This is a genomic window from Streptomyces sp. NPDC001415 (assembly GCF_053597395.1).
The window spans coordinates 57672-108815 of the sequence record NZ_JBSFIE010000027.1 but is presented as its reverse complement, the minus strand read 5'-3'; the positions used below and the strand labels follow the sequence as shown (position 1 = coordinate 108815).

Sequence of the window (51144 nt, the reverse complement as noted above, 5' to 3'; positions counted from 1 at the left end):
GCCCGGTTACATTCCGAACCCGGAAGCTAAGCCTTTCAGCGCCGATGGTACTGCAGGGGGGACCCTGTGGGAGAGTAGGACGCCGCCGAACAAATCTTCAACGCTGGTCCCTGAACTTCGGTTCGGGGGCCAGCGTTTTTTTGTGCCCGCTTACCTCGCGTTCATGTGGCAAGAGGACGATCCGCTGTCATGAGGATGACAGGAGAGCTCAAGTCTGCCGGTGTCGCGACCGGTGACGAGGTGATCGTGCCGGCCTACGACAGCGGCGAGTTGGCCCGGGCCGTCGTCGCCGCCGGGGCGGTGCCTGTGTTCGCCGACATCGATCCGCTCACCTACTGCCTGGCCCCGCAGGCCGTCCACCAGGTCGTCACGGTCAGGACCGCCGCTGTCATCCTCGTACACCGCTTCGGGCATCCGGTCGATGCCGCCGGGTTTGCTCAACTCGCCTCCGGGCGCGGGGTGTTGGTCCTTGAGGAGGAGGAGCGCGCCGGCCTTGGCGGGGATGTGGCCCAACGGCGGGAGCGGGCCCGGTATTTGAGCCGACGGCTCGTCGGTGTGGAGACACCCGCGCCTGCCGAGGGGCACCGCTATCAGCGGTACGTCGTGCGGGTGCCCGGCAACGGGAGGCCCGACCGGGACGCGTTCGCGCGGCTGTTGCGGCGGCGCGGGGTCCAGTGCGAGGTGCCCGTGCCCATTCCCGTACACAGGATGCGGGAGTTCCGGCGGGACGGGTGGGTGCTTGGTGAGACCGAGCGGGCTGCGGACGAGACGCTCGCGCTGCCTTCGCTCGACGGGCTTTCCGAGGCGGAATTGCGGCGGTTGGTGTCCGCCTGCAACGCGCTCGGCGGGCTGCTGCAACCCGCATAGCCGGAACCGGTGACCGTGGTTCGGAACACCGTCTGATTCGGGGTATGCTTTATCTCGTTGGTGAGGGGGAAACCCTGAAACAACAACAGGCCCCTATAGCTCAGTCGGTAGAGCGTCTCCATGGTAAGGAGAAGGTCTGCGGTTCGATTCCGCATGGGGGCTCGGTAATCCGAAAGGCCCCGCCCATTGGGCGGGGCCTTTCGCGTACCCTCTCGCGGTTACCGCTTGGCCTGCTCCGGGATGCGCATGGACAGGATCGCCATGTCGTCGGAGGCAGGTTCGGCGGCGAAGCGCTCGACCGCTCGCAGCACGCGTGCCGCGACCGCGCCCGCCGTCAGGCCCGTGCACGAGGCGAGGACATCCGTGAGGCCGTCGTCGCCGAGCATGCGGGTGCCCTCGCGGCGCTCGGTGATGCCGTCGGTCACGCACAGCAGGACGTCGCCCGGGTCGAGGGTGATCGTCTGCTCGTACAGCTCCAGGTCCTCCATCACGCCGAGCAGGGGCTGCGGGTCGGCGGCCGGTTCGACCGTGCCGTTCTGGCGCAGGCGCAGCGGGAGCGGGTGGCCGGCGCAGACGATCTTCAGGATGGCGCTGCCGTCTTCCTGGGGCCACAACTCCCCGTAGAGGAGCGTCAGGAAGCGGCTGCGGGCGCCCTCGTCGAGGATCGCCGCGTTCAGGCGCTCCAGCACTGCGGGGCCGCCGAAGCCCTCGCGGGCGAGCAGGCGCAGGGCGTGCCGGGCGAGGCCGGTGACCGCGGCGGCCTCCGGGCCCGTACCGCAGACGTCGCCGATGGCGAAGCCGTACGCGCCGTCCCGGATCGGGAAGAGGTCGTAGAAGTCGCCGCCGACCTCGTTGCCCTCGCCGGCCGCACGGTAGATCACCTCGACCTCGACGCCCGGGATCTGCGGAAGGCCCGGCGGCAGCAGGGAGCGCTGGAGGGAGCGGCTGATGGCCATGCGCTCGGAGTACAGGCGCGCGTTGTCGAGGGCGAGGGCGGCCCGGCGCGAGAGGTCCTCGGCGAGTTCGAGGATCTCCTGACGGAAATGGTCGTCCGACGGTTTGCCGAGTGTCAGCATGCCGATGACGCGATTGCGGGCGACGAGCGGGAGTACGACGGTCTCGCCGCCGACCGCGGCCGCCGTCGACAAGGTGGTGCCGAGGCCGCCGCCCGTGTGGGGGCTGCCGGAACGGTTGAGGTCGCGCATCGAGACGCGGAGCGCGGCCTGGTGGGCGGCTTCGCCGGGGGCGGTCCAGACGCGGGCGCCGGGGGTGGGCACCGGCTCCGGCGGGTTGATCTTGGAAAGGAGGGCCTTGAGGCCGTCGATGCGCTCCTCGTCCTCGTGGAGCACGTAGGAGAGGTACGGGTCCGAGGCCTGGTCGGCGATCGTGTAGACGGCGCACCAGGTGGCCAGGGTGGGGACGGTCATCTGGGCCATGAGGGCCAGCGTCTGGTCGCGGTCCAGGGTGCCGGCGAGCAGGTCGGAGGCCTCTACGAGGAAGCTCAACGAGCCTCTTCGCAGGCGTTCCAGCTCGCCCAGGCGGGCCGATTCGACGGCGAGCGCGATGCGGTCGGCGGCGAACTGGAGGCGCAGGGCCTCCTCGTTGGAGTAGCGGCCGGGGGATTCGGCGGCGACGCCGAGCGAGCCGGTGAGGCGGCCCTCGACCTTGAGCGGGACGGTGACGACCGAGCGCATGCCGGTGCTTTCGAGCAGCGGTACGGCGCCGGGCACCGCCGCGAGATCCTCGTGGACGGCGGGCATGCGCGCCGAGCCGTACCGTCCGGTGCCGGCCTCGACGGGGACCCGCGCGAAGCGCTGGCGGGCCGAGGGGAGGCCGGTGGTGGCCCGTACTTCCAGTTCGGTCTCGTCGTCGGTGGCCAGCAGCAGGAAGGCGGAGTCGCCGTCCAGCATGTCCCGGGCGCGCTCCACGGTGCGCTGGAGCAGGCCGTCGAGGTCGTCGGGGGCGGGGGAGCCGATGAAGACCTCGAACGGGTCGACGTTGCGGTTCTCGCCCAGCGTGGCCGGATCGGTGGCGGGCTGGCGTACGGGGGACTGCAGGACCGCCCGCTCGTCGTCGCGCACGAGCAGGCAGACCGTGGACGGCTCGCCCTCGGTGTCGCGGACCCTGAGGTGCGAGGCGTACACCGGGACGACGCGGCCGTCGGCTCCCCTTATCCCGTACGTGCCTTCCCAGCGCGAGAGCTGGAGGGCCTCGACGATGCCGGTGGAGGTGCCGGGGGTGTGCGGCCAGGCCGCGAAGTCGGTCAGCGCCTTGCCGGTGACCTGCTCGGAGGGGTAGCCGAAGAGTTCCTCGGCGTCCTCGTTCCAGGCGCGGACAGCGCCGGAGCGGTCGATCTGGACGACCGCGACGCGGACTCTGCCGTCGGTGACGGGGAGCAGCGCGGTCGGTAGGGCCGGGCCGGCGGAGCGGGTGCCGACGGGGCGGTTGGGGAGGTCGAGCTGGAACCAGACGTTTTTTCTGGTTGGCGTGTACTCGACGCCCCAGCGGGAGGCGAGGGCGGCGCAGAGCAGCAGGCCGCGGCCGTTCTCGCGGTCGGGTCCGGCGATGTCGGCGGGGCAGCCGAGGAGCGGAACCTCACGTTCGGGATAGCGGTCGGCCACTTCGACGCGTACGCCGTCGTCGGAGCGCAGGCACAGGACGTCCGCCTTGGTGCCGGCGTGGACCACCGCGTTGGTGACGAGCTCGCTGGTCAGGACGACGGCGTCGTCCACGACGTCTGCGTAACCCCACCCCTGGAGGGTGTCCCGGACGAAGGCGCGGGCGGTCGCGACCGACCGCCCGACAGGGTCGAAGCTGGCTGCCGCCCGCGCGGTGATCACAGAACTCCTCGTACGCGTCTCGTCGCCCGGATTTCCTTGCCGGGGCTCCGGAACGTGCTCTCCGGGAATCAACAGTCCCATGTCGGCCCGCCCCCTCCGGTGTCCCGTGGTCGTCCTTTGTGCCGCCCTCCCCCAAGCTTTACCGAGCAGAAGGGTATAAACCGCCCCCATGCCGGGCGGACCGGGGCGGTTGGACAGCCGGAAGCCAGGTTACTTACCTTCGCTGTCCGAGCGGATGCCGGTCACCAGTGTTTCCGCCCTCCGTGGGCGGGGACGGATATGCGAAGCTGCCGAACTGTTATGGCCTGGTTCGGCCATGGTGAAACACTGGGCATGCTTCCGGAGACAGCCCGGGCAGTGCGGTCAACCCTTGCGGGAGGGACACGGTGGAGTCTGGCGCAGCGGCGCGGGGCGTAAGCACGCGCGCGAAAGACGATCAGCCCCGGACTCAACAGGCCCGGAGTTCCAAGCAGCGTGGGAGCAACGGCACGACCGAGGTGGACACGGCGGCGCTGCAGCGGCTGCTCGCGGCCCTCGCGTCGATGCGGGACGGGAATTTCCGCAAACGCCTGACGGTGTCCGGTGACGGGGTGATGACGGAGATCGCGGCCGTCTTCAACGAGGTCGCGGACCGCAATCTGCACCTGACCGGCGAGATCGCCCGGGTGCGCAGGATGGTCGGCCGCGAGGGAAAGCTGACCGAGCGGCTGGAGAACGGAGCCTGCGAGGGCTCCTGGGCGGCCGCGATCGACGCCTCCAACGCGCTGGTGGACGATCTCGCGCGGCCGGTCTCGGAGGTCGGGCGGGTGCTCTCGGCGGTGGCCGAGGGCGATCTGGAACAGCGCATGGACCTGCGTTCACACGGCAGTGACGGCGCCGAGCGGCCGTTGCGCGGGGAGTTCCTCAAGGTCGGGCGGACCGTCAACAACCTGGTCGACCAGCTGTCGGCCTTCACCGATGAAGTGACACGGGTCGCTCTTGAGGTCGGTACGGAGGGCAAGCTCGGCGGTCAGGCCCAGGTGCGCGGTATGTCCGGTTCCTGGAAGGATCTGACGGATTCCGTCAATACGATGGCGTACCGGCTGACGGCACAGGTGCGTGACATTGCTCTCGTCACCACCGCCGTTGCCAAGGGTGATCTGTCGCGCAAGGTCACCGTGCATGTGGCCGGCGAGATGCTCCAGCTGAAGAACACCGTCAACACGATGGTCGACCAGCTGTCCTCCTTCTCTTCGGAGGTGACCCGCGTCGCCCGGGAGGTGGGCACCGAGGGCGAGCTCGGCGGACAGGCGCAGGTGCCGGGCGTGGCCGGGGTGTGGAAGGACCTCACCGACTCCGTCAACGTGATGGCGACGAACCTGACCGCCCAGGTGCGCGGCATCGCCCAGGTGACCACGGCCGTGGCGAGCGGCGACCTGTCGCAGAAGGTCACGGTCAACGCACGGGGCGAGGTCGCGCAGCTCGCCGAGACCATCAACCAGATGACCGAGACGCTGCGTACGTTCGCGGACGAGGTCACCCGCGTCGCCAACGAGGTCGGCGCGGAAGGGCTCCTCGGCGGGCAGGCGCAGGTGCCCGGGGCGGCGGGGACGTGGAAGGACCTGACGGATTCCGTCAACACCGTGTTCCGCAACCTGACGACCCAGGTGCGGGACATCGCGCAGGTGACGACGGCGGTCGCCAGTGGTGACATGACGCAGAAGGTCACCGTCGATGTCGCCGGCGAGATGCTGGAGTTGAAGAACACCGTCAACACGATGGTGGACCAGCTCCAGTCGTTCGGCTCCGAGGTGACCCGGGTCGCGCGTGAGGTCGGCATCGAGGGCCGGCTCGGCGGGCAGGCGGAAGTGCCCGGGGCGGCGGGGACGTGGAAGGACCTGACGGATTCCGTCAACACCGCGTTCCGTAACCTCACCGGTCAGGTGCGGGACATCGCGCAGGTGACGACGGCGGTCGCCAACGGCGACCTGTCGCAGAAGGTCACCGTCGATGTCGCGGGCGAGATGCTGGAGTTGAAGAACACCGTCAACACGATGGTGGCGCAGCTGTCGTCGTTCGCCGACCAGGTCACGCGGATGGCGCGGGACGTGGGCACCGAGGGCCGCCTCGGCGGCCAGGCGCGCGTCGACGGCGTCTCGGGCACCTGGAAGGAACTCACCGACTCCGTCAACTTCATGGCGGGAAACCTGACTTCACAGGTGCGTCAGATCGCCCAGGTGACGACGGCGGTGGCGCGGGGTGACCTGTCGCAGAAGATCGACGTGGACGCCCGCGGCGAGATGCTGGAGCTGAAGAACACCATCAACACGATGGTCGACCAGCTCTCCGCGTTCGCCGAGCAGGTCACCCGGGTCGCCCGAGAGGTCGGCACCGACGGCCGGCTCGGCGGGCAGGCACAGGTGCCGGGCGTGGCCGGGGTGTGGCGCGACCTGACCGACTCCGTGAACGGCATGGCCGGCAACCTCACGGCCCAGGTGCGCAACATCGCCCAGGTCGCCACGGCGGTCGCCCGGGGTGACCTGTCGCAGAAGATCGACGTGGACGCCCGCGGCGAGATCCTGGAGCTGAAGAACACCCTCAACACGATGGTCGACCAGCTGTCCAACTTCGCCGAGCAGGTCACCAGGGTGGCCCGTGAGGTGGGCACCGAGGGCATCCTGGGCGGCCAGGCCGAGGTGCAGGGCGTCTCCGGCACCTGGAAGGACCTCACGCAGTCCGTCAACTTCATGGCGAACAACCTGACTTCACAGGTGCGCAACATCGCCGAGGTGACGACGGCGGTCGCCGAGGGCGACCTCTCCAAGAAGATCACCGTCGACTCCAAGGGTGAGATCCTGGAGCTGGTGACCACCGTCAACACGATGGTCGACCAGCTGTCCAACTTCGCCGACGAGGTCACCCGCGTCGCCCGCGAGGTGGGCACCGAGGGCATTCTGGGTGGTCAAGCCCGGGTGCGCGGGGTCACCGGCATCTGGAAGGACCTCAGCGACAACGTCAACCTGATGGCCGCGAACCTGACGACCCAGGTGCGCAACATCTCCCGGGTCTCGGCGGCGGTCGCCAACGGAGACCTCACCAAGAAGGTGACGGTCGAGGCGCGCGGCGAGGTCGCCGAACTCGCCGACACCGTCAACACCATGGTGACGACGCTGTCCTCGTTCGCCGAGCAGGTCACCAAGGTGGCCCGTGAGGTGGGCACGGACGGCATCCTGGGCGGCCAGGCCCGGGTGCCCGGCGTCTCGGGGACGTGGAAGGACCTCACCGAGTCGGTGAACTCCATGGCCGACAACCTCACCGGTCAGGTGCGGCAGATCGCCACCGTCACCACCGCCATCGCCCAGGGCGACCTCACCAAGAAGATCGACATCGATGCGCGCGGCGAGATCCAGGAGCTGAAGAACACCATCAACACGATGGTCGACCAGCTGTCCTCGTTCGGCCAGGAGGTCACCCGGGTCGCCCGCGAGGTGGGTACCGAGGGTCAGTTGGGCGGTCACGCCCGGGTGCGCGACGTCGACGGAACGTGGCGCGACCTCACCGAATCGGTGAACGAGATGGCCGGGAACCTGACCCGGCAGGTCCGCGCGATCGCGGCCGTCGCGACCGCGGTGACCCGCGGCGACCTCAACCTGAAGATCGACGTGGACGCGGCGGGCGAGATCCAGGCCCTCCAGGACAACATCAACACGATGATCGCCAACCTGCGCGACACCACCGTCGCGAACAAGGAGCAGGACTGGCTCAAGGGCAACCTGGCCCGCATCTCCGGTCTGATGCAGGGCCGCCGCGACCTCGACGACGTGGCCTCGCTGATCATGACCGAGCTGACGCCGGTCGTCTCCGCGCAGCACGGCGCGTTCTTCCTGGCCATGCCGACGGGCGGCACCCCGGAGGTCAGCGGGGAGGGTGACGGCTCGTACGAGCTGCGGATGCGCGGGAGTTACGGGTACTCCTCCGGGTCCATGCCGACCTCCTTCCGGCCCGGTGAGACGCTGATCGGCACGGCCGCCGAGGAGAAGCGGACGATCCTGGTGGAGAACGTGCCACCGGGCTATCTCAAGATCTCCTCCGGGCTCGGAGAGGCGCCGCCCGCGCACGTGATCGTGCTGCCGGTGCTCTTCGAGGGGAAGGTCCTCGGCGTGATCGAGCTGGCGTCGTTCCAGCCGTTCACGCACATCCAGAAGGACTTCCTCAACCAGATCGCCGAGATGATCGCGACCAGCGTCAACACCATCTCGGTGAACTCCAAGACGGAGGTGCTGCTCAAGCAGTCGCAGGAGCTCACCGAGCAACTGCGCGAGCGTTCGGCCGAGTTGGAGAACCGTCAGCGGGCCCTTCAGGCCTCCAACGCCGAGCTGGAGGAGAAGGCCGAGCTGCTCGCCCAGCAGAACCGCGACATCGAGGTGAAGAACACCGAGATCGAGGAGGCCCGGCAGGTCCTGGAGGAGCGCGCCGAGCAGCTGGCCGTCTCCATGCGCTACAAGTCCGAGTTCCTCGCGAACATGTCGCACGAGCTGCGTACGCCGCTCAACTCCCTGCTCATTCTGGCCAAGTTGCTCGCCGACAACGCGGAGGGCAACCTCTCGCCGAAGCAGGTCGAGTTCGCCGAGACGATCCACGGGGCGGGCTCCGACCTGCTCCAGCTGATCAACGACATCCTCGACCTCTCCAAGGTCGAGGCGGGCAAGATGGACGTCTCGCCGACCCGGATCGCGCTGGTCCAGCTGGTCGACTACGTGGAGGCGACGTTCCGGCCGCTCACCGCGGAGAAGGGCCTCGACTTCTCGGTACGGGTCTCGCCCGAGCTGCCCGCGACGCTCCACACCGACGAGCAGAGGCTGTTGCAGGTGCTGCGCAACCTGCTGTCGAACGCGGTGAAGTTCACCGACAGCGGCGCCGTCGAGCTTGTCATCCGCCCGGCCGGCTCCGACGTCCCGCACGCCATCCGGGAGCAGCTCCTGGAGGCGGGCTCGCTGCGCGACCCCGACGCCGACCTGATCGCGTTCTCGGTCACCGACACCGGTATCGGGATCGCGGCCAGCAAGATGCGGGTCATCTTCGAGGCGTTCAAGCAGGCGGACGGCACGACCAGCCGCAAGTACGGCGGCACCGGCCTCGGCCTGTCCATCAGCCGCGAGATCGCGCGGCTGCTCGGCGGCGAGATCCACGCGGCGAGCGAGCCGGGCCGCGGCTCCACCTTCACCCTCTATCTCCCGCTGCAGCTGAGCGAGTTGCCCCCGCAGGGCTATCCGCAGCTCGCTCCCGGCGGCATGGAGGGCGCGGCGGGGCTCGCCATCGAGGCCGCACGCCCGGAGCTCGCGCAGCACAACGGCGGGCCGCAGTCCGGGCCGGGAGTCTCCCAGCCGGGCACGGCCGGGCTCTTCCGGAGGCGCCGCAAGGCGCTCGGCGCGGACGGTCAGAGGGAGTCCGCGATGACCGGGCAGTCCGTCGGCACCGGCGAGAGCTGGGAGGCGACCGAGCCGGAGCGGGCCCCCGCGCGGACGTTCCACTTCGCCGGCGAGAAGGTCCTGATCGTCGACGACGACGTACGCAACGTCTTCGCGCTCACCAGCGTCCTTGAGCAGCACGGGCTTTCGGTGCTGTACGCGGAGAACGGGCGGGAGGGCATCGAGGTCCTCGAACAGCACGAGGACACCGCGGTCGTCCTGATGGACATCATGATGCCCGAGATGGACGGCTATGCGACGACCTCGGCGATTCGCCGGATGCCGCAGTTCGCCGGACTGCCGATCGTCGCGCTGACCGCGAAGGCGATGAAGGGGGACCGTGAGAAGGCCATCGAGTCCGGTGCTTCCGATTACGTGACCAAGCCGGTCGACCCGGACCATCTGCTCTCTGTGATGGAGCAGTGGATGCGGGGGAAGTGATCGTCCGCTGTACGAATCCCCGGGCGTTGCTGACTGACTGTGGCCGAAGGCGTGTGAGGCGGCGGTATTCGGGGAACCTTCTGGTCTCCCACTGCGTTTCTGCTACGTGCACAGTGACATCGCGGTGACAGGGTGTGGCGACAGGCGGGGTGCGGCTACCATGACCGGCACAAGGACGGGCGACGCAAGGGAGTCGTCCCCTGGGGCGGCGCCCGGTGCACTGCCGGGGCGAGGAGGACGGGCCATGGTGCAGAAGGCCAAGATCCTCCTGGTCGATGACCGGCCGGAGAATCTGCTGGCGCTGGAGGCCATCCTCTCTGCGCTCGATCAGACACTGGTGCGGGCATCGTCAGGGGAGGAAGCGCTCAAAGCGCTGCTTACGGACGATTTCGCGGTCATTCTGCTGGACGTCCAAATGCCTGGAATGGACGGGTTCGAGACCGCCGCGCACATCAAGAGGCGCGAGCGGACTCGGGACATCCCGATCATCTTCCTCACGGCCATCAACCACGGCCCCCATCACACGTTCCGCGGCTACGCGGCGGGCGCCGTGGACTACATCTCGAAGCCGTTCGACCCCTGGGTGCTGCGCGCCAAGGTGTCGGTCTTCGTCGAGCTGTACATGAAGAACTGCCAACTGCGGGAGCAGGCGGCCCTGCTGCGGCTCCAGCTGGAGGGCGGCACCCACGGCGGCGCGGCCAAGGAGTCGGCGGGTCTGCTCGCCGAACTGTCCGCGCGGCTCGCGGCAGTTGAGGAGCAGGCCGAGGCGCTCTCCAAGCAGCTCGACGACGACTCCGCCGACGCCGCGGCCGTCGCCACCGCCGCCCACCTGGAGCGCAAGCTCACCGGTCTGCGGCGGGCGTTGGACGCCCTGGAGCCTGGCACCGGCGGCGCGCCCACCCTCCCTTCGCAGAATTGACGACCGGGTTTCTGACGCCGCATCTGGCTGACATGGCGTCAGAAACCTTGGGGCATACGACACGGACGGGTGAAGCCGTAGGCACACGTGTCCACCGCCGCCGACCCAGGTAACCTCAGCACCATGGCCTCACGTACGTCCGGCAAGGGTTCCCAGGGCACGGCGGGCACCGCGAAGCGCACCGGCCGTACCCCGGCGAAGAAGGCTGCGCCCGCGAAGAAAGCCGCGGCCCCCAAGGCGCCCGCGAAGAAGACCGCACCGAAGAAGGCACCCGCCAAGAAGGCAGCGGCGCCCAAGCCCGCCCCCAAAGCGGCGCCGTCCCCGACCGGCGGCGTGTACAAACTCGTACGCGCCGTCTGGCTCGGGGCGGCCCACGGGGTGGGCGCGATGTTCCGCGGAATAGGACGCGGCGCCAAGGGACTCGACCCGGCCCACCGCAAGGACGGCGTCGCGCTGCTGCTGCTCGGCCTCGCGCTGATCGTCGCCGCCGGCACCTGGTCGAACCTGCGCGGCCCGGTCGGCGACCTCGTACAGATGCTGGTGACCGGCTCGTTCGGCAGGCTCGACGTGGTGGTGCCGCTGCTGCTCGGCGCCATCGCGATCCGGCTCATCCTCTACCCCGAGAAGCCCGAGGCCAACGGGCGGATCGTCATCGGCCTGTCCGCGCTCGTCCTCGGTGTCCTCGGCCAGGTCCACATCGCGTGCGGCTCGCCCGGCCGGGGCGAGGGCACCGACGCCATGCAGGACGCGGGCGGCCTGATCGGCTGGGCCTCGTCCAAGCCGCTCGAATTCGCGCTGGGCGACGTGCTCGCGGTGCCGATGCTCGTGCTGCTCACGGTCTTCGGGCTGCTCGTGGTCACCGCGACACCGGTCAACGCCATCCCGCAGCGGCTGCGGCTCCTCGGCGTCAAGCTCGGCGTCCTCGAACCCCTCCCGGACGAGGCGGGCGAGGAGGACCTGTACGACGACGAGTGGCGCGAGGCCGAGCCCGCGCCCCGCGCCCGGCGCCGCCCCGCCACCCCGGTCGAGCAGGCCCCGGAGCGGGCCGAGGAGGAGGCGCTGCGGCGCCGCAAGCCCCGGCGCACCTCGGTGCAACCGGCGTTCGAGAACGGCCTCGACCCGGTCGACGTGGCCGCCGCCGCGGCCGCGGCGCTCGACGGCGCCGTACTGAACGGCCTGCCCCCCTCGCCCGTCGTCGCCGACCTCACCCAGGGCGTCTCCGTCGAACGGGACCGCGGGCAGGCCACCCCCCTGCCGGCCGCCCGCGCCGCCGAGGCCGAGGCGCAGGCGGAGCCCAAGGCGCCGAAGGCCACGCCGGGCGCCCTGCCCGTCGTACCGGATCTGACGAAGTCCGCGCCCTCGTCCGCCGAGCCGCTGCCCCCGCGCGCCGAGCAGCTCCAGCTCGCCGGGGACATCACCTACGCGCTGCCCTCGCTGGACCTCCTGGAGAAGGGCGGGCCAGGCAAGACCCGCAGCGCTGCCAACGACGCGGTCGTCGCCTCGCTGCAGAACGTCTTCATGGAATTCAAGGTCGACGCCACCGTCACCGGGTTCACGCGCGGCCCGACGGTCACCCGGTACGAGGTCGAGCTCGGTCCTGCCGTGAAGGTCGAGCGGATCACCGCCCTCGCCAAGAACATCGCGTACGCGGTCGCCAGCCCGGACGTGCGGATCATCTCGCCGATTCCGGGGAAGTCGGCTGTCGGCATCGAGATTCCCAATACCGACCGCGAGATGGTCAACCTCGGCGATGTGCTGCGCCTCGCGGACGCGGCCGAGGACGACCATCCGATGCTGGTGGCGCTCGGCAAGGACGTCGAGGGCGGCTACGTCATGGCCAACCTCGCCAAGATGCCGCACGTCCTGGTCGCGGGAGCCACCGGTTCCGGAAAGTCTTCGTGCATCAACTGCCTCATCACTTCCGTGATGGTGCGAGCCACGCCCGAGGACGTCCGCATGGTGCTCGTCGACCCCAAGCGCGTGGAGCTGACGGCGTACGAGGGCATTCCGCACCTCATCACGCCGATCATCACCAACCCGAAGCGGGCCGCCGAGGCGCTCCAGTGGGTCGTGCGCGAGATGGACCTGCGCTACGACGACCTCGCGGCGTTCGGTTTCCGCCACATCGACGACTTCAACGAGGCGATCCGCAACGGCAAGGTGAAGCTGCCCGAGGGCAGTGAGCGCGAGCTGACGCCCTATCCGTACCTCCTGGTGATCGTCGACGAGCTCGCCGACCTGATGATGGTCGCGCCGCGCGACGTGGAGGACGCGATCGTCCGCATCACCCAGCTGGCCCGCGCTGCCGGCATCCACCTGGTGCTCGCCACCCAGCGGCCCTCGGTCGACGTCGTCACCGGCCTGATCAAGGCGAACGTGCCCTCGCGGCTCGCGTTCGCGACCTCCTCCCTGGCCGACAGCCGGGTCATCCTCGACCAGCCGGGCGCCGAGAAGCTGATCGGCAAGGGCGACGGCCTGTTCCTGCCCATGGGAGCGAACAAGCCGACCCGGCTCCAGGGCGCCTTCGTCACCGAGGACGAGATCGCGGCCGTCGTCCAGCACTGCAAGGACCAGATGGCCCCGGTCTTCCGGGACGACGTCACGGTCGGCACCAAGCAGAAGAAGGAGATCGACGAGGAGATCGGCGACGACCTGGACCTGCTGTGCCAGGCCGCCGAGCTGGTGGTCTCCACCCAGTTCGGCTCGACGTCGATGCTCCAGCGCAAGCTCCGCGTCGGCTTCGCCAAGGCGGGCCGGCTCATGGACCTGATGGAGTCGCGCAACATCGTCGGCCCGAGCGAGGGCTCCAAAGCGCGGGACGTTCTGGTCAAGCCGGACGAACTCGACGGAGTGCTGGCGGTGATCCGGGGGGAGGCTCCCTGAGTGTGGCGGGGAGCGAAATGGGGTAGATGGATGGGCTATCGGCGGTCAGAATCGGTCGGCTGACAGCCGACCGGCCCAAACAGCACTCGTACGGGATCCCCGAGCAACCGTTTCCCTTGGCCGTACGTCAAGTTGAGGGGGACGTGGAAACAAATGTGGTCAGCGTTCCGCTGTCAGGGGCGAGGCCATACCGATGGCGTACAAACTCCGCTCTCCCGGTTGCCCCACTCTTTCGTACCCCCCCTAGACTGAACATCCAGCAGGTGGCTCACGCTCGAAAGGCGCCCCCGTGTCCATCGGCAACTCTCCCGAAGACGACCGGCCTTCGATCGCAAACGACGGGCCATCGATCGGCCGTGCCCTTCAGCAGGCCCGTATCGCCGCCGGACTGACGGTCGACGAGGTCAGTTCCACCACGCGGGTGCGCATCCCCATCGTGCACGCGATCGAGCAAGACGACTTCTCGCGGTGCGGCGGTGATGTGTACGCGCGCGGCCACATCCGCACGCTCGCCCAGGCCGTCGGCCTCAACCCTGACCCGCTGGTCGCCGAGTACGACGCCGGTCACGGCGGCCGTCCCGCGCCCACCCCCGCGGCCCCCCTGTTCGAGGCGGAGCGGATCCGGCCCGACCAGCGCCGGCCCAACTGGACCGCCGCCATGGTCGCCGCGATCGTCGTGGTCGTCGGATTCGTCGGCTTCACGATGTTCGGCGGCGGCAGCGACAAGGGCAAGGGCGGCACCTCCGTCGCCGAAGGCCCCGCCCAGCAGAAGCCGCCGGCGGCGTCGACCAGCCCTGCCCCGCCCAAGCCCCCCGCCCCCAAGCCGACCCCGACGCCGTCCGACAGTGCCATCGCGGCGGTCCCGGCCGACAAGGTCACCGTCAAGGTCACCGCGATCAACGACAAGAGCTGGATCTCGGCCAAGGACCACAACGGCAAGATGCTCTTCGACGGCCTGCTCCAGAAGGGCGAGGGCCAGACCTTCCAGGACGGCCAGCAGGTCGACCTGATCCTCGGCAACGCCGGGGCGATCGAGCTCTACGTCAACGGCAAAAAAATCGACAGCAAGTTCCAGGACGGCCAGGTCGAGCGCCTGAGCTACACCAAGGGCGACCCCCAGGTCGGCTGACGCCCCGGGCCCACGACCCTCGCGGCGGGGGCGTGGGCCAGGACAAAGTAGTCTTGAGTCCATGCCCGAACGCCGCACCGTCGCCCTTGTCACTCTTGGCTGCGCCCGTAACGAGGTGGACTCGGAGGAGCTCGCAGGCCGCTTGGCAGCGGACGGCTGGGAGCTCGTCGAGGACGCATCGGACGCGGACGTCGCCGTCGTCAACACCTGCGGATTCGTCGAAGCCGCCAAGAAGGACTCCGTCGACGCCCTCCTCGAAGCCAACGATCTGAAGGATCACGGCAGGACCCAGGCCGTCGTCGCGGTCGGCTGCATGGCCGAGCGGTACGGCAAGGACCTCGCCGAGGCGCTGCCCGAGGCCGACGGAGTGCTCGGCTTCGACGACTACGCCGACATCTCCGACCGCCTCCAGACCATCCTCAACGGCGGCATCCACGCCTCGCACACCCCCCGCGACCGGCGCAAGCTGCTGCCGATCAGCCCGGCCGAGCGGCAGGGCGCCCCCGACGTGGCGCTGCCCGGGCACGCGCAGGACACCGCCCCCGAAGACCTCCCCGACGGTCTGGCGCCCGCCTCCGGGCCGCGCGCCCCGCTGCGCCGCCGGCTCGACACCAGCCCGGTCGCCTCCGTGAAGCTGGCCTCCGGCTGCGACCGTCGCTGCTCGTTCTGCGCCATCCCCTCCTTCCGCGGCTCGTTCATCTCGCGCCGCCCCAGCGACGTCCTCGGCGAGGCCCGCTGGCTGGCCGAGCAGGGCGTCAAGGAGGTCATGCTGGTCTCCGAGAACAACACCTCGTACGGCAAGGACCTCGGCGACATCCGGCTGCTCGAAACACTGCTCCCGGAGATCGCGGCGGTCGACGGCATCGAGCGGGTACGGGTCAGCTACCTCCAGCCCGCCGAGATGCGGCCCGGCCTCATCGATGTACTGACGTCGACCGAGAACGTCGTGCCGTACTTCGACCTCTCCTTCCAGCACTCGGCGCCCGGCGTGCTGCGCGCGATGCGGCGCTTCGGCGACACCGAGCGCTTCCTCGAACTGCTCGACACGATCCGCGCCAAGGCGCCGACGGCCGGTGTGCGGTCCAACTTCATCGTCGGCTTCCCCGGTGAGACCGAGGACGACTTCAAGGAACTGGAACGCTTCCTCACGGCCGCCCGCCTCGACGCCATCGGCGTCTTCGGCTACTCCGACGAGGAGGGCACCGAAGCGGTCGGCTACGAGAACAAGCTGGATGCCGACACCATCGCCGAGCGGCTCGCGCACCTGTCACGGCTCGCCGAGGAGCTCACCGCGCAGCGCGCCGAGGAGCGCATCGGCGACACCGTGCGCGTCCTGGTCGAGACCGTCGACGAGGAGGACGGGGCCGTCGGCCGCGCCGAGCACCAGGCGCCCGAGACCGACGGCCAGGTGATCTTCACCGAGAGCGCCGGTCTTGCGCCCGGCCGTATCGTCGAGGCCAAGGTGGTCGGTACCGAAGGTGTCGACCTGGTGGTCGAACTGCTTGACGGGGTTGAGGAGGCGGGCAGATGACCGGAGTCCCGGCATCGGCGGCGGGCGGTACCGGCCGGGCGCCGGCGCCCGGCGGCAAGCTGGGCGCTGCGGCCGTCAACCAGGCCAGCCTCTGGAACATCGCCAATATCCTCACGATGATCCGGCTCGTGCTCGTGCCGGGCTTCGTCATGCTGCTGTTCGCGGACGGCGGATACGACCCGGGGATGCGGGCGTGGGCCTGGGCGGCCTTCGCCGTCGCCATGATCACCGACATCTTCGACGGGCATCTGGCGCGCACGTACAACCTGGTCACCGACTTCGGGAAGATCGCCGACCCGATCGCCGACAAGGCGATCATGGGAGCCGGGCTGATCGGCCTCTCGCTGCTCGGCGATCTGCCGTGGTGGGTCACCGGAGTCATCCTGTTCCGGGAACTCGGGATCACGCTCATGCGTTTCTGGGTCATCAGGCACGGAGTGATTCCGGCCAGCCGCGGTGGCAAGCTCAAGACCCTCGCCCAGGGCACCGCGACCGGGATGTACGTCCTGGCGCTGACGGGTCCGCTGGCCACCCTGCGCTTCTGGGTGATGGCGGTCGCGGTGGTGCTGACGGTCGTCACGGGGCTCGACTACGTGCGCCAGGCGATGGTGCTGAGGCGCAAGGGACTTGCCGCGCAGCGCTCCGCCGGAGGCTCCGCGTCGTGAGCGAGGCGGCCCGGGTTCTGCGTCTGCTCACGGAGCGTGACCAGACGCTTGCGGTGGCGGAGTCCCTGACGGGCGGCCTGGTGGCCGCCGAGCTCACTTCGGTGCCCGGCGCCTCGCGCGTTTTCCGCGGTTCGGTGACGGCCTATGCGACCGAACTGAAGCGGGACGTCCTGGGCGTCGACGCGACCCTTCTGGCCGAGCGCGGGGCGGTCGATCCCGACGTCGCGCTGCAGATGGCGGCCGGGGTGCGCGAGGTGCTCGGGTCGAGCTGGGGGATCGCGACCACGGGCGTGGCGGGCCCCGAACCGCAGGACGGCCAACCGGTCGGGACGGTATACGTTTCGGCCGTTGGTCCGGCCGGAGCCAAGAAAACCGTCGCATTGCGGTTGAACGGCGACCGGGCGGAAATTCGTATGGAGAGTGTACGCAGCGTGCTCGAACTGCTCTCCAGTGAACTCCGCGAGGATGAGCGGGCACAGGATACGGAACAGAACGGGGGGATTTGATGTTTGCAGCCCTGAGTGAACACGACATCGCTCCCCGCACGGCCGCGGCGCGAGGCGGTACGGTGGGGCGTGAAGGATGCGGCTACGCGGTCCGAGGAGGGAGCCACCGATGATTCTGCTCCGTCGCCTGCTGGGTGACGTGCTGCGTCGGCAGCGCCAGCGCCAGGGCCGTACTCTGCGCGAAGTCTCCTCGTCCGCCCGAGTCTCACTCGGCTATCTCTCCGAGGTGGAGCGGGGGCAGAAGGAGGCTTCCTCCGAGCTGCTCTCCGCGATCTGCGACGCGCTTGACGTACGGATGTCCGAGCTCATGCGGGAAGTGAGCGACGAGCTGGCACTCGCCGAGCTCGCTGCGTCTGCGGCAGCGAGCGACCCGGTGCCGGTGCGTGCGCCGGTACGTCCGATGCTCAATTCGATCTCCGTGACGTCGGTGACTGGTGTGCCGACGGAGCGGGTGACGATCAAGGCGCCCGCGGAAGCGGTGGACGTCGTCGCGGCCTGATCCCCAGGCTCGCGCCCAGGCTTGTACTGAGCCCCGGTTGGTCACTTGATGACCGGCCGGGGCTCAGCCTTTTTCCGGCGCGCCCGTTTTGGGGCTTCTGTGGCAGGGTGGTAGGAGATCGCGCACACGTCCGTATGGTCCGCACGAGCGTTCCCCCGTGTGCTCCCCGCGGACGTTCCGTCCGGAGTGGAGGAAATGCATGTCCTACATCAAGAGCCCGCTGTCCGACGCCGACCTCAAGGTCGTCGGTGACGCCCTGCAGGGTGCGCTGGTCGATCTCGTGGACCTTTCCCTCGTGTCCAAGCAGGTGCACTGGAACGTGGTCGGCTCGCGCTTCCGGTCCGTACACCTCCAGCTCGACGAGGTCGTCGACACCGCGCGGCTCCACTCGGACACCGTGGCCGAGCGGGCCTCCGCCGTCGGCGTCAGCCCCGACGGGCGCTCCGCCACAGTGGCGAAGTCGAGCGCGATCGACACCGTTCCGGACGGCTGGATCAAGGACACCGAGGCCGTGAAGGTCCTGGTGGCCGCGCTCGGCGTGGTGATCGGCCGGATGCGCGAGCGCATCGAAGCGACCGCCGACCCGGACCCGATCAGCCAGGACATCCTCATCGGGCTCACCGCCGACCTGGAGAAGCATGCGTGGATGTTCCAGGCGGAGACCGTCTGAACCGTAGCCCGCGATCATGCGCCGCAGGCCCGGGCGGGGTTGAGACGCAGGCTCTGAAGCGCGGGGAACCCGGAGCGCGCCGGGCCTGCCCCCGGTGCGCCCTCCCGGCGGGTTTCCCGGCGGTCTAGCGTCGGCCCGAGGAGGCGGCCCATGACGGTGGCGGTGCGTTGGGTGCCCGCGCTGGTCGTTGCGGCGCTGTGGTGGTGGGCCGTGCTGCGCATGGTGCTGGTGCCCGGTCAGACGGGGTTCGTCGAGGGGGCGACGGTCGCGGGCGGCTGGGGGCTGAGCCTGCTGCCCGTGCACGTGGCGACCGTGCCGGGCAAGCCGGGCAACGGGCCGGGGACTACCACGGCATCGAGACGCCGCCGTTCGGACGCAGGATCTGGCCCGTCGTGAACGCCGAGGCGTCCGCGGCGAGATGCAGCACGGCGTGCGCGATGTCCTCGGGTTCGCCGAGCCGGGCGAGCGGGGAGAGCCGCAGCATCGTCGACTCGATCTGCTCTTGCTGCTCGGCGGCGTGGTGGTCGGTCATGGGGGTGCGGACCCAGCCGGGGGCTATGGCGTTGACGCGGATCCCGTGCGGGCCCAGCTCGGTGGCGAGCGTCCTGGTGAGCTGGACGACCGCGACCTTCGAGACGCTGTAGCAGAACAGGCCCGGCCGCGAGGAGTCCACGGCGCCCGAGGCCATGGTGACGATGGAGCCCCGGATGCCGTGCGCGATCATCATGCGGGCCGCCTCCTGGCAGGCGTGGAGCACACCCCGGAAGTTGACGGAGAGAACCCGGTCGAGATCGGCGTCCTCGGTGTCCAGGACCGAGCTGGTGTGCATGACGCCCGCGATCGCCGCCAGGATGTGGACCGGCCCGGCGGCTTCCAGGGCTGCCTTGACCTGCGCGCGGTCCGAGACATCGAGCGGGTACGGGTGGGAGGTGCCGCCCGCCTTGGCGATCAGCGCCCCGGTCTCGCGCAGCCCCACCTCGTCGCGGTCCGCGCAGTGCACCGCCGCGCCGGCCTCCGCCAGCAGCAGAGCACTGGCGCGGCCGATCCCGCTGGCCGCGCCGGTGACGAAGGCCGTGCGGTCGCTGAGGTCGTACGCCGTGAGGGCCATGCCGGGACGGTACGACCGGACTTGACGGGTCGTCAATAAGTGTGAGGGGTGCGAGTGCTGCGTCAAAGGGTGGGCGCGGGCTGGCACTTGGGGCACCAGTAGGTCGGACGCTCGCGGCCCGCGGAGTCGCGTTGGGCGGCGGTACGGATCGGCGCCCGGCAGCGCGGGCACGGCCGTCCTGCTCGGCCGTAGACGTATGCCTGGCGGACCGGGCGGTCCTTGTTGGCTTCCAGGAGCTGCTTCGCGGTGGCCACGAGGCGCTCGGGGGAGGGCAGTTCGCCGATCGGCAGCCAGGGGACGACCCGGATCGCGAAGCAGATCTCCGACTTGTACACGTTGCCGACCCCGGCGAGGTTGCGCTGGTCGAGCAGGGCCTCGCCGATGGTGCGGGCGGGGTCCTGGAGGAGGTTGCGCAGAGCGGATTCGGCGTCCCAGTCGGGGCCGAGGAGATCGGGGCCCAGGTGGCCGACCGCCTTGGACTCGTCCCGGGTGCGGAGCAGTTCCAGCACGGGCAGCCGGTAGCCGACGGCCGTGTGCCCCGCGTTCCCGAGGATCGCCCGGATTTGGTGGGAGGGCCCACCGCCCCAGCGCTCACCGGCACCGTAGATCCGCCAGGACCCGTCCATCCGGAGGTGGGAGTGCAGGGTGAGCCCGCCCTCGATCCGGGCCAGCAGGTGCTTGCCGCGCGGGGTCACATCGAGGACGGTCCGCCCGGTGAGATCGGCCGTGGCGAACCGGGGCACCCGCAGATCGCACCGCGTGAGGACCTGCCCGGCCAACGCCGCGTGGAGCCGCCGCGCGGCTTGGTAGACGGTGTCACCTTCGGGCATGAGTCCATTCTGCCGGGGGTGGGGGCGGGGTGGGGTGCCAGTGGGTGACGACGGGGGCTTGTGGTGGGGTGCGGCGGAGTGGGGTGCGGGGCGGATGGGGGTTGCTTGGGGCTTGCATGGGGGCTTGGCTGGGCTGCCCTTGCGGGGCGGCGCGGGGCGTATCGGGGCGGGGTCGCTCGTGTGGGGCGGGCCCGGGCCTGATGGGGGTGTCTGGAGGCAAGCGCTGGGTGCCTCGTCCGCGGGCAGCGGGGTGCGTCCACGGGCGCCCTCGCGCGCGGTGAGGGACGCGAGAAGCGGTCCGGCGGCGCTCGCGCTGGGCCGATCGGTGTCAGGGCCTCAGGCGCAACCCCCTCGGGGTCGGGACGAAGCCCGCCGTTTCCAGGGGGCGGGCGAGCGGGGACGTCAGGGCCGGGTCGCCGTTGGCCCGCTCCACGGTGATCGTGCCGAGCCGGCCGGCCCGCGCCGCTCCCGCTAGGGCCCCGGAGGCGGCCGTCAGCGCCGGATCGTCCGGTTCGGTCGCCCAGGCGAGCAGTGACTTGCCGCCGCGCTCCAGATACAGCACGAGCTCGCCGTCGACCAGGACGACCATGGAACCCGCCTTGCGGCCCGGCTTGTGCCCGGCCCCGTTGGGCGGCTCGGGCCACGGCAGCGCCGCACCGTACGCATTGGCCGGATCGGCGGCCGCCAGGACGACCGCCTGCGGGGCGGTATGCGCATCGGCGCCCCGGTCCCGGGCGGTGGCGGCCGCCCGCAGCCGGTCCACCGCGCCGTCCATCGCGAACTGAGCCGCGCCGAGCCCCTCGACCACATAGCCGCGCCGGGCCTGCCCGCTGTCCTCGAACGCGGCCAGGATCCGGTACGTCGCCGAGAAGCCGCCCTCGACGCCCTCGGCCTGCACCGCGCCCCGGGTGACCACTCCGTGCCGGTCCAGGAGGGTGCGGGCCAGGGCGTGGGCGCGGTGGGTGGGATCGGGCTCGCGGGGCGGGAGCAGGGACCAGCGGCCCGAGACGGTAGGCGGCCCGGTGCGCGAGACCGGGCGGGCCGCGGCGGTCAGGGTGCCGTAACGGCCGCGCGGGACGGGCCGCTTGGCGCGGTGCGCGGTGGACCCCGCGGTACGCCCCGAGCCGAGCAGGGAACGCAACGGTGCCAGGGTGTCGTTGGTGAGCCGCCCGGACCACGCCAAGTCCCATACTGCGTCGGCGAGTTGGGAGTCGGTCGCCTCCGGGTGGGTGGTAGCGCGGACCTGGTCGGCGAGCTGGCGGAAGAACAGGCCGTAGCCGGGCGCCAGCGCGGTGAGCACCGACTCGTGGAGCGCGGTCAGTTCGAGCGGGTGCGGCGGTGGCAGCAGCAGCGGGGCCGCGTCGGCGACGTACAGGGAGATCCAGCCGTCCTTGCCGGGCAGCGCGCCCGCGCCCGCCCAGACGACCTCGCCGGTCGTGGTGAGCTCGTCGAGGAGGCCCGGGCTGTAGTCGGCGACCCGGGACGGCAGGATCAGCTTCTCCAGGGCGGAGGCCGGGACGGCGGCGCCCTGCAACTGCTCCACGGCGCGGGCCAGTCCGTCGATGCCGCGCAGGCCGCTGCTGCCCAGGTGCTGCCACTGAGGGAGGAAAGTCGCGAGCGCGGCGGGCGGCACCGGCTCCAGCTCCTGGCGCAGCGCCGCCAGGGAGCGGCGGCGCAGCCTGCGCAGGATCGTCGCGTCGCACCACTCCTGGCCGATGCCCGCCGGATGGAACTCGCCCTGCACGACCCGGCCCGACACCGCCAGCCGCTGCAGCGCGCCGTCCGTGACCGCGGCCCCCAGCCCGAACCGGGCCGCGGCGACGGCCGACGTGAACGGGCCGTGCGTGCGCGCGTACCGGGACAGCAGATCGCCGAGCGGGTCCTTCACGGGCTCGGTGAATGCCTCGGGGACGCCGACCGGCAGCGCCGTGCCGAGCGCGTCGCGCAGCCGTCCCGCGTCCTCGATCGCCGCCCAGTGGTCGGTGCCGGCGATGCGGACCCGGATGGCGCGGCGCGCGGCGCCCAGCTCCGGGGCCCAGCCGGGCTCGGCGCCGCGGGCCGCCAACTCGGCGTCGGTGAGCGGCCCGAGAACCCGCAGCAGATCGGCGACGCCCTCACCGTCCTTGATGCGCCGGTCCTCGGTGAGCCACTGGAGCTCCTGCTCCAGCTCGGTCAGGACATCGGCGTCGAGCAGCTCGCGCAGCTCGGCCTGGCCCAGGAGCTCGGCGAGGAGGCGGGAGTCGAGGGACAGCGCGGCGGCCCGCCGCTCGGCGAGCGGCGAGTCGCCCTCGTACAGGAACTGCGCGACATAGCCGAACAGGAGGGAGCGGGCGAACGGGGACGGCTCGGGGGTGGTGACCTCGACCAGGCGCACCCTGCGGGCTTCGAGGTCCCCCATCAGCTCGGTCAGGCCCGGCACGTCGAACACGTCCTGGAGGCATTCGCGGACCGCTTCGAGGACGATCGGGAAGGACCCGAACTCGCTTGCCACCTGGAGCAGTTGAGCCGCCCGCTGGCGCTGCTGCCACAGCGGGGTGCGCTTGCCCGGGCTGCGCCGGGGCAGGAGCAGGGCGCGGGCGGCGCACTCGCGGAAGCGGGAGGCGAACAGCGCGGAACTACCGACCTGGTCGGTGACGATCTGCTCGATCTCGCCCTTGTCGAACACCGTGTCCGCGGCCCCCACGGGGGCCTGTTCGCTGTCGTACGTGGAGTCGAGGTGCGCCGGGTCCTGGTCGAGGAGGTCGAGGCCCATCAGGTCGGCGTCGGGCAGCCGCAGCACGATGCCGTCGTCGGCATGCATGACCTGGGCGTCCATGCCGTACCGCTCGGCCAGGCGGGCGCCGAGCGCGAGCGCCCAGGGGGCGTGCACCTGGGCGCCGAAGGGGGAGTGGATGACCACGCGCCAGTCGCCGAGCTCGTCCCGGAACCGCTCGACCAGGATCGTGCGGTCGTCCGGGACGTGGCCGCAGGCGCGGCGCTGCTCGTCGAGATAGCCGATCACATTGTCCGCCGCCCAGGCATCGAGGCCCGCGCTCAGCAGGCGAAGCCGGGCGTCGTCGGGGGTGAGCGAGCCGACCTCACGCAGGAACGCGCCGAGCGCGCGGCCCAGTTCGAGCGGCCGGCCCAGCTGGTCGCCCTTCCAGAACGGCAGCCGGCCGGGCACCCCCGGCGCGGGCGAGACCAGGACCCGGTCACGGGTGATGTCCTCGATCCGCCAGGAGGTCGTGCCCAGGGTGAAGACATCGCCCACCCGCGACTCGTACACCATCTCCTCGTCGAGCTCGCCGACCCGGCCGCCGCCCTTCTTCGGGTCGGCCCCGGCCAGGAAGACGCCGAACAGACCGCGGTCGGGGATGGTGCCGCCCGAGGTGACGGCCAGCCGCTGGGCGCCGGGGCGGCCGGTCACCGTGCCCGCCACCCGGTCCCACACCACGCGCGGCCGCAGCTCCGCGAAGGCGTCGGAGGGATAGCGGCCCGCCAGCATGTCCAGGACCGCGGTGAACGCCGACTCGGGCAGCGCGGCGAAGGGCGCGGCCCGGCGCACCAGCGCCATCAGGTCGTCCACCTGCCAGGTGTCGAGCGCCGTCATCGCGACCAACTGCTGGGCCAGCACGTCCAACGGATTGGACGGGATGCGCAGCGACTCGATCGCACCCGTGCGCATCCGCTCGGTGACCACCGCCGACTGGACCAGGTCGCCGCGGTACTTGGGGAAGACCACCCCGGTGGAGACCGCCCCCACCTGGTGACCCGCCCGGCCCACGCGCTGCAGCCCCGAGGCGACGGACGGCGGCGACTCGACCTGGACCACCAGGTCCACCGCGCCCATGTCGATGCCCAGTTCAAGACTGGACGTGGCCACCACCGCCGGAAGACGGCCCGCCTTCAGGTCCTCCTCCACGAGCGCCCGCTGCTCCTTGGAGACCGAACCGTGGTGCGCCTTGGCGAGCAGCGCCGGGGCGCCCGCGGCGGCGCCCGAACCGCCCATCAGATCCGCCGGGGAGTGCGCCTCGGGAAGCGGTGCGCCCATGGCGCGCTCGTACGCGATCTCGTTGAGCCGGTTGCACAACCGCTCCGCGAGACGGCGGGAGTTGGCGAACACGATGGTCGAGCGGTGCGCCTGCACCAGGTCGACGATGCGCTCCTCGACATGCGGCCAGATCGACGGCTTCTCCGCCCCCTCCTGGGCGTCGGCCGACGGTGAGCCGGCCAGCTCGCCCAGGTCCTCCACCGGAACGACCACCGAAAGGTCGAACTCCTTGGCCGAGGGCGGCTGGACGATCTCGACCTTGCGCTGCGGGGACAGATAGCGCGCCACCTCGTCCACCGGCCGCACCGTCGCCGACAGGCCGATCCGGCGGGCCGGCTTCGGCAGCAGCTCGTCCAACCGCTCCAAGGAGAGCGCCAGATGGGCACCCCGCTTGGTGCCCGCGACCGCGTGCACCTCGTCGAGGATCACCGTCTCGATGCCCGCGAGCGCCTCGCGAGCGGCGGACGTGAGCATCAGGAACAGCGACTCGGGCGTGGTGATCAGGATGTCCGGCGGCCGAGTGGTGAGAGCCCGGCGCTCGGCGGGCGGGGTGTCGCCGGACCGGATGCCCACCCGGACCTCCGGCTCGGGCAGCCCAAGGCGCACCGACTCCTGACGGATCCCGGTCAACGGGGAACGCAGATTGCGCTCCACATCGACCGCGAGAGCCTTGAGCGGAGACACGTACAGCACCCGGCAGCGCTTCTTCGGCTCGGCGGGCACCGGCGTGGCCGCAAGCCGGTCGAGCGCGGCGAGAAAGGCGGCGAGGGTCTTGCCGGACCCGGTCGGGGCGACGACCAGGACGTCCGAGCCCTCGGCGATCGCCCGCCAGGCGCCCTCCTGCGCCGCGGTGGGCGCGGTGAAGGCCCCCGTGAACCAGCCGCGCGTCGCGGGGGAGAAGGAGTCCAGCGCTGTCCTTGCCATGGTCCCCATCGTGCACCCACCCACTGACAATGGCCCGGACCTGCGAGAATGAGGGCGTGGACGGGGTCGAGGAATGGGCGCGGCACTGGCAGTACTCCGAGCTGCCCGGCCTCGACCTGCTCCGCGCGCGATATGTGCGCCACTCCTTCCCCCGGCACGCTCACGAGGGGTTCGTCTTCGGCGCGGTGCGCAGCGGGATCGAGAACGTGGTCGTGCCCGGCGGGACGATCCCGGCACGCCCCGGCACCGTCGTCATGATCAACCCCGAGGTTCCGCACGCGGCCCACGCCGGAGTCCCCGAGGGCTGGACGTACGCCACGCTCTACCCCTCGGCCCGGCTTATCGCCGACATCGCGGCGGAGACCACCACCCTGCGCGGCACCCCCGGATTCGCCGAGACCATCGTCGAGGACCCGGACACCGCGCGGCTCATCCAGGAAGTGCACCGAGCGGCGGAGCAGGGCAACGCGCTGGCCGCCGACAGCGTGTTCCGCATCGCCGTCGCCCGGCTGCTGCGCCGCCACGGCTGCGCCCTGCCCGACCGGACGCCCCGCTCGGCGGGTGCGCGCGCCGCTGCCGCGGCGAGATTCCTCCTGGTGGAGCGCCTGTCCGCCCCGCCGTCCCTCGAACAACTGGCGAAGGAACTGGACACGAGCCCGTTCGCGCTGCTGCGCGCCTTCAAGGCGGAGTACGGGCTGCCGCCGCACTCCTGGCTGACGGGCGAGCGCGTACGCCGGGCCGCCCGCCTCCTGGAAGGGGGAACCCCGCCCGCCGAGGCCGCCGTCGCCGTGGGCTTCACCGACCAGCCGCACCTCAACCGCCACTTCACCCGGATCGTCGGCGTCACGCCCGGCGCGTATCGCCGCGAGCGCGCGGGAACGTAGGCGCGGGGGCGCGTGAAGGCAGGCACGCGATCACTGAGCAAGAGCGCTGGGCAGGCAAGAACGCCGGAAGTACCAGTACGCCGACACGCGAGTACGCCGGGCGTGCAAGAACGTACAAGAACCGAAGCGCCGCCTTCTTCTAACGTCCACCGCGTGGCAGCAGAACAGACAGCACCCCCAGAGATACGCCCCAACGCCGAGGGCAAACCCGATGCGGCCGTCGTCCGCGACGCCCTGGGCGTCGGCGTCGCCGTGGGGCTCCCCGGCTTCGCCTTCGGAGTGACCTCGGCCGGCTCGGGGCTCAGCCTCCTGCAGACGTGCGCGCTCAGCCTGCTCGTCTTCACCGGAGCCTCGCAGTTCGCGCTCGTCGGCGCGCTCGCGGCCGGCGGAAATCCGGTCACCGCGGCGGCCGGCGCCTTCTTCCTCGGCACCCGAAACGCCTTCTATGGGCTGCGCCTGTCCCAACTGCTCGCCCTGCCAAGGGCGTTGCGGCCCCTGGCCGCCCAATGGGTGATCGACGAGACCACCGCGGTCACCCTCGCCCAGCCCACCCGGCGGGCCGCGCGGATCGGCTTCACCGTCACCGGCCTCACCCTCTACGTGCTGTGGAACCTGACCACGCTCGCCGGAGCACTGGGCGCGCAGGCCCTGGGCGACACCGACGCCTGGGGGCTTGACGCCGCGAGCCCCGCCGTCTTCCTCGCGCTCCTCGCGCCGATGCTCAAGACCTCCACCGAGCGCATCACGGCCGCCTTCGCCGTCGTCCTCGTCCTGAGTCTGCTGCCGGTGCTGCCGGCCGGCGCACCCGTCCTGGTCGCCGCACTCGCCGCGCCCGTCGTGCTCTTCCTGAAGGGACGGAGCGTGCCGGGGCAGACCGGCCCGGGCGACGGGCCCGAGGAGGCCCGCCCCCAGCACACCGCCGACCCGGGCCACTCCGAAGAAACCGGGAACTCCGCGACAGGAGAAGCACGTTGAACGTCTGGATCGCCATCGCGGCCACCGCCCTCGGCTGCTACCTCGTCAAACTCCTCGGCCTGCTGGTCCCCGCAGGCGCCCTGGAGCGACCGCTGGTCAAGCGCCTTGCCACGCTGCTGCCGGTGGCGCTGCTCGCCGCCCTCACCGCGCAGCAGACCTTCAGCACCGGCCACCAGGTGCTGCTCGACGCCCGGGCGGCCGGGCTCGCGGCGGCGGCTGTCGCGCTGGTGCTGCGCGCTCCGTTCCTGGTGATCGTCGGCGCCGCCGTACTCGTCACGGCGGGCGTGCGCGCCCTGGGCGGCTGAGCGGCAGGCGCCGGGGCGGCCCGTGCGCCGACACCCCGGCAGCCGCCTCGTCCGGCAGGCCGTCCGAGGGACGGCCGCCGGGGTCACCCGATGACGCGGCCGTGGGCGCGCAGGGTGCGCAGCGCCTCGACCGTCACCATGGGCCGGCACTCCAGGGCCGTGCCGGGCGCCCACGCGCGCCAGCGAATCGGCCAGCCGCCGTCGTCCTGCTGCTCCCCCTCCAGATGATCGAGCGACCGCTTCATCTCCTCGTCGGTGAACCACCGGCGGGCCAGCGATTCGGGCACGGCCGCGTAATCGTGCGGAAAGTGGTGCTCACCGGGGGCGTACCCCTCGGCGACGGGGTAGTCGGCGATCCGCGCCGGATCCAGCACCGCGAGGCCCTGCTCCCTGACGAGCCGGCCGAGCCGGTCCGCGGCCGCCTCGGCCCGCGAACGGTCGGGGGCGCCGTCCAGGAAGGCGACCGCCGCCTCGACCTCATAAGGATGCGACCTCTCCAGAGAGTCGACCGCGGCCCAGCAGAAGTCGGTCGCCCTGAAGAGCCACGCGTGCCACACCTCGTTGCGGTGCAGCAGCCCGACCACCGGGCCGGTGGTCAGCAGGGCGCTGGGCGGGTCGTCGACGATCGGGGCGAACGGCGCGGCCGGATAGCCGCGCTGCGAGGGATGCAGCGCGGGCAGCGCGCCGTCCTTGGTGGAGATGTCCGTCAGATAGCGGCACATCCGCTCCACGCGCTGACCGCCGAGCCGCCCGACCGAGTCCAGGACCCGCAGCGCGTGCGCGGTGTGCAGGGGCTGGCTGACGGGCCCGCGCAGATCGGGTTCGAGGGCGTGGCCGTAGCCGCCGTCGTCACCCTGGTAGGCGGAGAGCGCCGCCTCGACGGCGTCGGCGTCCTTGCCGAGGAAGTGGTAGGCGAACCGGCGCTGTTCGAGCACCCTGGCCGTTAGCCAGATGAAGTGCTCGGCGCGCGCCAGCGGTGAGTTGGGGGAGTGGGGAGATGCTCCGGAACCAGCCATGTTTCAGACGGTAGGGCCCACAGAGCCGCGGACAAGCCCGACCGTCGGGGCTGCACTCTCAGGGGCGGGATACTTGAGTCATGCGGTTGACGATTTTCTGGGAGCGGATGGCCGACCACTTCGGCGCCGGGTACGCGGACTCCTTCGCGCGCGACCATGTGATGACGGAACTGGGCGGGCACACCGTGCACCAGGCCCTCGACGCGGGCTGGGAGGCCAAGGACGTCTGGCGGGCGGTCTGCGCCGCCATGGACGTGCCCGCGGACAGACGGTGACGGCGGCCCCTCCGGGAGCATGCAGGTGGCCGCCTTCGGGTGAAGGGCGCGGTCGCGGGTGACGCGCGGTCACTGCCCGATGGCCGGAACAGGCATGGCGGCCCGCTGTCGGACATATGGGCGAGACTTGCACCGTGGCACCGACTGATGAGATCAACACCGACGACCGCGAAGCCGACCGGGCGGACGACCGCGAAGCCGGTCCGCCGGACGGCCCGCGCGGCGCCTCGCACGCCTCCGGCCCACCTCCGACGAGCCCCCTGGGGCTCGGCGCCGCCGCACGCATGCCCCGCTGGCTGCCGCGCGCCGTGGTGCTCGTGCTCGCCCTGTACGCCTGTTTCCAACTGGGCAGTTGGGCCTTCCACCAGCTCATCGGCCTGCTGATCAACATCCTGATCGCGTTCTTCGTCGCGCTAGCCATGGAGCCCGCCGTCGGCCGGATGGCGGCCCGCGGAATGCGCCGGGGCGTGGCCACGTTCTTGGTCTTCCTCGCCCTGACGATCGCCACGATCGGCTTCGTCGTGCTGCTCGGCTCGATGCTGGCGGGGCAGATCGTCGACATGGTCGAGCAGTTCCCCAAGTACCTCGACTCGGTGATCAACTGGGTCAACCACACGTTCCACACGGAGCTCTCGCGGGTCGAGGTGCGCGACAGCCTGCTGCACTCCGACTGGCTCCAGAAGTACGTCCAGAACAGCGCGACCGGCGTGCTCGACGTCTCCGCGACCGTACTCGGCGGCCTCTTCCGGCTGCTGACGATCTTCCTGTTCTCGTTCTACTTCGCCGCCGACGGTCCCCGGCTGCGCCGGGCGATCTGCTCCGTGCTGCCGCCCGCCCGGCAGACGGAGGTGCTGCGAGCCTGGGAGATCGCGGTCGACAAGACCGGCGGCTACCTCTACTCGCGCGGCCTCATGGCGCTCATCTCGGGCATCGCGCACTACATCCTGCTGCAGATCCTCGGCGTTCCGTACGCCCCGGCGCTGGCGGTCTGGGTGGGTCTGGTCTCCCAGTTCGTCCCCACCATCGGCACCTATCTGGCGGGCGCTCTGCCCATGCTGATCGCCTTCACCGTGAACCCCTGGTACGCGGTGTGGGTGCTCGGATTCGTGGTGATCTACCAGCAGTTCGAGAACTACATGCTGCAGCCCAAGCTCACCGCGCGGACCGTGGACATCCATCCCGCCGTCGCCTTCGGCTCGGTGATCGCGGGCACGGCGCTCATGGGCGCGGTCGGCGCCCTCATCGCGATCCCGGCGGTCGCGACGCTGCAGGCGTTCCTCGGCGCCTACGTGAAGCGGTACGACGTGACGGACGACCCGCGGGTGCACGGCAGGCACCAGCCGCGCGGTCAGAGCTCCGCAGTAGCGCCCGAGGCGGGGTCGTAGGCTGGAATTTCCTCTTTGTCGTGGTTGGGAGGCGGGCGAGAACGGGGCGCCCCGCCTCGTGTGCTGCGCTTGACAGTAAAATCGAACATCCATTCTCATGGGAGTCCGGCCCTGTGTTTGCACGGGTTCCACCGCGTTTCCGGTGGAGTTATCCACAGGCTGGAAGGACGTCGGGGCCCATTGTCAGTGGCAGGGGTTAGCGTCTTTGACGTGAAGCGATCGACTCAAGCAAATCGGGTGGAACCCATGGCAGGAACTGACCGCGAGAAGGCGCTCGACGCCGCGCTCGCACAGATTGAACGGCAATTCGGAAAGGGCGCGGTGATGCGCCTGGGCGAGCGGCCGAATGAGCCCATCGAGGTCATCCCCACCGGGTCGACCGCGCTCGACGTGGCCCTCGGCGTCGGCGGCCTGCCGCGCGGCCGTGTGGTGGAGGTGTACGGCCCGGAGTCCTCCGGCAAGACGACCCTGACCCTGCACGCGGTGGCGAACGCGCAGAAGCTCGGCGGCTCGGTGGCCTTCATCGACGCCGAGCACGCCCTCGACCCCGAGTACGCGAAGAAGCTCGGCGTCGACATCGACAGCCTGATCCTGTCGCAGCCGGACAACGGCGAGCAGGCGCTGGAAATCGTCGACATGCTGGTCCGCTCCGGCGCGCTCGACCTGATCGTCATCGACTCCGTCGCGGCCCTGGTGCCGCGCGCGGAAATCGAGGGCGAGATGGGCGACTCGCACGTGGGCCTGCAGGCCCGCCTGATGAGCCAGGCGCTCCGGAAGATCACCAGCGCGCTCAACCAGTCGAAGACCACCGCGATCTTCATCAACCAGCTCCGCGAGAAGATCGGCGTGATGTTCGGCTCCCCCGAGACCACGACCGGTGGCCGGGCGCTGAAGTTCTACGCCTCGGTACGTCTCGACATCCGCCGGATCGAGACGCTCAAGGACGGCACGGACGCGGTCGGCAACCGCACCCGCGTCAAGGTCGTCAAGAACAAGGTCGCGCCGCCCTTCAAGCAGGCCGAGTTCGACATCCTCTACGGCCAGGGCATCAGCCGCGAGGGCGGCCTGATCGACATGGGCGTCGAGCACGGCTTCGTCCGCAAGGCCGGCGCCTGGTACACGTACGAGGGCGACCAGCTCGGCCAGGGCAAGGAGAACGCCCGCAACTTCCTCAAGGACAACCCCGACCTCGCCAACGAGATCGAGAAGAAGATCCTTGAGAAGCTGGGCGTCGGAGTCCGCCCGGAGGACCCGACGGCCGAACCCGGCAAGGACGCCGCCGAGACCGCCCCCGCGGCTGACGCGGCCGCCGCTGTGCCTGCCCCGGCCACCAAGGCCAAGACGGCCAAGGCCGCCGCTGCCAAGAGCTAGCGGTGACCCGCAGGACCGAGTGGGCCGACCCCGAGGAGCAGGGCCCCCAGCGGGCCCGCTCCCGGCGGGGCGGCCCGGATGGAGCGGGCGACGGCACCGACTCGTCGAGGGCCGAGAAGGAGCCGTCGCCACAGGACCCGGCTGAGCGGGCGCGGGCAATCTGCCTGCGCCTGCTCACCGGGACCCCCCGGACCCGTAAACAGCTCGCCGACGCCCTGAAGAAGCGGGAGATCCCCGACGAGGTCTCCGAAGAGGTCCTCTCCCGCTTCGAAGAGGTCGGACTGATCAACGACGCGGCATTCGCCGACGCGTGGGTGGAGTCCCGCCACCACGGGCGCGGGCTCGCCCGCCGCGCGCTGGCCCGCGAACTGCGCACCAAGGGCGTGGACTCCTCGGTCATCGACGAGGCCGTCGCCCAGCTCGACTCCGACCGGGAGGAGGAGACCGCGCGCGAACTCGTGGCGCGCAAACTCCGCTCCACCCGAGGCCTCGACCGCGACCGCCGGCTCCGCCGCCTCGCCGGCATGCTCGCCCGCAAGGGCTACCCCGAGGGCATGGCCCTCAGAGTGGTCCGCCAGGCACTGGAGCAGGAGGGCGAAGACGCGGACGACCTGTACGAGATGTGAGCCGTACGCCCTTGATCGCGCCGGGGGCTCGATGCGCGTGCGGCCGGGCCCAAGTGGCTTGCCCTGTAAGGAACTTGGGGGCGGATGGCCTGACCGCACCCTTTCAGGCTGGGGCTTGCGGGCGTTCCGGACGCGCTCGCCCCTGGCCGGTCGGCCAGGGGCGCCGCTGTGTTCCGAGGCCGGTCAGCCCTCGGGGACCGTGACCGGCAGCCCCGCAGTGCGCCATGCCTGGAAGCCGCCGATCAGGTCGGTCGCCCGATGCAGCCCCAACTGCCGCAGCGACACAGCCGCGAGGGAGGACGCGTACCCCTCATTGCAGATCACCACCACCCGCAGATCGTGGCCCGTCGCCTCGGCGGCACGGTGGCTGCCCTGCGGATCGAGCCGCCATTCCAGTTCGTTGCGCTCGACGACCAGGGCACCGGGAATCAGCCCGTCCCTGTCGCGCAGCGCCGCATACCGGATGTCCACCAGGAGCGCTCCGTCGGCGGCCTCGGCGAAGGCATCCTCGGCGGTCACCCGGTCCAGGCCGGCCCTGGCCCGGTCGAGGAAGTCGTCGATCCCCACCGGTTGCCTGCGTTCCGCGCTCACTGCCAGTCCTCCGGACGCTCGACCTGCTCGACACGGAGCACGGCGCCCGTCCGGCTGTAGCGCCGGATCAGCGGCAGCGGCGGATAGTAGGCGTGCACCGAGACCGCGTGCCCGGAACCCGACTCGTTCCTCACCTCGTGCACATGGTGCGGCCCGAAAGCCCGACCGTTCCCTGCCCCCAACTGCCTTGAACGATCGAGCCCTTCGGCGAGTTCCAGGGTCTTCCAACCCTCGGTGGGCAGCCGGGCCGCCAACGAGTCCTCACGCAGCGCACCGGCCGCGGTGGCGAACGCGCCGTGGGAGCCGCCGTGATCGTGCCACCCCGTACCGGTGCCGGGCGGCCAGCCGATCAGCCAGGCCTCGCTGCCACCCGGCCCGTCGAGGCGAATCCAGGTGCGGCCCTCTTCGTCGAGGGGCAGCGAGGCGACCAGCGCCGCGTCCGCAGCGGTACGGAGTACGAAGTCGAGCAGATCCGCCTCGGTCGGCGCGGAGCCGGATCGAGGTGTGGAGTCGGGAGCGGGCACGGATGTAGTGACAGATGTGCTTACGGAGAGCGACACGGCAGACCGTCCTGAGGAAGTTCGCGAGTGCGCGCGTGCGGCCGACGGCGCCACAAGGGCGCGGCGGCACGGCGCGAAGGGAAAGGCGAATCAGCAGGACGGACGACACACGCAGCCCGCATAGCGGACCAGGTCCATATGGACCCTCCGCCACAGGCGCACATTGGTGTCGGTCACGTTCCGGAGTAGACCATGCGCGCCTGCGTCGGTCAATCGCTGTTCGGATGACGGATGACGGATGGCGGATGGCGACAGACAGGCAGCCGACGACGGTGACACCCCAATGTGAGGCGTCAGCCGACGGATTACGGCTGACGGATCTCAGCTGACGGATTCCAGGCACCGAACGTCAAGACGTCAAGCGACAAACGCCAGGCAACAGCCGACAGACATCACTTGATGTCAGCCGTCCGCCCCTCCGCCTCCCCAACCCCCGCCCCCGCAGCACCCGCACCAGCCCCCACAGCACCCGGACTCGCACCTTCCCCCACAGCCTCCCCGCCCGGCTCTCCCCGGCTCGTCCCTCCGCGCACAGTCTCAGCCGCGGCGTACAACTGCGTGGGCTGCACGCCGTTGAACGCCGCTGCCAGGTGCCCGTCGGGGCGTACGAGGAGGACGGCGTGGGCGGGGGCGCCGGGGTAGTCCTCGGCGACCAGTAGTTCCGCGTCCAGGGGCAGCGCCGACACCGCGGCGGTCAAGCGGGGCATGACGCCGGCCGTGAGCCAGTGGCGCCGGTCCCAGACGCCCGTGCCCGGGGCGACCAGGACGACCAGGAGCCTGCCCTTGCCCAGCCGGTCCCGCAGGGGCACGGTCGAGCCGTCGGGGGCCGTGACGCGGATGTCGGCGGCCGGTGCGCCCAGCCGCGTGCCCACCGGGATGTGCGAGTCGGTGTACGGAGGTGTGAGGGGGGAGTGCGGGTACGCGGGGGGCGCGCCGAGCGGGCCGCGCCCCAGGTGCCCGTCGGTCACCAGGGCGTCATGGCCGCGGGCGGAGCCCGGGATCCAGCCGCGCGGCCCCGCGCCGCCACGCAGGATCGGCAAGGACTGGTCGGCCGTGCGCAGCCGGGTCGCGACCGCCGACCGCCGTTCCGTCTGGTAGCTGTCCAGGAGCACCTCAGAGGCGCCGTGGTGCCAGGCCAGGGCCAGCTTCCAGGCGAGGTTCTGGGCGTCCCGCAGGCCTTCGTCCAGGGCCTGTGTGCCGAGCGCGCCCAGCAGGTGCGCGGCATCCCCGGCGAGGAACGCGCGGCGCACCCGCCAGCGCCGGGCCAGGCGGTGGTGCACCGTGTGGACGCCGGTGTCGAGGAGTTCGTACGGCGGTGTCGAACCGCACCAGCCCGCGAGGGTGTCCCGGATGCGGCCCAGCAGGGCGTCGGGCGTGACCAGTTCGGCGCGCGGCGCAAGCAGCCAGTCCAGCCGCCAGACGCCGTCCTGGAGGGGGCGGGCCGTCACCTCGTCGCCACTGGCCCGCCAGGGCGGCAGCCGGTGCAGCAACGCCTCGCCCGGCCAGGGGAGTTCGGTCCGCAGAGCCACGACTGCCTGGCGTTCCACCGCCGTACGGCCGGCGAAACGGATGTCGAGGAGCTTGCGGACGGTGGAGCGGGCGCCGTCGCAGCCGACCGCGTAGCTGCCGCGCCACCAGGTTCCGCCGGGCCCCGAGGTGTGGACGGACACGCCCTCCGCGTCCTGTTCCAGCACGTCCACGCGGCTCTGCGCCACCACCCGTACGAGACCGGACGCGGCAAGGGCGGCGCGCAGCCCCCGGGTCAGGGCGTGCTGCGGGATGTGGACCGGCGAGGGACCGTCGTCCAGGGACTCGCCGAACTCGGCGCGGCGCACCAGCCGGCCCCGCCTCATCGACCGCCAGGCCACCCAGCGCGTGCCCTCGTCCCGCACCGTCGTACAGCCGAGGCCCGCCACGAACGAGGCCGTATCCGGGCGCAGTACGACCGTGCGGACCGGGCGGGGCTCCTCCGTGCCCGGCCCCTCGTCGAGGACCACGGACGGCACGCCCTGGGCGGCGAGCGAGAGGGCCAGCGCCAGTCCCACCGGACCGGCGCCGACGACGATCACCGGGTCCACGGCGCGGCTCCCGAGGCGGGTCGGGACGGCTTGCAGGTGGCGCGGGGAACCCGGTGCACGATCACAGAACGTATGCAACCCACTGCGCGTGCTTGCGTCAAGTGACGGAGGCAGCGACGCCGACGTCACTGCCTCCCATGCCGTCAGTTCGTCGCAGCAGGCGTCACTTCGGGACCATCGGTCCCCTCGGCGGCAAGAACGGCGCCCGGGGCGGCGGCCGTGATCGGAGCGGCGGCCGCCCCCATGGTGATGCCGGTCTTCGCCCGCCGCCCGCGCTTCTCGATCCAGGTCGCCAGCGCGGAGAGCACCAGACACATCGCCACATAGATGGAGCCGATGACAACAATGGTCGAGACATACGGGTACTGGCCGTTGACCTGGGTGTTGCTCGCGATCAGACGCGCCGTCTGGAGCAGCTCCGGGTACAGGATGATGAAGCCGAGCGACGTGTCCTTGAGGGTGACGACGAGCTGGCTGATGATCGTCGGCAGCATCGCCCGCACGGCCTGCGGCATCAGGACGCTCATCATGACCTGCGACTTGCTCATGCCGAGCGCGTACGCCGCCTCGCGCTGCCCCTTGGGCACGGAGTTGACGCCCGCGCGGAGCACCTCCGCCTGGACGCAGCCGTTGTAGATCGACAGGCCGAGGGCCAGCGCCCACATCGAGTAGTCGGTGAGGAAGCCGACCCAGACCGCGTAGATCGTGATGAGCAGCGGGATGGAACGGAACAGTTCGATGAAGGCGGTGGCCGTCCAGCGGACCGGCTTGTGGTCGGAGAGCCGGGCGACGGCCAGCGCCACACCGAGCACCAGCGAACCGACCGCCGCGAGGCCGAACGCCTTGAGGGTGGCCAGGACCGCGTCGGCGATGTTCTGCCGGATGCCCGAGTAGTTGAAGATGTCCCACATCGCGTAGTCGAGGTCGCCCTTGTCCGAGAGCCGGACGATCGCGACGGCGACCAGGGCGAGCAGCGCGACCGAGCCGATGACGGCGTAGATCCGGTTGCGTATGACGGCCTTGGGGCCGGGGGCGTCGTAGAGAACGCTGGCACTCATCGGGCGACCTCCATGCGGCGCTCAAGGAGACGGAAGAGACCGCTCATCGCGAAAGTGACGATCAGATAGCCGAGGGCGACCCAGACGAAGACGGGGACGATGTCGTAGCCGTCCTCGCTCATCAGCTTCTGCCAGCCGAACAGTTCGGTGACGCTGAAGGCGCCGGCGATCGCCGAGTTCTTGGTGAGCGCGATGAAGATGGAGCTCAGCGGCGGGATCACCGTCCGCGTCGCCTGGGGCAGCACGATCAGCCGCAGGGTCTGCGAGAAGCTCATGCCGATCGAGCGGGCGGCCTCGGCCTGGCCCAGCGGCACCGTGCTGATGCCGGACCTCACGGCCTCGCAGACGAACGAGGCGGTGTAGAACCCGAGCGCGAGCGACCCGAGCAGGAACGGGCTCATCCCGGGAAAGAAGATCTCCGGTACGACGAAGAACGAGACCAGGAAGAGCAGCGTCAGCGGGGTGTTGCGCAGCAGCGTCACCCAGGCGGTCCCGAAGAAGCGCAGCGGCGGCACGGGGGAGACCCGGAAACCGGCGAGCAGCAGTCCGAGCACCAGGGCGATGACCGAGCTGACGGCGGTGATCTCCACCGTGCCTATGAAGCCGTCACGGAATTCCGCGAAATGGTCGAGCAGTACGTTCATGAGGTCTCCGCGTCGGCGGGCAGCGGCTGGGTCATCGGGCGGGGGCAGGGCCGTGGCGCCCCGTACTGCGTACGGGGCGCTTCAAGCGGCGTCGATCAGTAGCGGACGACGGCCGGCGGAGCCTGGTAGGTGGAGCCGGACAGGCCGAGCGTGGCGTCGTAGATCTTCTTGTACGTGCCGTCCTGCTCGTGCTTCTCAAGCGAGGCGTTGACGAAGTCGCGCAGCGCCTTGTCGTCCTTGTTCATGCCGATGCCGTACGGCTCCTCGGTGAACGGCTTGCCGACCACACGGAGCTTGCCGGAGTTCTTGGCGGCGTAGCCCTTGAGGATCGCGTCGTCGGTGGTGACCGCGTCGACCTGCTTGGACAGGAGCTGCTGCACGCAGTCCGAGTACTTGGAGAGCTCCACGACGGAGGCACCGTACTCGGGCTTCTTGATCTCCTGCAGCGGCGTGGAACCGACGATCGAGCAGACCTTCTTGCCCTTGACGGAGTCCTTGCCGTTGATCGAGGTGTCGTCCTTGCGGACGAGCAGGTCGGCGCCGGCCTTGTAGTACGGGCCCGCGAAGCCGACGAGCTTCTTGCGCTTGTCGTTGATCGTGTAGGTGCCGACGTAGTAGTCGACCTGGCCCTTGGAGATCGCGGTCTCGCGGACGCCGGAGTCGACGGTCTTCCACTCGATCTGGTCGGGCTTGAAGCCCAGGTCGGCGGCGACCATCTTGGCGATCTCGACGTCGAAGCCGGAGCGCTCCTTGGTCGACTGGTCCTCGAACCCGAGGTAGGGCTGGTCGGCCTTGGAGCCGATGACCAGCTTGCCGCGCTCCTTTGCCGCCTTGAACGTCGGCGAGTCAAGGGTGACGTTCGAGGCGACGGCGTACGTCGGCAGCTTCGGGGCGTCGCTGGCGCCCGGCTGCGCGGACTGCTTGTCACCGGCGGAGCCGGACTTGCCGCCACAGGCGGTCGCGGTCAGGGCGAGCGCGGCGATCGCCGCGACGGCGGCGGACTTGCGGAGCATCATGGCGAACATTCCTTGCGTCGTTGGTCGTTGGTCGTCATCGGTCGGCCGACAGCTGTCGACGGAACGGTGCCAACCATCAGGTGGCACACGCCAGTTGGCTGCCGGCCGACTCTCGTCAGTGGTGCAGGATCTTCGACAGGAAGTCCTTGGCCCGGTCGCTGCGCGGGTTGCTGAAGAACTGGTCCGGAGTCGCCTCTTCGACGATCCTGCCGTCGGCCATGAACACGACCCGGTTGGCGGCGGAGCGGGCGAAGCCCATCTCGTGGGTGACGACGACCATCGTCATCCCGTCCCGCGCCAGCTGCTGCATGACCTCAAGGACCTCGTTGATCATCTCCGGGTCGAGCGCCGAAGTGGGCTCGTCGAAGAGCATCACCTTCGGGTCCATCGCCAACGCCCGCGCGATCGCCACGCGTTGCTGCTGACCACCCGAGAGCTGCGCCGGGTACTTGTCGGCCTGGGTGCCCACGCCGACCCGGTCGAGCAGGGCGCGGGCCTTCTGCTCGGCAGCCTGTTTGTCGGCCTTGCGGACCTTCACCTGGCCCAGCATGACGTTCTCCAGCACCGTCTTGTGCGCGAAGAGGTTGAACGACTGGAAGACCATGCCGACATCGGCACGCAGCCGCGCCAGCTCCCTGCCCTCCTGGGGCAGCGGCCTGCCGTCGATCGAGATCGCCCCGGAATCGATCGTCTCCAGGCGGTTGATGGTGCGGCACAGCGTGGACTTCCCGGACCCTGACGGCCCGATGACGACGACGACCTCGCCACGGGCGATGGTCAGGTCGATGTCCTGGAGCACATGCAGCGCGCCGAAGTGCTTGTTGACGTTGTTCAGCACGACCAGGTCACCCGACGCGGGTACGGCGTCCTCGGTCCCCTTGGTCACTGATACTCCGCTCATCGGCTTCTTGCTCCGTCCTCCTCGGTTGGGGAGGAACGTAGTGGTGAGTTGTGACCAGCGTCATTACATCTGAGCGGAACTTGAGCATAACGATCCGGTTGCGTGGAAGCACTCTGGGTGAGCGCACACCCCGGCGGAATACCGGCTCCGTAACGGATGGTGCGCAGGGGCGGGCGCCCCCTTGACCGGAGTGGCGACCATGGGCGTGGATTCGGGGGTACATGCCGTGACGCGGCTGATGAACGTTCGGGCCGAAAGGCCTCAAGGGCCCGCGAGGCCGAGAAAAATCCAGGGAGGGGGGCCATGAGACTGCTGCTCGTCGAGGACGACGACCATGTCGCCGCCGCCCTGGCCGCCGTGCTGTCCAAACACGGTTTCGAGGTCAAGCACGCACGTAATGGCGAAGAGGCGCTGCAGGCCCTCCTTCCGGACGACCGCTGTACGAAACCACCCTTCGGAGTGGTCCTGCTCGACCTCGGACTGCCCGACCAGGACGGCTACGAGGTCTGCGGCAAGATCCGCAAGCGCACCGCCACACCGGTGATCATGGTGACCGCCCGCGCCGACGTGCGTTCGCGCATCCACGGGCTCAACCTGGGCGCCGACGACTACGTGGTCAAGCCGTACGACACCGGCGAGCTCATCGCCCGTATCCACGCGGTCATCCGGCGCCCGCCGCCGGGCGCGCGACCCGAGTCGGACGAGGCCGAACTGCGGCTCGGCCGCGTACAGATCGAGCTCCCCACCCGTCAGGTCAGCGTCGATGGCGAGAGCGTCCAGCTGACCCGCAAGGAGTTCGACCTGCTCGCGCTCCTGGCCCAGCGTCCCGGGGTCGTCTTCCGCCGGGAACAGATCATCAGCGAGGTGTGGCGCACCAGTTGGGAAGGGACCGGCCGCACCCTCGAAGTGCATGTCGCCTCCCTGCGCTCCAAACTGCGCATGCCCGCGCTGATCGAGACCGTGCGCGGCGTCGGCTACCGGCTCGTCGCGCCGGCCTCCCTCTGAGGCCCGAGAACCCCGGTGCGCACCCGACTTCTCCCGCTGCTGATCTTCCTGCTCGCGCTCGTCCTGGTCGCGTTCGGCTTCCCGCTCGCCCTGAGCGTGGCCCACGCCCAGCAGCAGCGGGTGGTCGTCGACCGCATCGACGACACCGCACGCTTCGCGGCGCTGGCCCAGTTCGTCACGGCCACCGACGGCAACGACACCAACAGCGCGGAACGGCTGACCACCCTGGAAGAGGAACTCAACCGCTACTCCACCCTGTACGGGATCCACGCGGGCGTCTTCTTCCGCAACGGCACCGCCATGGCGAGCGCCCCCTCGGGCTGGAGCGTGCCCGCCAAGGGCGAGGGATACATGGCCTTCCACGAGGCCCTGGCCGGGCGCCGCAGCCATGATCCGGCCCAGGTGTGGCCGTGGCAGCGCGGCCGCCTCGTGGTGGCCTCACCCGTCGTGCGCGAAGGCGACGTGATCGCGGTCGTCGTCACCGACTCGCCCACCGGGAGCATGCGTTCGGACACTTTGCACGGCTGGCTCCTCATCGCGGCGGGCGAGCTGGCGGCCATGCTGCTCGCGGTCGGCGCCGCGTTCCGGCTGACCGGCTGGGTCCTCAGGCCCGTACGTGTCCTGGACGCCGTTACCCACGACATCGCGACCGGCCGCATGAACTCACGCGTCGCGGCCGCCGGGGGACCCCCGGAACTCAGAAGGCTGGCCCACTCGTTCAACGAGATGGCCGACAACGTCGAAGAGGTGCTTGAGCAGCAGCGCGCCTTCGTCGCCGACGCCTCGCACCAACTGCGCAACCCGCTGTCCGCCCTGCTGCTGCGCATCGAGCTCCTCGCCCTCGAACTCCCCGAAGGGAACGAGGAGATCGCCTCGGTACGCACCGAGGGCAAGCGCCTCGCCCAGGTGCTCGACGACCTTCTGGGCCTGGCGCTCGCCGAACACGCCGCGGCCGACCTCCAGCTCACCGACATCGGGGAACTCGTGGGGGAGCGGGTCGCCGCGTGGCGGCCGCTCGCCGAGGACAAGGGCGTACGGCTCATCGCGGACGGCTCGGCCGCCGCCACCGGCTGGGCGGACCCGGTGGCGCTGTCCAGCGCCCTGGACGCCGTGATCGACAACGCGCTGAAGTTCACCCCCGAAGGCGAGGACGTGCGGGTCACCGTCGCCGTCGACGGCCCCCGGGCCACCGTGACGGTGACCGACCGGGGCCCGGGCCTCACCGACGAGGAACTGGGCCGCATCGGCGACCGCTTCTGGCGCGCGGGCCGCCACCAGAACATCAAGGGCTCCGGCCTCGGCCTCTCCATCTCCCGCGCCCTGCTCGCGGCAGGCGGCGGCACCATCGCCTACGCCCACCACGACCCGCACGGCCTGCGCGTGACCGTGACCGTGCCGCGTACGCAACCGGGGGCGTGAGGGGTGGGGGGCGGCGGGCGGACTTGTGGCCGGCGACCGACGGCCGTCAGCGGGCCCATGGTGACCGCCCATTGACGGCTGACAGATATCAGAGATCAAAGATCAGCGGTCATCATCCGGCCGACGGCCGGCGTCAGGGCTTGACCGACCGGTAGTAGTTCCGCGCCCCGTCATGCAACGGCAGCGGATCCGTATAGATCGCCGTCCGCAGATCCACCAACTGCGCCGCGTGCACCTCACGCCCGATGCGGTCGCGGCTGTTTATCACCGTGCGGGTGAACCCCTCGGTCAGCGCCGCGTCCGTGCGGTCCGTGGTGACCAGCAGGTTCGCCACGGCGATCGTCGGCACCGGGACGCCCCGCTGCGCCTTGGGGTAGGCGTCGGCCGGCATGGTCGCCGCTCGGTAGTAGCCGGTGCTGCCGTCCGCCTTGTGCAGGGCCGACACCAGATCGGCGAGCGGGACCAGGCGGATCGGGTACGCCTCGGACAGCTTGAGGACGGCCGTGGTCGGCAGCCCCCCGGACCAGAAGAACGCGTCGATCTGCTTGTTCCGCAGCAGGTCGGGCATGGTGTCGATGCCCGCGGGGACGGGAGCGATGTCCTTCTGCGGGTTCAGCCCGGCGGCCGGGAGGAGCCGGTCGGCCAGCAGCCGGACCCCGGAGCCCTCCTGCCCGACGGCGACCCGCTTGCCGCGCAGGTCCGCGACCGAGCGCACGGGCGAGTCCTGGGGCACGACCAGCTGCACGTAGTCGTCGTACAGCCGGGCGCAGCCGCGCAGCCGGTCCGCGCCCGGCCTGTCGTCCTTGCGGAATTTGTCGACGGAGTCCGCCGTGGCGATGGTGAAGTCGGAGATGCCGTCGGCCAGGCGCTGGAGGTTCTGCTGTGACCCCTGGCTCGTACGGAGATTGACGTGGACATCCGGCAGATCACTGGCCAGCGCCTGCTGGAGCAGCTCGCCGTACCGCTGGTAGACCCCGGTGCGTACGCCCGTACTGAAGTCGATGTTCCCCGCGGGCGACCGGCCGCCGAACGGCACCAGCCACCACAGGAGCAGCCCGACGGCCACCACGGCGGCCGCGGAGCCCTGCAGGACGCGGCGGCGGCTGAGCCGGGACAGAGCGGGGAGCATGGCTGGATCCTGCCAGTTCATCGCCCGTGAGGACCAGGGGGCGGCGGGCCCCGTACCCTGGTGTACGAGATGAGTGCGAAGACTTACGAGGTGCGCACCTAGGCCTCTGGACATTATGAAACAGCTTGAGACCCTCGTTGATGCAGGTCAGCGGGGGTTTCTGCTGTCTGAGTGCTGTAGGGACTCCAACGGCACTCGGGACCACCGATGACATGTCAGCAACACTCGGACATCGGTTTCCCGTTCTGGAAACTCCCACCCCTTGCCGCCACGGCCCTGCCCCGGAACGATCAGACGCGACCGCAAGGGCCACGGGAAGGGGAATGCTCGTGAAGGTGACCATGCTCGCGACGACATGCGACAAGAAGGACTGCCCCACGATCTACAAGACGGACCGGGGCACGATCCTTGTCCAGGGGGAGGCGCCAAAGGATCACGGGCTCACGATCCCCGCCCACGAGACGCTCGTAGAGATCCCCCTCGACCTCGTCAAGAAGGCGTTTGGTGACCAGCTCGGCGCCTAGGTCCCTCGGGGACCTCTTCGACACCTTCCAGCAGGAAGCGTTCCGACTGGAGACCCTCGACGACTACAGCCGTTCAGGCAACGTGGACGCGTACGAGGCATTCCTCGCAGGGCAGGAACAGCCCGCCGATTACAACGCCGAGTGGCTGGCTGAGGTGCGTACGCACACCGAAGCCGGGCGGCGCATGTACAGGGTCCACGTAGTCACCCGACCACTCACCCCGTATCTGCGGTTCGAGCTCGGGTGGGGGTACCGGACGAACGCGACTGGCGGGGAAGAGTTCTTCATCCTCGACGTGACCGACAAGCCCAACCCTCTGCCTGACGGTGTAGGGGACTATTGGCTCTTCGACTCGACCACAGCCGCACCCATGCACTACGGCCACGACGGGAAGTTCCTCGGGGCGGACGTATTGCCCGACGACCAGGGCGAGCGGTACGTCACCTACCGGGACACCGCCCTTGCTCACTCTGTCCCGTTCGGCGACTGGTGGGCTAGACACGGGGCGTGAACCGTTCAGAGCTTGGCTCGGCGCTGCGGGTACTGCGGGACGCTTCCGGCAAGGAAGCCAAAGCGGTAGCCCGCAGCGCTGTCATGTCTGCCAGCAAACTCAGCAAGATCGAAACGGGGAAGCTCGCACCGAGCGCGGACGACGTTGACCGCATCCTGACCGCCATCGGCGTATCGGATGACGTCAAGGCCGAGTACATGGAGGCTGCGCGAGCGGTGGCCACAGAGGCCACAGCATGGCGCCTGATCCAGCGCGCGGGCCTCCACAAAGCCCAGAGACAGCTCAAAGGCGTCGAAGCCCACATGGCGCTCCTGCGGCTCTTCCAGCCCGCCCTGGTCCCTGGTCTGCTCCAGACACCTGAGTACATGCGAGCGATCCTCTCCCGGCACCAGGACCTGAGCGAGGAGACAGTTCGGCAAACAGTCTCCGCGAGGCTGGAGCGCCAAGAAGTCCTCTACGAGCCAGGGAAGACGCTCCGGTTCGTCATCACTGAGCCAGTGCTTCGCTGGCTCATCGTCCCGCCCATGGTCATGGTCGGGCAGCTCGACCGGCTGATCTCCGTGTCACGGCTGCCGAACGTAGACGTTCGAGTGGTCCCGCTCGATGGCCCCAAGCACGACATCGCCAACCACGCGTTCGTGATCCGGGATGACCGGGCGGTGACGATCGAGACCGTTCACGCGGAAGTCATCGTCACGGACCCCCGTGACGTCGCCCTCTACGTCGCCAAGTTCGAAAGGTTCGCCGACCATTCCGTCGAAGGTGACGATATGCGCGCCCTGCTCGAAAGGCTCCGCAACTGCCTTTTGCAGTAACGGGAAAGCGTCTAGATCCATGTCGCCAGAAGGACGACGCTATCCAGGCGCCAACGGAGCGAGGGGATAGGGCATGACAAGCCTGGCTTATAGCTCGACCGAGCCGTTCAGGTACCCACAACGGCCGGTCACGCTGGATATCGACACCTGGCTGTACGAGTACGAGGAGCACCCCGACTGTGGGGTCTGTGTCGCCCTCGACAAGGAGTGCCGGGAGGCCATCGAGCAGAACAGGCTCAGGGCGGCCTATGAGGCTTCCTCGGAGATCAGGAACGGCCACCCGGAGCACACGTCGAAGGCAGGTGCCTGAGATGGCGGAGTGGCAGGACGGTTGGGACAGGGCAGAGAACGCCACACAAGCACTCAGGGAAGCTCTGGAGGGCATGGGAGCCCCGGAGGACGTCAGGCGTCGCCTCCGGCCCCTAGTGAGCGACAGGGGGACGCCGTGGGTCGATGTGGGCCAGGTACCCGCGCACGTGGCGGAGAGGCTGGCTGAGGTTCTGCGCTCCGTGGAGGAGCTAAGCACCCATGGAAGGTGAGATACCCGCAGCAGGAGACCCCGGGCACTGCCACCCCTGTTGGGAGCAGCAGGAGGAAGAGAAAGCCGAGGAGGAAGCCGCCGACCGCGCACTCTCGCCCGGAGCGTGCCTGTTGCTGGCAGTCGGGGGCGTCACGGTGGTCGGTCTCTGGGGTCCCTTGATGTGGGGCTTGGTGCAGTTGTCATGAACCCCGGAGGGTTCCGGCGGGGTAGGGACGGCGAATCCCTGGGACTTGTCCTGTCGGTGCGCAACGAAGAAACCCCGAACATCAAACGTTCGGGGTTTCTTTGTGAGTTGGGCGGCTCAGAGGAGATCGCGGAAGGGGTTGGCCGAGCGAGCGGGAGGCTTGGGGATGCTTGGCCGGGGCACCGGCTTGGGGTCGGGGGTGGTGGTGACGAGCCGGAGCTGGGGCCGCTTGGGACCGACATTGGTCCGCTTGGGCTGGTTCGTTTCCATTCCGGTCCGCTCAGCCGGCGAGGAATCCTCGGCCAGCCGGAACACGGTGGACGGTCGGCCCGTCTTTCCCTTCTCCTGGCTGACCTGGATGCCGGGCAGCGCCTTCACTTCCTCGGCCGTCGCCCGGCCGACATACGGGAGCACCTGGGACGACGTGGCCTTGCCCCCGTGGAGTTCAATCCGGGCCCGCACCTTGTCCGCCAGGCTGAGCGGCTGCCGCTTGGTGGCTCCGGCAGCCGGGGACTCACCTCCCGTGATGCTCACCGCGTCTTGTACCGAGCGACGCACCAGGGAGAACGCGGCAGCCAAGATGTTCTGGGTAACGACCGTCGAGCACTCGGACGCCGCGAGGCAGGCGGCGACCCTCAGTGTCTGCTCGGCCAGCCGTTCCACGTAGACGGACTGGCTCTCGGGCAGGGCCTCACAGATGATTCGCTGATAGCGGCGAATCGTCTTCCACAGGGGTTTGGTGTCCGGGCCCATCTGAATGGCTCGGGCGCGCGCGGTGGCCCAAGCGTAGGCGTCGGACAGCTCAGTGCCGTCCATGTCGGGCAGGTTCACTGCGTCGTCGTCGAGCATCGGGACCGAGCCGAGCGAGAAGGGCATGAGCCGGTTGTACGAGCCTCCAGCCGCCTCGGCCTGCCCGATGTATTTGGACCAATCCGACGGGGTGAGGTGGACCGAGAGCACCAACGCGGGGTCGCTGACCTCCTGGGCACCCTCCTTGGTCGTATTGCGGAGCGTCGCCCCGTCCCACGCTGCTCGGAGCTTGGCTGTGTACGAGGGGTCACGCTTCACGCGGCGCAGTACCTCGCTGAACTCTTCCTCGGCCAGGAGACAGCGGACGTCGCGGCCCGCCTCGGTCTCCTCGGTCGCCTCGGCCTGCTCCGCAAGGTGATTCACGAGCGACGCACCAGAGGTGATCCCAGACGTGGTGTGGGTGTCCAGGAACCTGCCCAGAGAAGGCCTGAGCACGTGCTGAGCGGCCCGCAGAGCGGTGCCCTTGCCCCGACCTGTTCCTGCGACGAGAGCCGACCACAGAAGCACCGGGCGAGTGTTGCCGCGTGAACTGACCCTGACCGTGCCGCCGATCGCGGCTGACCACAAGCTGAGCATCGTCACGTAGATGCCGATCGGGTCCGCCTCCACGAACGGGGCGATGCGCTCAACGGCCCGGCCGAGCGGCCCGTACATCCGTACCGCACTCATGCCGCAACCGCCTCGGCCACGTTGGCCAGCTTGTATGCATGGCCGACGGCCATGGAGATCCGCCCCCGCTCGGACAGGTTGTAGCCGTTCGCACGCGCCCACTCGCGGACCTTCTGACTCTCGGACTTGGGCTTGGGCAGGTGGGCTGTAGCCATACGCCGGATCTCGGCGTCCTCCTTCTCTCGTCGCTCCTGAGCCCACCGGGCGGACGACTCGGCCAGCCGTTCGTTCTTCTCCGGCTGCCACGTGGCTGCGGCATGCTCCTCGCGCACGGCCTGAGCGTCCTTCTTCACCGGCTCGGGAAGCATGTCCCCGCCCCTGAGGTCACCGGCCCGAACAGCGGCCTTGAACACACCGTTCACAGTGGCGTCCATGCACGGGATGCCACGCTCACGAGCATCACGCAGCTTTGTGACGTTCCGCTCAGCACCAACACCACAGACGATCAACACCGTCGAATCGTCCGCACGGCCAACAACCCGGTAGCCCATGTTCCGCACAGCCTCACGGACGCTGTCCCACTCGTAGCCAGCAACCACACCAGCCACCATCACCGACGGCTGAGCTTCAGGGGCGCCACCCTGATGTTCGTGGACCTGGTGCTCGGTCTCCGCCTGCTCTTCGGGCTGGTCAGCCATGTTGCCGCCGCCGACAACATGAGTCTCGGCAACGTCAGCAGCCTCGGGCGCATCGAGAGCGTCCGCAAGCCAGCCAGCAAAACGCTCACAGTGAAGCGGACACAAATCCCAAGAGCGCGAACCCAACGACAGAACGTCGCTTGCCTCAACATCCGTGCCGTCCTTCTGGAGGCACGCATCGCACACGGTGGAATCAGTGTAGGTAATGACCTGAATCGTCTTGCGCATCGCTTCTCAATCACTCTCAGGTGGCACATGAAGACTGGCGAGGAATCAGCCGGAGCGTCGCTCAAACAGCATTCCTGGCGACTCGAAGAAACCGAGCCAACGAGAGTGATTGAAGCACGACCAAACAAGTCTCGGCGAATCGATTCATAGTTTTGTGACCGACCCCACTCGAAACGGCTACCCAGGGGCAGATATTTCAGTCACGGCAAGTTGAGATCCGATTACTCAAGCTCCTGACCTGCGAAGATGCGCCCAAGTTGGGCCCTGTTGGCGATCCTTCAGGCACGGGGGTAACACCTAATTCGTTTCTTCTAAAACCCCGTCGGGGACGCTGTTCTGAGCCCGTGTACGAATCTGGAGTTTTCGGAAACAGACAAATGAAAGAAAGCCCCCAGGCTCCTTTTCGGAACCTGGGGGTTCAACCTCTACACGTTTCAGCTCTTAAGCGTGGCGGTGGCCTTGACGCTGATGGGGGTCGGGTCCTTCCAGATGACCTTGGCCTTCTGGATGCCGGGGGTCGGCTTCGAGTCGTCAAAAGTGCCGTCATCCTTCACGGTGTCCAGGTCGGGGAACCGGACGATGCGACCGCCGTACAGGGACAGGGTGTCGATGTAGTCAGCCCGGTAGTCCTCGCTCTGACCCTGGCGGAATCCCGAGAATGCCTGAGCGAAAGTCGCGAAGTCAGGGTGACCGGCCACAATGTCAACATCCTTGGGCATGGCCGTTGTGGTCAGCAAGGTGAATCCCGCCAGCTTGGCCACGATGCCGTTCTTGGTCACTCCGTCTTCGCCGTAGGCGGCGGCATTCGCAAGCATCGGGTGCTGAAGCAGGTACCGCTTCACCTTCGGCCCCACCACAGCGTACCTCTGACCATCGTTCGGAACGTCCTTTTCGTCAAGAGCAAGCATCGCGTCCAGGATCGCATTGTAAAGAACCTCGGCGGTCTGCTGGCCACCGTGGTTAATGGCTGTGACATCAGGCAGTGCAGTCGCGCTGTTCGCAATAACAGTCCCCATGAACAGGTCAGTCTGACGTGCCATAGCCCGGATCATCTGGCTATTCACCGGAGCCGCAAGAGAGCCAGCCGCCTGAGCCTGCTCAGCATCTTCAAGAAGAATCTTGATGTACTTAGCCTCACTGATTTCCAGCGGCTGGGAAATGGTCTCCGGCCTCTGGGCAATCATCGCCTTATTGAACTCGTAGTCGTTAACCGTGATGCTAGACAGGGCATTGACGTGCACCACATCACCCTTGGCTGCAAAGCTGCCGCTGAAGGAGCGGTTCGAGGCGATACGAGACGCCCATACGAGCAGCGGATCAAAGCGGGTGATAAGTTCAGAGTCGAAACTCTCCGGTACGTAGCTATGAGTGGCAGGGTTCTGGTAAGTGAAAGTCATGTTTCCTCCTAGTGGTTAAGCGCGATTGCGTGCGTCAAGGGACGGGGAAGTGCGAGCTTCGCCTGTCATTCCAATTCCGACCTGTTGCGAGAATGAGGGCCGAGCCGGCCCGAGCCCGCTAACGAATGAACTGATGGCGGTCGGATCGATCTCACCTGATGTATTGATGAATGCGTCGTGCCTGATCGCATTCAGGAGAGCTTCCGGAAGATCGGCACCAGCCGCCGCCGCAGCTGCCTTGACTTCCGCTTTGGCCAGGCGGGCGCAGAGGTCGGCGGGAATCGCCTGAGATGTCTCCTGGGCGGGTTGGTGGCTCGCGGGCTCTGCGGGTGGCTCAGTGGCCAGTGTGGGCTCACTCAGGCCGTCAGGCATGGTTGCGCTCCCGGATGTCATTGACGTGCTTCACGATGCGATCGGTGCGCACTCGCTCACGGGCATGCTCCGTGGTCCTGATCGTTTCTCCTTCGCCGGGGATTTCTCGGCGGGCCGATTCGGCCACAACAATTGCCGCATGCTCGAATTCGTCCTTGGTCTGAGCCAGGATCGAGCGGAGCGGTATTCGGAGGTGGTGGAAGATCCGTACGGAATCTTCGAGCGAGGGTGAACGGGTCCCGTCTTCCCATCGGTAGATGGTTGTTGCTGTAACCCCCATGAGGGAGGCCAGGGTGTCAATGGAGATGCCGAGCTTGATCCGTCGGGACTTGGCCCGCTTTCGGTCGTAGATCATCAGGATTCCTTTCAGGGCTTTACCGGTCGGTGAACTGTCGAGCAAAAAAGAAGACGAGCCCCCGCCAGACTCGGGGACTCGTCAAGAACTCTCACTTACTAAGAAGGTGTAACAAGAGCGGATTCGCAACATTCGGCAAGGGTGATCTCTACCACTCGGGTAATTTATCGAGCTGAGCGTGCTCTCACTTAATAAGAAGGTGTCCAGCCACCCGAGACATACCATTCAAGCCGAGTGGCTTTAGTCACACGGGCAACCTTCGAAAGATATTGGGCAGTCAGGGAAGCCTGTAGGTGTGAAAAAGGGGCCGCCCGAAAAGGGGCGACCCCAAACATAACAATGTTCAGTTATTTCAAGAAGGGATTTCATTGGTGGCTGATGGAACGGGGGCTCTCGCTGGCGCTATGCTCCCGAGAGCGTCGAAGTAGGCTCCCCAGCTCGCATGCGTGGTCGGCTCATTCCGGGACGGCCAAACCGCCTGTGGGGCGGTTCTCTTCTCTTGGTCAAGGTTGGATTCCTTGAATCCCTTGGTTGTCTCCGGGCAGCCCGGAGGGGTGTCCTTCAGGTGATCCGGAGGGGTGGCCATCGGACGGTCCGGAGGGGTGGCGCTACGGGCCACCGGGACGGGTTGGGTTGGCCCCGACTTCAAGGTGTGACCGCCGCGCTTCCGCTTCGGCGCCGAGCACTCATCGGCCGGCCGCCTCCTTGTGCGACAGCACGTTGGGTACACGATCTTGCGTACCGTCGTCGCTCCCGGACGCTCCTCGCTGACGAGCCACCCGGCTTGCTCGGCTTGCTTCAACTTGTCCCGGATGCTGGTCTTCCCAACTCCGAGAAACCCGGCGAGCGCCGTCACGCCGATGGTGATGGAGGCGAACCCTCCGGCCTCCTTGAACCGCTTGTCGTCCCAGTCGCCCGACTCGGCCATGACCGCCAGTGTGGCGCTCACCGACCATTCGAGCTGGTTGCAGCCGTGGACGATCTGGCGGAACCGCTTGACCTCCTTGAACTTGAAGTCGTCGGTCACCGGCAGCTCCCGCAAAGCGGCAATCCGCAGGAGGGGCAGTGCAGGTCGGCCGGGCTCATCACGCAGCCTCCTGCTCATCAAACCAACGCTCCAGATCCGCGGGACGGCATCGCAGGCCCTGCCCGACCTTCCGGAACGGGATCTGCCGCTCGCGCCAGTTGTCGTACACCCACGCCTTGCGGACTCCCAGGAACGCGGCCACCTCGGGCACACCGAGAGTCGGTCGGTTCGTCGTCATGCGTTGCTCCGTGCTGTTGTTCGCGGCTGACCTGTCTCGTCAGCGACCGGGCGGATGCCCCGGCCGGACCGCACGCCCCTTGTAGGTGGAGAGCGGTTTCGACTTGCCGCGTGTGTGCTGTGGAGGTGTCAAGGCGTGGCCGGTCCAGCGCGGCAGCCTGGGAGGGCTGTCCCAGCCATCCGGAACACCCACCAACGTACACCCATACATGACGACACTGGGGGTAAGCCTCTGGGGGTGCTACGGTGAGGGCGTGAACGAAGATCAAGGAGAAGTCCTCATCGAGCAGCGTCACGGCGCCTGGCTCG

General features: G+C 69.4%; 45 protein-coding genes, 1 tRNA gene and 1 rRNA gene (1 of these 47 cut by a window edge). 27 read left to right on the top strand and 20 right to left on the bottom strand.

All coding sequences use genetic code 11. The features are described 5' to 3' along the window. The 3 genes from rrf to ACWC2B_RS28750 all read left to right on the top strand — a co-directional run. Window positions 1-91: ribosomal RNA gene (gene rrf, locus ACWC2B_RS28760) — 5S ribosomal RNA — on the top strand; the annotation flags it as partial. Window positions 92-189: 98 nt separating this feature from the next. Next, on the top strand, window positions 190-867 hold the full coding sequence (locus ACWC2B_RS28755) for a DegT/DnrJ/EryC1/StrS family aminotransferase (RefSeq protein ID WP_450721584.1): 678 nt from the start codon (window positions 190-192) through the stop codon (window positions 865-867). An 89-nt stretch (window positions 868-956) separates the two neighbouring features. Then, window positions 957-1029, top strand: a tRNA-Thr gene (locus tag ACWC2B_RS28750). Window positions 1030-1085: 56 nt separating this feature from the next. Here the strand turns inward: ACWC2B_RS28750 and ACWC2B_RS28745 are convergent. Beyond that, window positions 1086-3788 (bottom strand): SpoIIE family protein phosphatase, encoded by a 2703-nt coding sequence (locus ACWC2B_RS28745; RefSeq protein ID WP_450721582.1) that lies wholly within the window; start codon window positions 3786-3788, stop codon window positions 1086-1088. A gap of 305 nt (window positions 3789-4093) precedes the next feature. Between ACWC2B_RS28745 and ACWC2B_RS28740 the strand changes: the two genes are divergently transcribed. The 10 genes from ACWC2B_RS28740 to ACWC2B_RS28695 all read left to right on the top strand — a co-directional run bounded on the left by ACWC2B_RS28740 (window position 4094) and on the right by ACWC2B_RS28695 (window position 18793). After that, a complete protein-coding gene (locus ACWC2B_RS28740; protein WP_450721580.1) occupies window positions 4094-9595 on the top strand; it encodes a HAMP domain-containing protein in 5502 nt (1833 codons plus the stop codon). A gap of 244 nt (window positions 9596-9839) precedes the next feature. Next, a complete protein-coding gene (locus ACWC2B_RS28735) occupies window positions 9840-10514 on the top strand; it encodes a response regulator (RefSeq protein ID WP_344379412.1) in 675 nt (224 codons plus the stop codon). A gap of 123 nt (window positions 10515-10637) precedes the next feature. After that, complete coding sequence (locus ACWC2B_RS28730) at window positions 10638-13397, top strand: DNA translocase FtsK (protein WP_450721577.1); 2760 nt, start codon at window positions 10638-10640, stop codon at window positions 13395-13397. Between the two features lie 289 nt (window positions 13398-13686). Further along, complete coding sequence (locus tag ACWC2B_RS28725; protein WP_450721575.1) at window positions 13687-14526, top strand: helix-turn-helix domain-containing protein; 840 nt, start codon at window positions 13687-13689, stop codon at window positions 14524-14526. A gap of 61 nt (window positions 14527-14587) precedes the next feature. Further along, window positions 14588-16057, top strand: coding sequence for a 30S ribosomal protein S12 methylthiotransferase RimO (gene rimO, locus ACWC2B_RS28720; protein WP_450721573.1), 1470 nt, complete (start codon window positions 14588-14590; stop codon window positions 16055-16057). Next, a complete protein-coding gene (gene pgsA, locus ACWC2B_RS28715; protein WP_450721571.1) occupies window positions 16054-16722 on the top strand; it encodes a CDP-diacylglycerol--glycerol-3-phosphate 3-phosphatidyltransferase in 669 nt (222 codons plus the stop codon). Before rimO ends, pgsA begins: the two co-directional genes overlap by 4 nt. Continuing rightward, complete coding sequence (locus ACWC2B_RS28710) at window positions 16719-17228, top strand: CinA family protein (RefSeq protein ID WP_450721569.1); 510 nt, start codon at window positions 16719-16721, stop codon at window positions 17226-17228. The genes pgsA and ACWC2B_RS28710 overlap by 4 nt, the downstream gene beginning before the upstream one ends. A 109-nt stretch (window positions 17229-17337) precedes the next feature. Further along, window positions 17338-17727, top strand: coding sequence for a helix-turn-helix domain-containing protein (locus ACWC2B_RS28705; protein ID WP_053726410.1), 390 nt, complete (start codon window positions 17338-17340; stop codon window positions 17725-17727). Window positions 17728-17926: 199 nt separating this feature from the next. Then, on the top strand, window positions 17927-18397 hold the full coding sequence (locus tag ACWC2B_RS28700; RefSeq protein WP_450721567.1) for a Dps family protein: 471 nt from the start codon (window positions 17927-17929) through the stop codon (window positions 18395-18397). Window positions 18398-18547: 150 nt separating this feature from the next. Further along, window positions 18548-18793, top strand: coding sequence for a hypothetical protein (locus tag ACWC2B_RS28695; protein WP_450721565.1), 246 nt, complete (start codon window positions 18548-18550; stop codon window positions 18791-18793). Here the strand turns inward: ACWC2B_RS28695 and ACWC2B_RS28690 are convergent. The 3 genes from ACWC2B_RS28690 to ACWC2B_RS28680 all read right to left on the bottom strand — a co-directional run bounded on the left by ACWC2B_RS28690 (window position 18741) and on the right by ACWC2B_RS28680 (window position 25289). Continuing rightward, complete coding sequence (locus ACWC2B_RS28690) at window positions 18741-19505, bottom strand: SDR family NAD(P)-dependent oxidoreductase (RefSeq protein WP_450721563.1); 765 nt, start codon at window positions 19503-19505, stop codon at window positions 18741-18743. The genes ACWC2B_RS28695 and ACWC2B_RS28690 overlap by 53 nt on opposite strands. Window positions 19506-19567: 62 nt before the next feature. Then, the gene (locus ACWC2B_RS28685; RefSeq protein ID WP_450721561.1) at window positions 19568-20335 is read right to left on the bottom strand and encodes an Fpg/Nei family DNA glycosylase; all 768 of its coding nucleotides are present in this window, start codon (window positions 20333-20335) and stop codon (window positions 19568-19570) included. 328 nt (window positions 20336-20663) lie between these two features. Next, window positions 20664-25289, bottom strand: coding sequence for an ATP-dependent helicase (locus ACWC2B_RS28680; RefSeq protein ID WP_450721559.1), 4626 nt, complete (start codon window positions 25287-25289; stop codon window positions 20664-20666). A gap of 29 nt (window positions 25290-25318) precedes the next feature. Here ACWC2B_RS28680 and ACWC2B_RS28675 point away from each other — a divergent pair, with 29 nt between their 5' ends. The 3 genes from ACWC2B_RS28675 (at window position 25319) to ACWC2B_RS28665 (ending at window position 27453) form a co-directional block, all read left to right on the top strand. Then, the gene (locus ACWC2B_RS28675; RefSeq protein ID WP_450721557.1) at window positions 25319-26173 is read left to right on the top strand and encodes an AraC family transcriptional regulator; all 855 of its coding nucleotides are present in this window, start codon (window positions 25319-25321) and stop codon (window positions 26171-26173) included. Between the two features lie 153 nt (window positions 26174-26326). Further along, complete coding sequence (locus tag ACWC2B_RS28670; RefSeq protein ID WP_450721555.1) at window positions 26327-27148, top strand: AzlC family ABC transporter permease; 822 nt, start codon at window positions 26327-26329, stop codon at window positions 27146-27148. Beyond that, on the top strand, window positions 27145-27453 hold the full coding sequence (locus ACWC2B_RS28665) for an AzlD domain-containing protein (protein ID WP_450721553.1): 309 nt from the start codon (window positions 27145-27147) through the stop codon (window positions 27451-27453). The genes ACWC2B_RS28670 and ACWC2B_RS28665 overlap by 4 nt, the downstream gene beginning before the upstream one ends. A gap of 83 nt (window positions 27454-27536) precedes the next feature. Here the strand turns inward: ACWC2B_RS28665 and ACWC2B_RS28660 are convergent, their stop codons facing one another. Further along, window positions 27537-28469 (bottom strand): hypothetical protein, encoded by a 933-nt coding sequence (locus ACWC2B_RS28660; protein WP_450721551.1) that lies wholly within the window; start codon window positions 28467-28469, stop codon window positions 27537-27539. An 80-nt stretch (window positions 28470-28549) separates the two neighbouring features. Here ACWC2B_RS28660 and ACWC2B_RS28655 point away from each other — a divergent pair, with 80 nt between their 5' ends. The 4 genes from ACWC2B_RS28655 (at window position 28550) to recX (ending at window position 32126) form a co-directional block, all read left to right on the top strand. Then, window positions 28550-28744: a DUF3046 domain-containing protein gene (locus ACWC2B_RS28655; protein WP_450721549.1), complete on the top strand. Its 195-nt coding sequence runs from the start codon at window positions 28550-28552 to the stop codon at window positions 28742-28744. Window positions 28745-29028: 284 nt separating this feature from the next. After that, window positions 29029-30129, top strand: coding sequence for an AI-2E family transporter (locus tag ACWC2B_RS28650; protein ID WP_450721586.1), 1101 nt, complete (start codon window positions 29029-29031; stop codon window positions 30127-30129). A gap of 246 nt (window positions 30130-30375) precedes the next feature. After that, complete coding sequence (recA, locus tag ACWC2B_RS28645; protein ID WP_450721547.1) at window positions 30376-31500, top strand: recombinase RecA; 1125 nt, start codon at window positions 30376-30378, stop codon at window positions 31498-31500. Between the two features lie 2 nt (window positions 31501-31502). Then, on the top strand, window positions 31503-32126 hold the full coding sequence (gene recX / locus ACWC2B_RS28640) for a recombination regulator RecX (protein ID WP_450721545.1): 624 nt from the start codon (window positions 31503-31505) through the stop codon (window positions 32124-32126). A 183-nt stretch (window positions 32127-32309) separates the two neighbouring features. Here the strand turns inward: recX and ACWC2B_RS28635 are convergent, their stop codons facing one another. From ACWC2B_RS28635 to ACWC2B_RS28600, 8 genes are all read right to left on the bottom strand, one after another. Then, window positions 32310-32717: a rhodanese-like domain-containing protein gene (locus ACWC2B_RS28635; protein WP_450721543.1), complete on the bottom strand. Its 408-nt coding sequence runs from the start codon at window positions 32715-32717 to the stop codon at window positions 32310-32312. After that, window positions 32714-33241, bottom strand: coding sequence for a cysteine dioxygenase (locus ACWC2B_RS28630; protein ID WP_450721541.1), 528 nt, complete (start codon window positions 33239-33241; stop codon window positions 32714-32716). The genes ACWC2B_RS28635 and ACWC2B_RS28630 overlap by 4 nt, the downstream gene beginning before the upstream one ends. 126 nt (window positions 33242-33367) lie before the next feature. Then, entirely contained in the window at window positions 33368-33439 is a 72-nt protein-coding gene (locus tag ACWC2B_RS28625; RefSeq protein WP_309544753.1) for a putative leader peptide, read from the bottom strand. 230 nt (window positions 33440-33669) lie between these two features. Continuing rightward, entirely contained in the window at window positions 33670-35355 is a 1686-nt protein-coding gene (locus ACWC2B_RS28620) for an FAD-dependent monooxygenase (RefSeq protein ID WP_450721539.1), read from the bottom strand. 143 nt (window positions 35356-35498) lie between these two features. Next, the gene (locus ACWC2B_RS28615; RefSeq protein WP_450721537.1) at window positions 35499-36413 is read right to left on the bottom strand and encodes an amino acid ABC transporter permease; all 915 of its coding nucleotides are present in this window, start codon (window positions 36411-36413) and stop codon (window positions 35499-35501) included. Next, window positions 36410-37057, bottom strand: coding sequence for an amino acid ABC transporter permease (locus ACWC2B_RS28610; protein WP_450721535.1), 648 nt, complete (start codon window positions 37055-37057; stop codon window positions 36410-36412). The genes ACWC2B_RS28615 and ACWC2B_RS28610 overlap by 4 nt, the downstream gene beginning before the upstream one ends. Before the next feature lie 95 nt (window positions 37058-37152). After that, window positions 37153-38073, bottom strand: coding sequence for a glutamate ABC transporter substrate-binding protein (locus tag ACWC2B_RS28605; protein WP_450721533.1), 921 nt, complete (start codon window positions 38071-38073; stop codon window positions 37153-37155). 115 nt (window positions 38074-38188) lie between these two features. Continuing rightward, on the bottom strand, window positions 38189-38974 hold the full coding sequence (locus tag ACWC2B_RS28600; protein ID WP_450721531.1) for an amino acid ABC transporter ATP-binding protein: 786 nt from the start codon (window positions 38972-38974) through the stop codon (window positions 38189-38191). 303 nt (window positions 38975-39277) lie between these two features. Between ACWC2B_RS28600 and ACWC2B_RS28595 the strand changes: the two genes are divergently transcribed. Continuing rightward, window positions 39278-39979: a response regulator transcription factor gene (locus ACWC2B_RS28595; protein ID WP_450721529.1), complete on the top strand. Its 702-nt coding sequence runs from the start codon at window positions 39278-39280 to the stop codon at window positions 39977-39979. Between the two features lie 15 nt (window positions 39980-39994). Further along, window positions 39995-41398: an ATP-binding protein gene (locus tag ACWC2B_RS28590; RefSeq protein ID WP_450721527.1), complete on the top strand. Its 1404-nt coding sequence runs from the start codon at window positions 39995-39997 to the stop codon at window positions 41396-41398. A gap of 133 nt (window positions 41399-41531) precedes the next feature. Here ACWC2B_RS28590 and ACWC2B_RS28585 read toward each other — a convergent pair whose 3' ends face one another. Next, window positions 41532-42527 carry a TAXI family TRAP transporter solute-binding subunit gene (locus ACWC2B_RS28585; RefSeq protein ID WP_450721525.1) on the bottom strand — a complete coding sequence of 332 codons (996 nt, stop codon included), beginning with the start codon at window positions 42525-42527 and terminating at the stop codon, window positions 41532-41534. 329 nt (window positions 42528-42856) lie between these two features. On the opposite strand from ACWC2B_RS28585, the gene ACWC2B_RS28580 reads away from it, so the two are divergent. The 4 genes from ACWC2B_RS28580 to ACWC2B_RS28565 all read left to right on the top strand — a co-directional run bounded on the left by ACWC2B_RS28580 (window position 42857) and on the right by ACWC2B_RS28565 (window position 44687). Then, the gene (locus tag ACWC2B_RS28580) at window positions 42857-43051 is read left to right on the top strand and encodes a hypothetical protein (RefSeq protein WP_450721523.1); all 195 of its coding nucleotides are present in this window, start codon (window positions 42857-42859) and stop codon (window positions 43049-43051) included. Continuing rightward, entirely contained in the window at window positions 43032-43562 is a 531-nt protein-coding gene (locus ACWC2B_RS28575) for a DUF6879 family protein (protein ID WP_450721521.1), read from the top strand. Before ACWC2B_RS28580 ends, ACWC2B_RS28575 begins: the two co-directional genes overlap by 20 nt. After that, window positions 43559-44377, top strand: coding sequence for a helix-turn-helix domain-containing protein (locus ACWC2B_RS28570; RefSeq protein ID WP_450721519.1), 819 nt, complete (start codon window positions 43559-43561; stop codon window positions 44375-44377). Before ACWC2B_RS28575 ends, ACWC2B_RS28570 begins: the two co-directional genes overlap by 4 nt. Window positions 44378-44450: 73 nt before the next feature. Beyond that, entirely contained in the window at window positions 44451-44687 is a 237-nt protein-coding gene (locus ACWC2B_RS28565; RefSeq protein ID WP_450721517.1) for a hypothetical protein, read from the top strand. Window positions 44688-45219: 532 nt separating this feature from the next. Here the strand turns inward: ACWC2B_RS28565 and ACWC2B_RS28560 are convergent. The 6 genes from ACWC2B_RS28560 to ACWC2B_RS28535 form a co-directional block, all read right to left on the bottom strand. Beyond that, the gene (locus ACWC2B_RS28560; protein ID WP_450721515.1) at window positions 45220-46581 is read right to left on the bottom strand and encodes a DUF3987 domain-containing protein; all 1362 of its coding nucleotides are present in this window, start codon (window positions 46579-46581) and stop codon (window positions 45220-45222) included. Then, window positions 46578-47447 carry an Lsr2 family DNA-binding protein gene (locus tag ACWC2B_RS28555; protein WP_450721513.1) on the bottom strand — a complete coding sequence of 290 codons (870 nt, stop codon included), beginning with the start codon at window positions 47445-47447 and terminating at the stop codon, window positions 46578-46580. The genes ACWC2B_RS28560 and ACWC2B_RS28555 overlap by 4 nt, the downstream gene beginning before the upstream one ends. A 434-nt stretch (window positions 47448-47881) precedes the next feature. Beyond that, on the bottom strand, window positions 47882-48844 hold the full coding sequence (locus ACWC2B_RS28550) for a phage capsid protein (RefSeq protein WP_450721511.1): 963 nt from the start codon (window positions 48842-48844) through the stop codon (window positions 47882-47884). A gap of 364 nt (window positions 48845-49208) precedes the next feature. Further along, window positions 49209-49571 (bottom strand): helix-turn-helix domain-containing protein, encoded by a 363-nt coding sequence (locus ACWC2B_RS28545; RefSeq protein ID WP_450721509.1) that lies wholly within the window; start codon window positions 49569-49571, stop codon window positions 49209-49211. A 352-nt stretch (window positions 49572-49923) separates the two neighbouring features. Next, entirely contained in the window at window positions 49924-50598 is a 675-nt protein-coding gene (locus tag ACWC2B_RS28540) for a hypothetical protein (RefSeq protein WP_450721507.1), read from the bottom strand. A 58-nt stretch (window positions 50599-50656) separates the two neighbouring features. After that, a complete protein-coding gene (locus ACWC2B_RS28535; protein ID WP_450721505.1) occupies window positions 50657-50836 on the bottom strand; it encodes a helix-turn-helix domain-containing protein in 180 nt (59 codons plus the stop codon). Between the two features lie 253 nt (window positions 50837-51089). On the opposite strand from ACWC2B_RS28535, the gene ACWC2B_RS28530 reads away from it, so the two are divergent. Then, window positions 51090-51144, top strand: the beginning of a protein-coding gene (locus ACWC2B_RS28530) for a hypothetical protein (RefSeq protein WP_450721503.1). The gene runs 497 nt beyond the window's last position; only the first 55 of its 552 coding nucleotides appear in the window; it begins with the start codon at window positions 51090-51092; its stop codon lies beyond the right edge, outside the window.

Bases quoted from the DNA above. Each gene is read 5' to 3' on its own strand.
- ACWC2B_RS28755 (WP_450721584.1), top strand. From the start codon at position 190: ATGAGGATGACAGGAGAGCTCAAGTCTGCCGGTGTCGCGACCGGTGAC.
- ACWC2B_RS28745 (WP_450721582.1), bottom strand. From the start codon at position 3,788: ATGGGACTGTTGATTCCCGGAGAGCACGTTCCGGAGCCCCGGCAAGGA.
- ACWC2B_RS28735 (WP_344379412.1), top strand. From the start codon at position 9,840: ATGGTGCAGAAGGCCAAGATCCTCCTGGTCGATGACCGGCCGGAGAAT.
- ACWC2B_RS28730 (WP_450721577.1), top strand. From the start codon at position 10,638: ATGGCCTCACGTACGTCCGGCAAGGGTTCCCAGGGCACGGCGGGCACC.
- rimO (WP_450721573.1), top strand. From the start codon at position 14,588: ATGCCCGAACGCCGCACCGTCGCCCTTGTCACTCTTGGCTGCGCCCGT.
- pgsA (WP_450721571.1), top strand. From the start codon at position 16,054: ATGACCGGAGTCCCGGCATCGGCGGCGGGCGGTACCGGCCGGGCGCCG.
- ACWC2B_RS28705 (WP_053726410.1), top strand. From the start codon at position 17,338: ATGATTCTGCTCCGTCGCCTGCTGGGTGACGTGCTGCGTCGGCAGCGC.
- ACWC2B_RS28700 (WP_450721567.1), top strand. From the start codon at position 17,927: ATGTCCTACATCAAGAGCCCGCTGTCCGACGCCGACCTCAAGGTCGTC.
- ACWC2B_RS28695 (WP_450721565.1), top strand. From the start codon at position 18,548: ATGACGGTGGCGGTGCGTTGGGTGCCCGCGCTGGTCGTTGCGGCGCTG.
- ACWC2B_RS28690 (WP_450721563.1), bottom strand. From the start codon at position 19,505: ATGGCCCTCACGGCGTACGACCTCAGCGACCGCACGGCCTTCGTCACC.
- ACWC2B_RS28685 (WP_450721561.1), bottom strand. From the start codon at position 20,335: ATGCCCGAAGGTGACACCGTCTACCAAGCCGCGCGGCGGCTCCACGCG.
- ACWC2B_RS28680 (WP_450721559.1), bottom strand. From the start codon at position 25,289: ATGGCAAGGACAGCGCTGGACTCCTTCTCCCCCGCGACGCGCGGCTGG.
- ACWC2B_RS28675 (WP_450721557.1), top strand. From the start codon at position 25,319: ATGGCCCGGACCTGCGAGAATGAGGGCGTGGACGGGGTCGAGGAATGG.
- ACWC2B_RS28660 (WP_450721551.1), bottom strand. From the start codon at position 28,469: ATGGCTGGTTCCGGAGCATCTCCCCACTCCCCCAACTCACCGCTGGCG.
- ACWC2B_RS28655 (WP_450721549.1), top strand. From the start codon at position 28,550: ATGCGGTTGACGATTTTCTGGGAGCGGATGGCCGACCACTTCGGCGCC.
- ACWC2B_RS28650 (WP_450721586.1), top strand. From the start codon at position 29,029: ATGCCCCGCTGGCTGCCGCGCGCCGTGGTGCTCGTGCTCGCCCTGTAC.
- recA (WP_450721547.1), top strand. From the start codon at position 30,376: ATGGCAGGAACTGACCGCGAGAAGGCGCTCGACGCCGCGCTCGCACAG.
- ACWC2B_RS28615 (WP_450721537.1), bottom strand. From the start codon at position 36,413: ATGAGTGCCAGCGTTCTCTACGACGCCCCCGGCCCCAAGGCCGTCATA.
- ACWC2B_RS28610 (WP_450721535.1), bottom strand. From the start codon at position 37,057: ATGAACGTACTGCTCGACCATTTCGCGGAATTCCGTGACGGCTTCATA.
- ACWC2B_RS28605 (WP_450721533.1), bottom strand. From the start codon at position 38,073: ATGATGCTCCGCAAGTCCGCCGCCGTCGCGGCGATCGCCGCGCTCGCC.
- ACWC2B_RS28600 (WP_450721531.1), bottom strand. From the start codon at position 38,974: ATGAGCGGAGTATCAGTGACCAAGGGGACCGAGGACGCCGTACCCGCG.
- ACWC2B_RS28595 (WP_450721529.1), top strand. From the start codon at position 39,278: ATGAGACTGCTGCTCGTCGAGGACGACGACCATGTCGCCGCCGCCCTG.
- ACWC2B_RS28585 (WP_450721525.1), bottom strand. From the start codon at position 42,527: ATGCTCCCCGCTCTGTCCCGGCTCAGCCGCCGCCGCGTCCTGCAGGGC.
- ACWC2B_RS28565 (WP_450721517.1), top strand. From the start codon at position 44,451: ATGACAAGCCTGGCTTATAGCTCGACCGAGCCGTTCAGGTACCCACAA.
- ACWC2B_RS28560 (WP_450721515.1), bottom strand. From the start codon at position 46,581: ATGAGTGCGGTACGGATGTACGGGCCGCTCGGCCGGGCCGTTGAGCGC.
- ACWC2B_RS28555 (WP_450721513.1), bottom strand. From the start codon at position 47,447: ATGCGCAAGACGATTCAGGTCATTACCTACACTGATTCCACCGTGTGC.
- ACWC2B_RS28550 (WP_450721511.1), bottom strand. From the start codon at position 48,844: ATGACTTTCACTTACCAGAACCCTGCCACTCATAGCTACGTACCGGAG.
- ACWC2B_RS28545 (WP_450721509.1), bottom strand. From the start codon at position 49,571: ATGATCTACGACCGAAAGCGGGCCAAGTCCCGACGGATCAAGCTCGGC.
- ACWC2B_RS28535 (WP_450721505.1), bottom strand. From the start codon at position 50,836: ATGACGACGAACCGACCGACTCTCGGTGTGCCCGAGGTGGCCGCGTTC.